59 protein-coding genes and 1 other RNA gene (2 of these 60 cut by a window edge) are annotated in these 54,782 nt (G+C 61.2%); 39 read left to right on the top strand and 21 right to left on the bottom strand.

The features are described 5' to 3' along the window. The 3 genes in view from zwf to AC1MEK_RS05260 are tightly spaced (at most 17 nt apart) and all read left to right on the top strand, a layout consistent with a single transcriptional unit that may run on beyond the window. Positions 1–1,317: the 3' portion of a glucose-6-phosphate dehydrogenase gene (gene zwf / locus AC1MEK_RS05270; protein WP_480395196.1), read on the top strand. The gene continues 153 nt to the left of window position 1, outside the view; the window shows 1,317 of its 1,470 coding nt (coding positions 154–1,470); the start codon falls outside the window, past its left edge; the stop codon is at positions 1,315–1,317. Beyond that, positions 1,304–2,023, top strand: a complete 720-nt coding sequence (gene pgl / locus AC1MEK_RS05265; protein ID WP_480395195.1) for a 6-phosphogluconolactonase — start codon at positions 1,304–1,306, stop codon at positions 2,021–2,023. Before zwf ends, pgl begins: the two co-directional genes overlap by 14 nt. A 17-nt stretch (positions 2,024–2,040) precedes the next feature. Then, positions 2,041–2,715, top strand: coding sequence for a bifunctional 4-hydroxy-2-oxoglutarate aldolase/2-dehydro-3-deoxy-phosphogluconate aldolase (locus AC1MEK_RS05260; RefSeq protein WP_480395194.1), 675 nt, complete (start codon positions 2,041–2,043; stop codon positions 2,713–2,715). Positions 2,716–3,028: 313 nt separating this feature from the next. On the opposite strand, the gene AC1MEK_RS05255 is transcribed toward AC1MEK_RS05260, so the two are convergent. Further along, positions 3,029–3,292, bottom strand: a complete 264-nt coding sequence (locus tag AC1MEK_RS05255) for a DUF3820 family protein (protein WP_480395193.1) — start codon at positions 3,290–3,292, stop codon at positions 3,029–3,031. Positions 3,293–3,517: 225 nt separating this feature from the next. Here AC1MEK_RS05255 and AC1MEK_RS05250 point away from each other — a divergent pair, with 225 nt between their 5' ends. Beyond that, entirely contained in the window at positions 3,518–3,988 is a 471-nt protein-coding gene (locus AC1MEK_RS05250; protein ID WP_480395192.1) for a PA2169 family four-helix-bundle protein, read from the top strand. 57 nt (positions 3,989–4,045) lie between these two features. Here the strand turns inward: AC1MEK_RS05250 and AC1MEK_RS05245 are convergent, their stop codons facing one another. From AC1MEK_RS05245 to AC1MEK_RS05195, 11 genes are all read right to left on the bottom strand, one after another. Further along, positions 4,046–5,509: a sensor domain-containing diguanylate cyclase gene (locus AC1MEK_RS05245; protein ID WP_480395276.1), complete on the bottom strand. Its 1,464-nt coding sequence runs from the start codon at positions 5,507–5,509 to the stop codon at positions 4,046–4,048. 350 nt (positions 5,510–5,859) lie between these two features. Further along, entirely contained in the window at positions 5,860–6,132 is a 273-nt protein-coding gene (locus AC1MEK_RS05240; RefSeq protein ID WP_480395191.1) for an HPr family phosphocarrier protein, read from the bottom strand. Between the two features lie 16 nt (positions 6,133–6,148). Continuing rightward, the gene (gene rapZ, locus AC1MEK_RS05235) at positions 6,149–7,006 is read right to left on the bottom strand and encodes an RNase adapter RapZ (protein WP_480395190.1); all 858 of its coding nucleotides are present in this window, start codon (positions 7,004–7,006) and stop codon (positions 6,149–6,151) included. A 2-nt stretch (positions 7,007–7,008) separates the two neighbouring features. After that, entirely contained in the window at positions 7,009–7,473 is a 465-nt protein-coding gene (gene ptsN / locus AC1MEK_RS05230; protein WP_480395189.1) for a PTS IIA-like nitrogen regulatory protein PtsN, read from the bottom strand. Positions 7,474–7,485: 12 nt separating this feature from the next. After that, positions 7,486–7,794 carry a ribosome hibernation-promoting factor, HPF/YfiA family gene (gene hpf / locus AC1MEK_RS05225; protein WP_003377554.1) on the bottom strand — a complete coding sequence of 103 codons (309 nt, stop codon included), beginning with the start codon at positions 7,792–7,794 and terminating at the stop codon, positions 7,486–7,488. 77 nt (positions 7,795–7,871) lie between these two features. Next, the gene (locus AC1MEK_RS05220; RefSeq protein ID WP_480395188.1) at positions 7,872–9,374 is read right to left on the bottom strand and encodes an RNA polymerase factor sigma-54; all 1,503 of its coding nucleotides are present in this window, start codon (positions 9,372–9,374) and stop codon (positions 7,872–7,874) included. Positions 9,375–9,560: 186 nt separating this feature from the next. Next, a complete protein-coding gene (gene lptB, locus AC1MEK_RS05215; RefSeq protein ID WP_480395187.1) occupies positions 9,561–10,286 on the bottom strand; it encodes an LPS export ABC transporter ATP-binding protein in 726 nt (241 codons plus the stop codon). Then, complete coding sequence (gene lptA, locus AC1MEK_RS05210; protein WP_480395186.1) at positions 10,286–10,834, bottom strand: lipopolysaccharide transport periplasmic protein LptA; 549 nt, start codon at positions 10,832–10,834, stop codon at positions 10,286–10,288. The genes lptB and lptA overlap by 1 nt, the downstream gene beginning before the upstream one ends. Then, the gene (lptC, locus tag AC1MEK_RS05205; RefSeq protein ID WP_480395185.1) at positions 10,821–11,393 is read right to left on the bottom strand and encodes an LPS export ABC transporter periplasmic protein LptC; all 573 of its coding nucleotides are present in this window, start codon (positions 11,391–11,393) and stop codon (positions 10,821–10,823) included. Before lptC ends, lptA begins: the two co-directional genes overlap by 14 nt. A 10-nt stretch (positions 11,394–11,403) precedes the next feature. Further along, a complete protein-coding gene (locus AC1MEK_RS05200) occupies positions 11,404–11,937 on the bottom strand; it encodes a KdsC family phosphatase (RefSeq protein ID WP_480395184.1) in 534 nt (177 codons plus the stop codon). After that, positions 11,937–12,911 carry a KpsF/GutQ family sugar-phosphate isomerase gene (locus AC1MEK_RS05195; protein WP_480395183.1) on the bottom strand — a complete coding sequence of 325 codons (975 nt, stop codon included), beginning with the start codon at positions 12,909–12,911 and terminating at the stop codon, positions 11,937–11,939. Before AC1MEK_RS05195 ends, AC1MEK_RS05200 begins: the two co-directional genes overlap by 1 nt. Positions 12,912–13,222: 311 nt before the next feature. Between AC1MEK_RS05195 and AC1MEK_RS05190 the strand changes: the two genes are divergently transcribed. The 10 genes from AC1MEK_RS05190 (at position 13,223) to hisC (ending at position 21,263) form a co-directional block, all read left to right on the top strand. Next, positions 13,223–14,032: an ATP-binding cassette domain-containing protein gene (locus tag AC1MEK_RS05190; protein ID WP_480395182.1), complete on the top strand. Its 810-nt coding sequence runs from the start codon at positions 13,223–13,225 to the stop codon at positions 14,030–14,032. Next, positions 14,032–14,829 (top strand): lipid asymmetry maintenance ABC transporter permease subunit MlaE, encoded by a 798-nt coding sequence (mlaE, locus tag AC1MEK_RS05185; protein WP_480395181.1) that lies wholly within the window; start codon positions 14,032–14,034, stop codon positions 14,827–14,829. The genes AC1MEK_RS05190 and mlaE overlap by 1 nt, the downstream gene beginning before the upstream one ends. Next, the gene (mlaD, locus tag AC1MEK_RS05180) at positions 14,829–15,296 is read left to right on the top strand and encodes an outer membrane lipid asymmetry maintenance protein MlaD (protein WP_480395180.1); all 468 of its coding nucleotides are present in this window, start codon (positions 14,829–14,831) and stop codon (positions 15,294–15,296) included. Before mlaE ends, mlaD begins: the two co-directional genes overlap by 1 nt. Before the next feature lie 11 nt (positions 15,297–15,307). After that, positions 15,308–15,964: an MlaC/ttg2D family ABC transporter substrate-binding protein gene (locus tag AC1MEK_RS05175; protein ID WP_480395179.1), complete on the top strand. Its 657-nt coding sequence runs from the start codon at positions 15,308–15,310 to the stop codon at positions 15,962–15,964. Further along, positions 15,961–16,266: an STAS domain-containing protein gene (locus AC1MEK_RS05170; RefSeq protein ID WP_480395178.1), complete on the top strand. Its 306-nt coding sequence runs from the start codon at positions 15,961–15,963 to the stop codon at positions 16,264–16,266. Before AC1MEK_RS05175 ends, AC1MEK_RS05170 begins: the two co-directional genes overlap by 4 nt. Before the next feature lie 115 nt (positions 16,267–16,381). Beyond that, entirely contained in the window at positions 16,382–16,621 is a 240-nt protein-coding gene (locus AC1MEK_RS05165) for a BolA family protein (protein ID WP_480395177.1), read from the top strand. Between the two features lie 25 nt (positions 16,622–16,646). Continuing rightward, positions 16,647–17,912, top strand: coding sequence for a UDP-N-acetylglucosamine 1-carboxyvinyltransferase (gene murA, locus AC1MEK_RS05160; RefSeq protein WP_480395176.1), 1,266 nt, complete (start codon positions 16,647–16,649; stop codon positions 17,910–17,912). Between the two features lie 179 nt (positions 17,913–18,091). After that, positions 18,092–18,727, top strand: a complete 636-nt coding sequence (gene hisG / locus AC1MEK_RS05155) for an ATP phosphoribosyltransferase (protein ID WP_480395175.1) — start codon at positions 18,092–18,094, stop codon at positions 18,725–18,727. A 152-nt stretch (positions 18,728–18,879) separates the two neighbouring features. Further along, positions 18,880–20,208, top strand: a complete 1,329-nt coding sequence (hisD, locus tag AC1MEK_RS05150; RefSeq protein ID WP_480395174.1) for a histidinol dehydrogenase — start codon at positions 18,880–18,882, stop codon at positions 20,206–20,208. A 2-nt stretch (positions 20,209–20,210) separates the two neighbouring features. Continuing rightward, entirely contained in the window at positions 20,211–21,263 is a 1,053-nt protein-coding gene (gene hisC, locus AC1MEK_RS05145; protein WP_480395173.1) for a histidinol-phosphate transaminase, read from the top strand. Positions 21,264–21,419: 156 nt separating this feature from the next. Here the strand turns inward: hisC and algW are convergent, their stop codons facing one another. Continuing rightward, the gene (gene algW, locus AC1MEK_RS05140) at positions 21,420–22,580 is read right to left on the bottom strand and encodes a Do family serine endopeptidase AlgW (protein WP_480395172.1); all 1,161 of its coding nucleotides are present in this window, start codon (positions 22,578–22,580) and stop codon (positions 21,420–21,422) included. A 101-nt stretch (positions 22,581–22,681) separates the two neighbouring features. Here algW and AC1MEK_RS05135 point away from each other — a divergent pair, with 101 nt between their 5' ends. The 3 genes from AC1MEK_RS05135 to cysN all read left to right on the top strand — a co-directional run bounded on the left by AC1MEK_RS05135 (position 22,682) and on the right by cysN (position 26,501). Beyond that, positions 22,682–23,440, top strand: coding sequence for a Nif3-like dinuclear metal center hexameric protein (locus tag AC1MEK_RS05135; RefSeq protein WP_480395171.1), 759 nt, complete (start codon positions 22,682–22,684; stop codon positions 23,438–23,440). A 235-nt stretch (positions 23,441–23,675) separates the two neighbouring features. After that, positions 23,676–24,593, top strand: a complete 918-nt coding sequence (gene cysD / locus AC1MEK_RS05130) for a sulfate adenylyltransferase subunit CysD (protein ID WP_400604812.1) — start codon at positions 23,676–23,678, stop codon at positions 24,591–24,593. A gap of 9 nt (positions 24,594–24,602) precedes the next feature. Beyond that, positions 24,603–26,501, top strand: coding sequence for a sulfate adenylyltransferase subunit CysN (gene cysN, locus AC1MEK_RS05125; protein ID WP_480395170.1), 1,899 nt, complete (start codon positions 24,603–24,605; stop codon positions 26,499–26,501). 492 nt (positions 26,502–26,993) lie between these two features. Here the strand turns inward: cysN and AC1MEK_RS05120 are convergent, their stop codons facing one another. Together AC1MEK_RS05120 and AC1MEK_RS05115 are read right to left on the bottom strand one after the other, a co-directional pair. Next, complete coding sequence (locus AC1MEK_RS05120; protein ID WP_480395169.1) at positions 26,994–27,179, bottom strand: hypothetical protein; 186 nt, start codon at positions 27,177–27,179, stop codon at positions 26,994–26,996. Positions 27,180–27,340: 161 nt separating this feature from the next. Then, positions 27,341–27,778 carry a Z-ring associated ZapG family protein gene (locus AC1MEK_RS05115; protein ID WP_480395168.1) on the bottom strand — a complete coding sequence of 146 codons (438 nt, stop codon included), beginning with the start codon at positions 27,776–27,778 and terminating at the stop codon, positions 27,341–27,343. A 145-nt stretch (positions 27,779–27,923) separates the two neighbouring features. Between AC1MEK_RS05115 and AC1MEK_RS05110 the strand changes: the two genes are divergently transcribed. From AC1MEK_RS05110 to zapE, 3 genes are all read left to right on the top strand, one after another. Next, positions 27,924–28,547: an alpha/beta hydrolase gene (locus AC1MEK_RS05110; protein ID WP_480395167.1), complete on the top strand. Its 624-nt coding sequence runs from the start codon at positions 27,924–27,926 to the stop codon at positions 28,545–28,547. 33 nt (positions 28,548–28,580) lie between these two features. Continuing rightward, positions 28,581–29,930 carry a tryptophan--tRNA ligase gene (locus tag AC1MEK_RS05105; protein WP_480395166.1) on the top strand — a complete coding sequence of 450 codons (1,350 nt, stop codon included), beginning with the start codon at positions 28,581–28,583 and terminating at the stop codon, positions 29,928–29,930. Between the two features lie 63 nt (positions 29,931–29,993). Continuing rightward, positions 29,994–31,088 carry a cell division protein ZapE gene (gene zapE, locus AC1MEK_RS05100; RefSeq protein WP_480395165.1) on the top strand — a complete coding sequence of 365 codons (1,095 nt, stop codon included), beginning with the start codon at positions 29,994–29,996 and terminating at the stop codon, positions 31,086–31,088. 143 nt (positions 31,089–31,231) lie between these two features. Here zapE and AC1MEK_RS05095 read toward each other — a convergent pair whose 3' ends face one another. Further along, positions 31,232–32,128 (bottom strand): GlxA family transcriptional regulator, encoded by an 897-nt coding sequence (locus AC1MEK_RS05095; RefSeq protein ID WP_480395275.1) that lies wholly within the window; start codon positions 32,126–32,128, stop codon positions 31,232–31,234. 246 nt (positions 32,129–32,374) lie between these two features. Between AC1MEK_RS05095 and AC1MEK_RS05090 the strand changes: the two genes are divergently transcribed. Further along, the gene (locus AC1MEK_RS05090; protein ID WP_480395164.1) at positions 32,375–33,511 is read left to right on the top strand and encodes an acyl-CoA dehydrogenase family protein; all 1,137 of its coding nucleotides are present in this window, start codon (positions 32,375–32,377) and stop codon (positions 33,509–33,511) included. 171 nt (positions 33,512–33,682) lie between these two features. Here the strand turns inward: AC1MEK_RS05090 and AC1MEK_RS05085 are convergent, their stop codons facing one another. Further along, positions 33,683–34,720, bottom strand: a complete 1,038-nt coding sequence (locus tag AC1MEK_RS05085; protein ID WP_480395163.1) for an NADP(H)-dependent aldo-keto reductase — start codon at positions 34,718–34,720, stop codon at positions 33,683–33,685. 240 nt (positions 34,721–34,960) lie between these two features. Here AC1MEK_RS05085 and rplM point away from each other — a divergent pair, with 240 nt between their 5' ends. The 7 genes from rplM to AC1MEK_RS05050 all read left to right on the top strand — a co-directional run bounded on the left by rplM (position 34,961) and on the right by AC1MEK_RS05050 (position 39,922). After that, a complete protein-coding gene (rplM, locus tag AC1MEK_RS05080) occupies positions 34,961–35,389 on the top strand; it encodes a 50S ribosomal protein L13 (protein WP_480395162.1) in 429 nt (142 codons plus the stop codon). 14 nt (positions 35,390–35,403) lie between these two features. Next, on the top strand, positions 35,404–35,796 hold the full coding sequence (gene rpsI, locus AC1MEK_RS05075) for a 30S ribosomal protein S9 (protein WP_480395161.1): 393 nt from the start codon (positions 35,404–35,406) through the stop codon (positions 35,794–35,796). A gap of 263 nt (positions 35,797–36,059) precedes the next feature. Beyond that, positions 36,060–36,653 (top strand): ubiquinol-cytochrome c reductase iron-sulfur subunit, encoded by a 594-nt coding sequence (petA, locus tag AC1MEK_RS05070; RefSeq protein ID WP_480395160.1) that lies wholly within the window; start codon positions 36,060–36,062, stop codon positions 36,651–36,653. Next, complete coding sequence (locus tag AC1MEK_RS05065; protein WP_400781606.1) at positions 36,653–37,864, top strand: cytochrome b; 1,212 nt, start codon at positions 36,653–36,655, stop codon at positions 37,862–37,864. Before petA ends, AC1MEK_RS05065 begins: the two co-directional genes overlap by 1 nt. Further along, positions 37,864–38,646, top strand: a complete 783-nt coding sequence (locus AC1MEK_RS05060; protein ID WP_480395159.1) for a cytochrome c1 — start codon at positions 37,864–37,866, stop codon at positions 38,644–38,646. The genes AC1MEK_RS05065 and AC1MEK_RS05060 overlap by 1 nt, the downstream gene beginning before the upstream one ends. A gap of 226 nt (positions 38,647–38,872) precedes the next feature. Next, the gene (locus tag AC1MEK_RS05055; RefSeq protein ID WP_480395158.1) at positions 38,873–39,490 is read left to right on the top strand and encodes a glutathione S-transferase N-terminal domain-containing protein; all 618 of its coding nucleotides are present in this window, start codon (positions 38,873–38,875) and stop codon (positions 39,488–39,490) included. An 18-nt stretch (positions 39,491–39,508) separates the two neighbouring features. Then, complete coding sequence (locus AC1MEK_RS05050; RefSeq protein WP_274136202.1) at positions 39,509–39,922, top strand: ClpXP protease specificity-enhancing factor; 414 nt, start codon at positions 39,509–39,511, stop codon at positions 39,920–39,922. 366 nt (positions 39,923–40,288) lie between these two features. Here the strand turns inward: AC1MEK_RS05050 and AC1MEK_RS05045 are convergent, their stop codons facing one another. From AC1MEK_RS05045 to AC1MEK_RS05030, 4 genes are all read right to left on the bottom strand, one after another. Beyond that, a complete protein-coding gene (locus AC1MEK_RS05045; protein WP_480395157.1) occupies positions 40,289–40,867 on the bottom strand; it encodes a BON domain-containing protein in 579 nt (192 codons plus the stop codon). Continuing rightward, entirely contained in the window at positions 40,864–41,457 is a 594-nt protein-coding gene (locus AC1MEK_RS05040; protein ID WP_480395156.1) for a phosphoheptose isomerase, read from the bottom strand. Before AC1MEK_RS05040 ends, AC1MEK_RS05045 begins: the two co-directional genes overlap by 4 nt. A gap of 157 nt (positions 41,458–41,614) precedes the next feature. Continuing rightward, complete coding sequence (locus tag AC1MEK_RS05035) at positions 41,615–41,989, bottom strand: YraN family protein (protein ID WP_480395155.1); 375 nt, start codon at positions 41,987–41,989, stop codon at positions 41,615–41,617. After that, positions 41,986–43,800, bottom strand: a complete 1,815-nt coding sequence (locus AC1MEK_RS05030; RefSeq protein WP_480395154.1) for a penicillin-binding protein activator — start codon at positions 43,798–43,800, stop codon at positions 41,986–41,988. The genes AC1MEK_RS05035 and AC1MEK_RS05030 overlap by 4 nt, the downstream gene beginning before the upstream one ends. A gap of 222 nt (positions 43,801–44,022) precedes the next feature. Between AC1MEK_RS05030 and rsmI the strand changes: the two genes are divergently transcribed. From rsmI to ftsW, 11 genes are all read left to right on the top strand, one after another. Further along, on the top strand, positions 44,023–44,928 hold the full coding sequence (gene rsmI, locus AC1MEK_RS05025; RefSeq protein WP_480395153.1) for a 16S rRNA (cytidine(1402)-2'-O)-methyltransferase: 906 nt from the start codon (positions 44,023–44,025) through the stop codon (positions 44,926–44,928). An 87-nt stretch (positions 44,929–45,015) separates the two neighbouring features. Next, positions 45,016–45,373, top strand: an RNA gene (rnpB, locus tag AC1MEK_RS05020) — RNase P RNA component class A. Between the two features lie 322 nt (positions 45,374–45,695). Next, entirely contained in the window at positions 45,696–46,151 is a 456-nt protein-coding gene (gene mraZ / locus AC1MEK_RS05015; RefSeq protein WP_480395152.1) for a division/cell wall cluster transcriptional repressor MraZ, read from the top strand. Next, a complete protein-coding gene (gene rsmH / locus AC1MEK_RS05010) occupies positions 46,148–47,095 on the top strand; it encodes a 16S rRNA (cytosine(1402)-N(4))-methyltransferase RsmH (protein WP_480395151.1) in 948 nt (315 codons plus the stop codon). Before mraZ ends, rsmH begins: the two co-directional genes overlap by 4 nt. Further along, a complete protein-coding gene (gene ftsL, locus AC1MEK_RS05005; protein WP_480395150.1) occupies positions 47,092–47,385 on the top strand; it encodes a cell division protein FtsL in 294 nt (97 codons plus the stop codon). Before rsmH ends, ftsL begins: the two co-directional genes overlap by 4 nt. Beyond that, positions 47,382–49,136 carry a peptidoglycan D,D-transpeptidase FtsI family protein gene (locus AC1MEK_RS05000; RefSeq protein WP_480395149.1) on the top strand — a complete coding sequence of 585 codons (1,755 nt, stop codon included), beginning with the start codon at positions 47,382–47,384 and terminating at the stop codon, positions 49,134–49,136. The genes ftsL and AC1MEK_RS05000 overlap by 4 nt, the downstream gene beginning before the upstream one ends. Next, complete coding sequence (locus AC1MEK_RS04995) at positions 49,136–50,599, top strand: UDP-N-acetylmuramoyl-L-alanyl-D-glutamate--2,6-diaminopimelate ligase (protein WP_480395148.1); 1,464 nt, start codon at positions 49,136–49,138, stop codon at positions 50,597–50,599. The genes AC1MEK_RS05000 and AC1MEK_RS04995 overlap by 1 nt, the downstream gene beginning before the upstream one ends. Then, the gene (locus AC1MEK_RS04990) at positions 50,592–51,977 is read left to right on the top strand and encodes a UDP-N-acetylmuramoyl-tripeptide--D-alanyl-D-alanine ligase (RefSeq protein ID WP_480395147.1); all 1,386 of its coding nucleotides are present in this window, start codon (positions 50,592–50,594) and stop codon (positions 51,975–51,977) included. Before AC1MEK_RS04995 ends, AC1MEK_RS04990 begins: the two co-directional genes overlap by 8 nt. Beyond that, positions 51,977–53,059 carry a phospho-N-acetylmuramoyl-pentapeptide-transferase gene (mraY, locus tag AC1MEK_RS04985; RefSeq protein ID WP_480395146.1) on the top strand — a complete coding sequence of 361 codons (1,083 nt, stop codon included), beginning with the start codon at positions 51,977–51,979 and terminating at the stop codon, positions 53,057–53,059. Before AC1MEK_RS04990 ends, mraY begins: the two co-directional genes overlap by 1 nt. A gap of 6 nt (positions 53,060–53,065) precedes the next feature. Then, complete coding sequence (gene murD / locus AC1MEK_RS04980; RefSeq protein WP_480395145.1) at positions 53,066–54,412, top strand: UDP-N-acetylmuramoyl-L-alanine--D-glutamate ligase; 1,347 nt, start codon at positions 53,066–53,068, stop codon at positions 54,410–54,412. After that, on the top strand, positions 54,409–54,782 hold the 5' portion of the coding sequence (ftsW, locus tag AC1MEK_RS04975) for a putative lipid II flippase FtsW (RefSeq protein WP_480395144.1). The gene runs 844 nt beyond the window's last position; the window shows 374 of its 1,218 coding nt (coding positions 1–374); its start codon is at positions 54,409–54,411; its stop codon lies off the right edge, out of view. The genes murD and ftsW overlap by 4 nt, the downstream gene beginning before the upstream one ends.

Raw genomic sequence — 54,782 nt, 5'->3', positions numbered from 1 at the left:
GGCACGCCAGAAGAGCATCTGGCCTACATCGACAAGAACCTGCGCCGCTTCGTCCCCGAAAGCCAGCTTGAAGCCGAGCACGTGGAGCGTTTTCAGGCGCGCCTGAGCTACCTGCACGTGGACTTCCTCAAGGGCGAAGATTACGTCGGCCTGGCCGAGGTGGTGGGCGATGCCCAGACCATGATCGCCTACTTCGCCACGCCGGCTTCGGTTTATGGCGCGATCTGCGAAAACCTCGCCCTGGTCGGCCTGACCGAGCGCACCCGTGCGGTGCTGGAAAAACCGATCGGCCACGATCTGGCGTCTTCGCGCCGGGTCAACGATGCCGTGGCCAAATTCCTGCCGGAAAACCGCGTCTACCGGATCGACCATTATCTGGGCAAGGACACGGTGCAGAACCTCATCGCACTGCGTTTTGCCAACAGCCTGTTCGAAACCCAGTGGAACCAGAACTACATTTCTCACGTCGAGATTACCGTGGCGGAGAAAGTGGGCATTGAGGGCCGCTGGGGTTACTTCGACCAGGCCGGGCAGTTGCGCGACATGGTGCAGAACCACCTGCTGCAGCTGCTGTGCCTGATTGCGATGGACCCGCCGAGTGACCTGTCTGCCGACAGCATTCGCGACGAGAAGGTCAAGGTGCTCAAGGCGCTGGTGCCGTTCACGCCGGAGCGTCTGGCCACTCAAGTAGTGCGCGGCCAGTACATCGCCGGTTACAGCGAAGGCAAGCCGGTTCCCGGTTATCTGGAGGAGGAAAACTCCAACACCCAGAGCGACACCGAAACCTTCGTCGCCATTCGCGCCGACATCCGCAACTGGCGTTGGGCGGGGGTTCCGTTCTATCTGCGCACCGGCAAGCGCATGCCGCAGAAGCTGTCGCAGATCGTGATCCACTTCAAGGAACCGCCGCACTACATCTTCGCCCCGGAACAGCGGATGCAGATCAGCAACCGCCTGATCATCCGTCTGCAGCCTGATGAAGGCATTTCGTTGCAGGTGATGACCAAGGATCAGGGGCTGGACAAGGGCATGCAGTTGCGCAGCACGCCCCTGCAACTGAGCTTCTCCGACGCCTACCACAGCTCGCGCGTCCCGGACGCCTACGAGCGGTTGTTGTTGGAGGTCATGCGCGGCAATCAGAACCTGTTTGTCCGCAAAGATGAAATCGAGTACGCGTGGCAATGGTGCGACCAACTGATCGCTGGCTGGAAAAAGGCGGGCGACGCGCCCAAGCCTTATGCGGCAGGCTCCTGGGGGCCGATGAGCTCCATTGCGCTCATTACTCGTGACGGGAGGTCCTGGTATGGCGATATGTGAACTTGAATTTCCAGCGGGTCTGAAGGCCCTGGAGTTCGATAACCCAGAACTGCTGGCCACTGCGCTGGCCGATCACGTGGCCTTGCGTCTGGCATCGGCCATTGAAAACAACCCTTACGGTACTGCCACGCTGGTGGTGTCCGGCGGCAAGAGCCCGGTGGCGTTCTTTCAGGCGTTGGCGCAGAAGCCGATCAAATGGTCGCGGGTGGTGATCAGCCTGGCGGACGAGCGCTGGGTGCCGACCGAGCACGCCGACAGCAATGCCGGCCTGCTCAAGCGCCACTTGCTGCAGGGCCCGGCGGCCGAGGCGGGCTTCTTTAGCCTGTATCGCCCGACTCAGACCCTGGACGAAGCTGCTGCGGCCACCGACGAAGCGCTCAAGGACTTGCCGAAGATCGACGTGCTGGTGCTGGGCATGGGGGACGACGGCCATACCGCTTCGCTGTTTCCCGACAGCCCGAACCTGGCCGAGGCGCTGGACCTCAACAGCACGCGTCGTTGTCTGCCGATGCAGGCACCGAGCACGCCGCATCAGCGCCTGACCATGACCCGCGCGCTGTTGGCGACGGCCAGCACGCCCATCCTGTCCGTTTCCGGGCAGGCGAAACTGGAAACACTGCGCACGGCACTGGCGGGCGATGACCTGGCCCAAATGCCGATCCGTGCGTTCCTCAACCCGGCTTTAGAGATCTACTGGTGCCCATAAGCAAAGGATCAGCCGCCATGGAGAAAACCCAAGTGACACAACCGTTGAATAGCATGGCGAGCAAAGTTGCCCAGATCGACGAACTCTGCGCGAAAGCGAAGATTCTTCCGGTCATCACCATTGCTCGCGAGCAGGACGTGCTGCCACTGGCCGACGCGCTGGCGGCAGGCGGCCTGACCGCGCTGGAAATCACCCTGCGCTCCGAGTTCGGCCTCAAGGCCATTCGCATGCTGCGCGATGCGCGCCCGGAGCTCTGCGTTGGCGCAGGCACTGTGCTGGATCGCCACATGCTTAAGGCCTCGGAAGAAGCCGGCTCGCAATTCATCGTGACCCCGGGCAGCACCCAGGATCTGCTGGAAGCCGGCGCGCAGAGCGAACTGCCTCTGCTGCCGGGCATCAGCAGCGCGTCGGAAATCATGATCGGTTATGCCCTGGGCTATCGCCGCTTCAAGCTGTTCCCGGCTGAAATCAGCGGCGGTGTAGGCGCGATCAAGGCGCTGGGCGGTCCATTCCCGGAAGTGCGTTTCTGCCCGACCGGCGGCGTCAGCGCAGCCAACCTGAAAAACTACATGGCACTGCCCAACGTGATGTGCGTAGGCGGTACCTGGATGATCGACAGCGCCTGGGTCAAGAACGGCGAGTGGAGTCGCATCACCGACGCCACCGCCGAGGCAGTGGCGCTGTTCGACTGATTGAATCGCTGACACCTCCTGCATCGATTCTGCGACAGCTCCCGTTCAAGCGGGGGCTGTTTTAATCAGACTTCAGCGATGGAGTTCAATGCATTGGGGTGTTGCTACAGAAGTCGTTGTTGCATGGCTTTTTAACGGTGTTCTCCGGTCAGGGAGCACCGTTTTTTTTGCCTGTTTTTTGAGTTTCAAGGGCAGATATACATATGTACCGCACCGGGATCGGTGCGGGCACGTATCGTTAGCGCTCCTTTGTAGTTCGCTTTCCATCGAGCTCTTTAGCGGCGTCTTCTTCCAAGGGGGACGCCGCTTTTTTTTACGTGAAGCGAATCGGGGTCTTGATCGCATTCTGCTTCAGCGGCTCGCGCGGGCGCGTGCGTAACGGGTCGAGCAGCGCCGACAGGCCGTTGTGATCGATTTCGTGCATCAGCGCCAGCAGGCCGCCCAGTTCTCCAGCCGGAAAGCCCTTGCGGGCAAACCAGTTCAGGTAATCGCCCGGCAGGTCAGCCAGCAGGCGCCCCTTGTACTTGCCGTAGGGCATCTCGCGGGTGACCAGCAGTTTGAGTTTTTCCGGGTTCATGGCATCGCCGTTGGTCTTTTCGAATGAACTGGCAAGATACGTGCATTCTGCATGCAGGCCAACCTGCCGATCATGCAGAACACGCGGCTGCGTAATTTCATGTGCGTTTTAACTATCTGATTTTTATGGTATTTATCTTTGTTGAAAGTCTGGCACGGGCGCTGCAACGCTGTGGTCATCGAGTGATTTGTCTCTTCGATCAACCTGCCAGAAAGGAAACTCAAAATGACGGATATCAACAAAGAAGCGATCTCGGTACTCAATGATCTGATCGAGACCAGCAAGGACGGCGAAAAAGGTTTTCACACCAGCGCCGAAGACATCAAGAACCCTGAAATCAAGGCTTACTTCCTTTCTCGCTCCTCCGAATGCGCCACCGCCGTACGCGAGCTGCAGGCCGAAGTCCGCGCACTGGGCGGCGATCCAGAAACCTCTTCCAGCGCCGCGGGTACGGTGCATCGCCTGTGGGTCGAGTTGAAAGCGGCCGTGACCGGCAAGAGCGACGAGGCCATTCTCAATGAAGTGGAACGCGGTGAAGACCATGCGCTGAAAGCCTATCGTGACGCACAGCAAAAGGCCTTGGAAAAAGCTCTGCCGACCAACGTCGTCAGCCTGATCCAGCGTCAGCTGGCCGGCGTGCAGGCCAACCATGACAAGGTCAAGGCGCTGCGTGACTCGGTTCGCCGGGCGAGCTGATTTCCTGCGTTAGCTGTACGGTCGATAAAAAAAGCGCCAGTTGATCTGGCGCTTTTTTCATGCGGTTTCAGCTGACAGAGAGGGCGGCCGCTCGACACGATTGCGTCCCAGGCGCTTGGCCTCGTAGAGCGCCTTGTCCGCGGCGGCGAGTAACCTGTTCAGGGTGCCGGCCATGTCCGAGGTGCGGGTCGCCACGCCGATGCTCACGGTCGTGGGCGCGGTGTCCGTGCCGAAGGGCGGCAGTGACTCGATGGCGCTGCGGATCTTCTCTGCCATGGCCCTGGCGCCGTCCAGATCGGTTTCCGGCAGCACGACCATGAACTCTTCACCGCCATAACGCGCTGCGAGGTCACCCGGTCGCCGCGTGCTGGCCGCCAGGGTCAGGGCGACGTTACGCAGCGCGTCATCGCCGCCGTGATGCCCATGGCGATCGTTGAACGCCTTGAAGTGGTCGACGTCGATCATCAGCAGCGACAGCGGCTGGCCGGTGCGCAGGCTGCGAGCCCATTCCTGTTTCAGTGCTTCGTCCAGCCGGCGGCGATTGGCAAGGCCGGTCAGGCTGTCGGTGGACGCCAGTTTCGCCAGGCCGCGCTCGGCGCGACGGCGCAGGCGCAACTGTCGGCCCAACAGCGAAGACAGCCAGAGAATGCCCAGGCACAGCAGCCCGGTGGCGCCTGCGACCAGCAGCGCGTTGCGCTTCCACACGGCATAGACCTCGCCCCGGGACTGAACCACCACAACGATCAGCGGCAGGTCGCCTACGCGGGAGAAGGTGTACAGCCGCTTTTCATCGTCGAAATCCGAGAGGGCGGTAAAGCTGCCATTGATCTCTTTCATGATCCGCTGGAAGTTGGGCTGCTGGCTGAAATCCTGGCCAATGAACTTCGCATTCGCGCCTTCCGGTTGTCGGGCGAGCAGGATGCCTTGGGCGTTGATCAGGTTGATCGTGCCGCTGCGCCCGACATCCAGGCCGCGGAACAATTGGTTGAAGTAGGAAAGACGCATCGACGCGCTAGCCACGCCGACGAAAGATCCGTCAGGGGAGGGGATGCGGCGGCTGAAGCTGATGCACCAGTCCTTGAAACCCCAGCGCGACTTGAACGGCCCATCCACCTTCAGCGCCAGGGACGGGTTGTCCCGATGAAACTCAAAGCCAGGCCGGTCGGCAAAGTTGTCGGGCCTGGGCTTTACCGAGGTGGAGTCGGCAACGATCGCGCCGTTCTCGTCGAGCATCACCAGATCGCCCTTGTAAGGCGCAGCGGTGGAGCGATCGAACAGCACCTGCCGGCGCAGGGCAGGCGATATCGCCATGACCTCGGGCATCTGCCATGCGTCGATCATGCCCCTGAGCGAAATATCATAGAGATCGGCGTTGCGCTGCACATCCGCATCGATCAACTGCACCACATTATTGGCCGAGCGCACTGCCGTTTCGGTGGCATTGCCATACTCGCGATACAACAGCGACGCGACGATGGCCAGGATCGCCAGCACTGCGAGCAGGCTGCCGGACATCAGCATTCTTTCCGACCGGGACCAGTCACTGGGCGGCGGTATGGCGACGGAAAAGGTCATCGAGCAGCTCTGTCGAAAGTGGGCCCCTGAGGTCCTGCTGGCCGAAAGCATTGTCGCGGCGTGCACGTTAGTCAATGCGTCAGGGAGTGAATGACGTTCGGGACGTCGGAGTCGAGCATTAAGGAGACGTCAGCTGCGTCGATCAAGTCAGAAAATTCCGCTAACTGTGTAAGGATTCGGCTGGAACATCTGAGATGTGACTCAAGCAGCGCAAAAAGACGCTTGAGCGGGGGAGAGGAGTCACTTGAAGCCCTCGGTGTCGAGGGCTGGCAGGCGGGGAGGAGGAGAGAGGGGAATCACTCCCCCTCATCAAACCTGTTGTTGATCAGCTCGATCAGGCCCTCGAGCGCTGCGTGTTCGTCATCGCCTTCGGTCAGCAGGTGGATTTCGGTGCCTTTGCCGGCGGCGAGCATCATCACGGCCATGATGCTCTTACCATCGACCATGCTTTCCGGAGTGCGGCCGACGCGGATCTGGCAAGGGTATTTGCCGGCGACACCGACGAATTTGGCGGCGGCGCGGGCGTGCAGGCCCAGCTTGTTGATGATGGTGATCTGATGAGCGGGCATCGCGTTGGGGATCCTTTCAGCTTAGGTCGCGGTGGCGGACCTGAACATTCTTGAGCGATTGTTGCAGGGCCTGACCCAGGCGTTCGGTCAGGTAGACGGAGCGGTGATGCCCGCCGGTGCAGCCAATGGCAATGGTGACGTAGGCGCGGTTGCTGGCGGCGAAGCGCGGCAGCCACTTGTTGAGGTATGAGGAAATGTCCTGGAACATTTCTTCGACATCCGGCTGTGCGGCCAGGTATTCGGCGACCGGTTGATCGAGGCCCGATTGTTCGCGCAACTCCGGCTTCCAGTACGGGTTGGGCAGGCAGCGGACGTCGAACACCAGGTCGGCGTCCACGGGCATGCCGCGCTTGAAACCGAAGGATTCGATCAGAAACGCCGTGCCGGGCTCGGGCTTGTTCAGCAGCCGCAGCTTCAGGGTGTCGCGCAACTGATAAAGGTTCAGGTGCGTGGTGTCGATGGTCAGGTCGGCCAGGTCGATGATCGGGCCCAGCAGCGTCTTTTCGTCACGAATGGCCTCGGCCAGCGAGCGCGTGGCGTTGCTCAGCGGGTGGCGGCGGCGGGTTTCGGAAAAGCGCTTGAGCAGGGTCGATTCTTCGGCATCCAGAAACAGCACGTCACACTGGATGTGCCGGCCCCGGACTTCTTCGAGCATCCGCGGAAAGCGAGTGAGGTGGCTGGGCAGGTTGCGCGCGTCAATGGAGACGGCCAGCAACGGCTCGGCCAGTTCGGTGTTGATCAGCGCCCGTTCGGCAAGCTCGGGGAGCAGGCCGGCCGGCAGGTTGTCGACGCAGTAGAAACCGCTGTCTTCGAGAACATCGAGGGCCGTGCTCTTGCCGGAGCCAGAGCGGCCGCTGACGATGATCATGCGCATGATCAGTGACCGTTCTGCACGCGCAGGACGACGTTGTACAGCTCGTCGCTGCTCTTGGCGCCGCGCAGGCTGGCGCGCACATCGGCACGGTCGAGCATGCTGGCGATCTGGCGAAGCAATTCGAGGTGTGCGTCGGTTGCGGCCTCGGGGACCAGCAGCACGAACAGCAGGTCGACCGGCGCGCCGTCGATGGCGTCGAAGTCGACCGGTTTTTCCAGGTGCAGCACCGCGCTCACCGGGGCCTGGCAGCCCTTGAAGCGGCAGTGGGGAATGGCGATCCCATTGCCAAAACCGGTAGAGCCCAGTTTTTCACGGGCCAGAAGGCTCTCGTAGACGTCTTGCCAGTCGAAGTCGGGCACCTGGCGCGCGATCAGTCGGGCAATCTCTTCGAGTACTGCTTTTTTACTGCCGCCTGGCACGTTCACGAAGGAACGGCCAGGGGTCAGGATATTTTCAAGTCGGATCATGGAGGGGGAGTGTCAGCGAGCGGCCGCACCTTTGAGGATGCTTTGCTGCTTTTCCTTATGTTTGAGCAGTTGTCTGTCCAGCTTGTCAGTGAGCAGGTCGATTGCCGCGTACATGTCGTCATGCTCCGCGTTGGCAACCACCTCTCCACCGTGGATATGCAGGGTGGCCTCGATCTTCTGTTTGAGTTTCTCGACGGCCATCGTCACCTGCACGTTGGTAATCTTGTCAAAGTGCCCTTCGAGCTTTTTCAGCTTCAGCTCGACGTACTCGCGCAGGGGCTTGGTCACTTCCAGTTGGTGTCCACTGATGTTGACTTGCATACAGCTTCTCCTTCGTTGCCAGTGCATTAAGAGGCAGGCTTGGGTGCCTGCCACTGGAACGCTGTGGCTCGTGACCTCTACATCAGCCGCTTGCGTTCGCTCGAAGGCGCTATCCCTAGAGATTCGCGGTACTTGGCGACTGTGCGACGGGCCACTTGAATGCCTTGTGCCTCCAGTAAACCAGCGATCTTGCTGTCACTCAACGGCTTTTTCTGATTTTCCGCGGCAACCAGTTTCTTGATGATCGCGCGAATGGCCGTGGACGAGCATTCGCCGCCTTCGGAGGTGCTGACGTGGCTGGAAAAGAAGTATTTCAGTTCGTAGATGCCGCGCGGCGTGTGCATGAACTTTTGCGTCGTGACGCGCGAGATCGTCGACTCGTGCATGCCCACCGCTTCGGCGATGTCGTGCAGGACCAGCGGCTTCATCGCCTCGTCGCCGTACTCCAGGAAACCGCGCTGATGCTCGACGATTTGCGTCGCGACCTTCATCAGAGTTTCGTTGCGGCTTTGCAGGCTCTTGATGAACCAGCGCGCTTCCTGCAGCTGGTTACGCATGAAGGTGTTGTCGGCGCTGGTGTCGGCGCGGCGCACGAAGCCTGCGTACTGCGGGTTGACGCGCAGGCGCGGCACGGCTTCCTGGTTCAGCTCCACCAGCCAGCGCTCGTTGTCCTTGCGCACGATCACGTCAGGCACCACGTACTCGGCTTCGGTGGATTCGATCTGCGAACCGGGGCGCGGGTTGAGGCTCTGCACCAGCTCGATGACCTGGCGCAGGTCATCTTCCTTGAGCTTCATGCGGCGCATCAGTTGCGAGTAGTCGCGGCTGCCCAAGAGGTCGATGTAGTCACTGACCAAGCGCTGGGCTTCGGTCAGCCATGGCGTCTTGGCGGGCAGCTGGCGCAATTGCAGTAGCAGGCATTCGCTCAGGGTACGAGCGCCGATGCCAGCCGGCTCGAACTGTTGAATGCGGTGCAGGACGGCTTCGATTTCGTCCAGCTCGATGTCCAGCTCCGGGTCGAACGCATCGAGCAGTTCTTCCAGCGATTCGTCCAGATAGCCCTGGTTGTTGATGCAGTCGATCAGGGTCACGGCGATCAGGCGATCGGTGTCGGACATCGGCGCCAGGTTCAGTTGCCACAGCAGGTGACTCTGCAGGCTTTCGCCGGCCGAGGTGCGGGTGGTGAAGTCCCACTCGTCATCGTCGTTGCTGGGCAAGCTGCTGGCGCTGGTCTGGTAGATGTCTTCCCAGGCGGTGTCGACCGGCAATTCGTTGGGAATGCGCTCGCTGTCGCCCCATTCGCCGTCTTCGAGATTGTCGACGGTGGAGGTGGTCGATTCCTGGTACGTCGGTTCCTGAACGTCAGCGGCGGGTTTTGCTTCGATGTTGTCGGCCATCGGGTCGGCGTTATCGAAGTCGTCGCCTTCTTCCTGGCGTTCCAGCATGGGATTGGACTCCAGTGCCTCCTGGATTTCCTGTTGGAGATCCAGCGTAGACAGTTGGAGCAAGCGGATGGCCTGTTGCAGCTGCGGTGTCATCGTCAGCTGCTGGCCCATTCTCAAGACTAGCGAAGGTTTCATGGCAGGGACTTAACACCTTGTTCGCCGGCGCATGTGCGCCATCCACTACTGGGCGCCGGAGCGCCAAATTAAGCAAATTATATGCCTGAAACCGAAGTGTTTGCCTAGGGTGTTGTGACAATTAATGCGAGGTTGGCGATGAGGCGTATGCAGCAAGCGCCGGCCAACCCCTTGTCATCGCCGCAATTACAGGCGGAACTCGTGGCCGAGGTACACTTCCTTGACCAACTGGTTGGCCAGGATGGTTTCAGCGTCACCTTCTGCGATCAGCTGCCCGTCGTTGACGATGTAGGCGGTTTCGCAGATATCGAGGGTCTCGCGCACGTTGTGGTCGGTGATCAGAACGCCGATGCCCTTCGCCTTGAGATGGTAGATGATCTGCTTGATATCGCCCACGGAGATCGGGTCGACACCGGCGAACGGTTCGTCGAGCAGGATGAACTTCGGCGCGGTGGCCAGTGCGCGGGCGATCTCGACACGGCGACGTTCGCCACCGGACAGGCTCATGCCCAGGTTGTCGCGGATGTGAGTGATGTGGAATTCCTGCAGCAGGCTTTCCAGCTCCTTGCGGCGTGCGGCGCGATCGAGTTCCTTGCGGGTCTCCAGGATCGCCATGATGTTGTCCGACACCGACAGCTTGCGGAAGATCGAGGCCTCCTGCGGCAGGTAGCCAATACCGGCGCGAGCGCGGCCGTGCATCGGCTGATGGCTGACATCCTGCTCGTCGATCAGCACGCGGCCCTGGTCGGCCTGCACCAGGCCCACGATCATGTAGAAACAGGTGGTCTTGCCTGCACCGTTGGGGCCCAGGAGGCCGACGATCTGACCACTTTCGATGGACAGGCTGACGTCACGGACGACCTGGCGGCTTTTATAGGCCTTGGCCAGGTGTTGGGCTTTCAGCGTCGCCATTACTGCGCCTTCTGCTGGTCGGTTTTCTTTTTCGGCTGGATCACCATGTCGACGCGTGGACGCGCCTCGGTGACCTTGCTGCCGGTCGCACGGCCGGCGCTGGCCAGCTTGCGCACCGTGTCATAGACGATTTTCTCGCCCTGAGTGGTGTTGTTGTCCTTGTCGACGACCTTGGCCTTGTCGATCAGCACGATACGGTTCTGCGGCGCGTGGTACTGGATGGTCACGCCCCAGCCTTGCACCGGCTTGGGGTCGCCAGCGGTCTGCAACTGCTCGAAGTAGGCCAGGTTGCCCACCGAGGTCACCACGTCGATGTCGCCAGCCGGGGTACGGGTCATGGTCACCTTGTTGCCGGTCACCTTCATCGAGCCCTGGGTGATGATCACGTTACCGGTGTAGGTGGCGATGCCCTGTTTGTCGTCCAGCTGAGCATCGTCGGCTTGAACGCGGATAGGCTGGTCCTGATCGTTTGGCAGAGCCCAGGCGCTCACGCTTCCCAGTGCTGTGCCCAGGCCGAGCAAAATAGGGAGGGTTTTAAGGAGCCTCATACTGTCCTCTTGCATTCGATAGCAGGTGAATCCTGCTTTCTTTTAGATAGGCCTTCATACCCGTACCGGTGCTCACGCCGTTGAAGCCGTCGATTCTAACGGGTTGAGCGGTTTCCGCATATTGCTTCTGAGGGAAGACGGTCATGCGGGTGCTGGTGATGATCGTGGTGCGGTTCTTTTCGTCGGTGCGGTTGATGCGCACCTTGTCGATCAGCTCGACATGATCGCCGCCGGGAGACACCTCGGCGCGCACGCTCTGTACGTGCCACGGGTATTCCGTGCCGCGGTACATCTGCAGCACCGGCGTGGTCATGAGGGTCACGTCGGTGGCCTTCAGGTGCTCGACCTTGTCGGCGGTCAGGTCGTACTGCTGGGTGCCGTCCTCAAGGTACTGGATGCTGTGGGCGTTCAACGCATAGTAGTCGATGGCGCTTTCATCCACGGTGACCTTGGGCTGGTCCATGAAGCTTTCCGGGCTGATGTTCCAGTACCCGGCCGCTGCAAGCAGCACGGCCAGGACGCCGAAGATCAGAAAGGTGCGAATTCTTTTGCTCAGCATAAGTGCGCTTCTATAGATAGGCGGCGTGGGCCGCTTCGAGGTTGCCCTGGGCGTCCAGGATCAGCTCGCAGAATTCTCTGGCGGCACCTTCGCCGCCGCGTGCCTTGGTTACGCCGTGTGCGTGCTCGCGCACGAAACCGGCGGCGTTGGCCACGGCCATGCCCAGGCCTACCCGGCGAATCACCGGCAGGTCAGGCAGGTCGTCACCCAGGTAGGCAACCTGTTCGTAGCTCAGGTTCAGTTGTGCCAGCAGCCCGTCGAGCACCACCAGCTTGTCTTCGCGGCCCTGGTACAGGTGGGCGATGCCCAGGTTTTTCGCGCGACGCTCCACCACCGGGGTCTTGCGGCCGCTGATGATGGCCGTGGTCACGCCCGAGTTGATCAGCATCTTGATGCCTTGACCGTCCAGGGTGTTGAAGGTCTTGAACTCGCTGCCGTCTTCCAGAAAGTAAAGGCGACCATCAGTGAGCACGCCATCGACGTCGAACACTGCCAGCTTGATCTTCTTGCCGCGTTGCATCAGGTCGTTCATATCACCACTCATTACATGACTCCCGCACGCAGCAGATCGCCGAGGTTGAACGCGCCGACAGGATGGTCATTGTCATCGACCACGATCAGTGCGCCGATCTTGTTGTCTTCCATGATTTTAAGGGCTTCGGCCGCGAGCATGTCGGCGCGGACGGTCTTGCCGTGCACGGTCATGACTTCATCGATGGTGGCCTGGCGGATGTCGATCGGGCGATCCAGCGTGCGGCGCAAGTCGCCGTCGGTGAAGATCCCGGCCAGGCGCCCGTCGGTTTCGACAATGGCGGTCATGCCCAGGCCCTTGCGGGTCATTTCCATCAGCGAGTCACGCAGCAAGGTGCCGCGGGCCACTTGCGGCAGCTCGCTGCCGGTGTGCATCACGTGTTCGACTTTCAGCAGCAGGCGACGGCCCAGCGCCCCGCCCGGATGGGAGAAGGCGAAGTCTTCGGCGGTAAAACCGCGCGCATCGAGCAGGGCCACTGCCAGGGCGTCGCCCATCACCAGGGCAGCGGTGGTCGAGGAGGTCGGCGCCAGGTTCAGCGGGCAGGCTTCTTTCTCGACCTGCGCATTGAGGTTGACGTCCGCCGCTTTGGCCAGGGTCGACTCGGGATTGCCGGTCAGGCTGATCAGCTTGATGCCCAGGCGCTTGATCAGCGGCAGCAGGGTCACGATTTCATTGGTGGTGCCCGAGTTCGACAGGGCCAGGATGATGTCGTCGCCGGTGATCATGCCCATGTCACCATGGCTGGCTTCGGCCGGATGGACGAAGAACGCCGGCGTGCCGGTGCTGGCCAGGGTGGCGGCGATCTTCTTGCCGATATGCCCGGATTTGCCCATGCCGACCACTACCACGCGGCCCTTGCTGGCCAGGACCATCTGGCAGGCGCTGACGAAATCGGCGTCGATGTGCGCGAGCAAACCCTCCACGGCCTCTATTTCAAGGCGGATGGTGCATTGTGCCGATTGGATCAGGTCGCGGGCGTCGGTCATGTCTAAAGAGGATCAGTCTGCTGAAAAGGCGGGGATTATACCGGCAATGTTGAAAACCCTCACGCTTCATCGTTGCTTCTTGTTTATAGAAGGTGGCAATTGCGGTTTTTCTGTCCGAAGCAAGCAGTGGCGTCGTAGGAAATTTCACTGTCGTTGCAACTTTTTGTGTCTGGTCGTGACTTGAAGTGCTTGAGCTTTGGCGACGTCAGGGAGCGGTGGTATAGTTCGCCGCTTGTTCGGCCCCTCCAGACAGTGTGTCGTTCTTAAAGGACGCAGCATCTGAGAGACAGGCTGCATCGCAAGGAGTTTAGATGAGTGCCGATAACGCTTACGCGGTCGAACTGAAGGGTGTGTCCTTCAAACGCGGTACGCGCAGCATTTTCAACAATGTCGACATCCGCATTCCGCGGGGCAAGGTCACCGGCATCATGGGGCCGTCGGGCAGTGGCAAGACCACGCTGCTGCGCCTGATGGGCGCGCAGTTGCGCCCCAGCAGCGGCGAAGTCTGGGTCAATGGCCAGAATCTTCCGCAGCTGTCGCGCAGCGATCTGTTCGATGCCCGCAAGCAGATGGGTGTCCTGTTCCAGAGCGGTGCGTTGTTCACCGATCTCGATGTGTTCGAGAACGTGGCCTTTCCGCTGCGGGTCCACACCGAGCTTCCCGAAGACATGATCCGCGACATCGTCCTGCTCAAGTTGCAGGCCGTGGGGTTGCGCGGTGCCGTGGAGCTGATGCCCGACGAGCTGTCGGGTGGCATGAAGCGCCGCGTGGCGCTGGCCAGGGCCATTGCGCTGGATCCGCAGATCCTCATGTACGACGAGCCTTTCGTGGGCCAGGACCCGATCGCCATGGGCGTGCTGGTGCGCCTGATCCGCCTGCTCAACGACGCGCTGGGCATCACCAGTGTGGTGGTCTCCCACGACCTGGCCGAAACCGCCAGCATCGCCGACTACCTCTACGTTGTTGGCGACGGCCAGGTGCTGGGGCAGGGCACGCCGCAGGAATTGATGCAGTCGGATAACCCGCGCATTCGTCAGTTCATGACAGGGGATCCGGACGGCCCTGTGCCCTTTCACTATCCGGCACCGGATTATCGCGAAGATCTGTTGGGGAAGCGCTGATGCGCAGAAAGTCATTGATGGATCGTGTACGCCTGATGGGGCGTTCGGCGATCGATATTGTTGCTGTGCTGGGGCGTTCGGGGATTTTTCTGGTTCATGCCTTGCTGGGGCGGGGCGGAATCGGCGGCGGTTTCCAGTTGCTGGTGCGCCAGCTGTACTCGGTAGGCGTTATGTCGCTGGCGATCATCGTCGTGTCGGGCATTTTCATCGGCATGGTGCTGGCGCTGCAGGGTTTCAGCATCCTGGCCAAATACGGCTCCGAGCAGGCGGTGGGGCAGATGGTTGCCCTGACCCTGCTGCGTGAGCTGGGCCCGGTGGTGACGGCGCTGCTGTTCGCCGGCCGTGCAGGCTCTGCGCTGACCGCTGAAATCGGCAACATGAAATCCACCGAGCAGTTGTCGAGCCTGGAAATGATCGGCGTCGACCCGCTCAAGTACATCGTCGCGCCTCGCCTGTGGGCCGGCTTCATCTCGCTGCCGGTGCTCGCCATCATCTTCAGCGTGGTGGGCATCTGGGGTGGTTCGTGGGTCGCGGTCGACTGGCTGGGCGTCTACGAAGGTTCGTTCTGGGCCAACATGCAGAACAGCGTTTCCTTCCCCAATGATGTGATCAACGGAGTGATCAAGAGCGTTGTCTTCGCTTTCGTGGTCACCTGGATTGCCGTGTTTCAAGGCTATGACTGCGAGCCCACTTCAGAGGGGATCAGTCGCGCCACGACCAAGACCGTGGTCTACGCCTCATTGGCCGTACTGGGCCTGGACTTTATTTTGACCGCCTTGATGTTTGGAGACTTCTGATGCAAAACCGCGCCCTCGAAACCGGTGTCGGCCTGTTCCTGCTGGCCGGCATCCTGGCCTTGCTTCTGCTCGCTCTGCGCGTCAGCGGTCTGAGTGCCAGCACGACCACCGACAGCTATAAACTTTATGCCAATTTCGACAATATCGCCGGTTTGACTGTCAGAGCCAAGGTGACCATGGCCGGTGTGACCATCGGCAAGGTCACGGCAATCGATCTGGACCACGACACCTTCACCGGTCGCGTGACCATGGAAGTGGACAAGCGAGTGAATAATCTGCCTTCGGACTCCACGGCTTCTATTCTCACTGCAGGCTTGCTGGGCGAGAAATACGTCGGCATCAGCGTCGGTGGCGATGACCAGCTGTTGAAGGACGGCAGCACCATCCATGACACGCAATCGTCCCTGGTGCTTGAGGACCTGATCGGTAAATTCCTGCTCAATTCCGTAGGTAAAGACGCCAAATGAGGAGTTTTTTCATGATCTCGATTCTGCGCCGTGGCCTTCTGGTGCTGCTGGCTGCTCTGCCTTTGTTCGCCAATGCGGCAGCGAGCCTGTCCTCCGCTCATGACCTGGTGGACAACACCACCAAGCAGTTGCTGGCGGACCTGGCGGCCAACAAGGAAACATACAAGACCAATCCACAGGCCTTCTACGATGCGCTCAATGGCATTGTTGGCCCGGTCATCGATGCCGACGGCATTTCCAAGAGCATCATGACGGTCAAGTATTCGCGCAACGCAACGCCCGCGCAGATGCAGCGCTTCCAGGAAAACTTCAAACGCAGCCTGATCCAGTTCTACGGCAACGCGCTGCTGGAATACAACAACCAGGGCATCACTGTCGGTTCGGCCAGAGATGATGGCTCCGATCGCGCTTCCGTCGATATGTCGGTCAAGGGCAACAACGGTGCGGTCTATCCGGTTTCCTACACCCTCACCCTCGTCAATGGTGAGTGGAAAGTGCGCAACGTGATCATCAACGGCATCAACATCGGCAAGCTGTTTCGCGATCAGTTCGCCGACGCCATGCAGCGCAACGGCAACAACCTGGACAAGACCATCGACGGCTGGGCCGGCGAAGTCGCCAAGGCCAAGGACGCGACCGAAAACTCGCCTGACAAGGTCGTCAAATGAGTGATGCCTGTGTAACGGCGGTCGGTGGCAGCGAGCTGAAGCTGTTCGGCGTGCTCGACTACCGCACCGGCCCCGAGCTGCGCAAGCAGGGCGCCGAGCTGATCAAGGCCAGCGATTCGCCGACTCTGGTGCTCGACTGTTCGGCCGTGCAGAAATCCAGCAGCGTGGGCCTGGCCCTGCTGCTGGCCTTCATGCGTGACGGCCAGGCCGCCGGCAAGTCGGTCAGCGTTCGCGACCTGCCTGAAGACATGAAAGAAATCGCACAGGTGTCGGGCCTGACCGAACTGTTCGAACAACATTGATTGCCATCATCGATCAAGCCCCTCGTCCGGCACCTGTCAAAGCAGGGTTCGCAACGAGAGGGCTTTTTTGTATCATGGCCGACCCGCGCGCACAGGGCGCCGATTGAGGTTAAGCATGCAGGCCGTAGAAGTTAAAAGCTTCCTTGAAGGTAAGCTGCCAGAAATCCAGGTCGAAGTTGAAGGCGAAGGCTGCAACTTCCAGCTGAACGTGATCAGCGATGAACTGGCTACACTAAGTCCGGTCAAGCGCCAGCAGCAGATCTACACGCATTTGAACCCATGGATCGCCGATGGCAGCATCCACGCGGTCACCATGAAATTCTTCAGCCGCGCTGCCTGGGCCGAGCGCAACTGAGCCACAATTTGGCGTCGAGATCCCAATGGACAAACTGATTATTACTGGCGGCACTCGTCTTGATGGCGAAATCCGCATCTCCGGGGCAAAGAATTCTGCCCTGCCGATTCTCGCAGCCACGTTGCTGGCCGACGCTCCCGTGACCGTCGCCAACCTGCCGCACCTGCACGACATCACCACCATGATCGAGCTGTTCGGCCGCATGGGCATCCAGCCGATCATCGACGAGAAACTGAGCGTCGAAATCGATCCACGCACCATCAAGACCCTCGTCGCGCCGTACGAACTGGTGAAAACCATGCGTGCGTCGATCCTGGTGCTGGGCCCGATGGTTGCCCGTTTCGGTGAGGCCGAAGTCGCGCTGCCTGGCGGTTGCGCCATCGGTTCGCGTCCGGTCGACCTGCACATCCGTGGCCTGGAAGCCATGGGCGCGATCATCGAAGTCGAAGGCGGCTACATCAAGGCCAAGGCGCCAGAAGGCGGCCTGCGCGGTGCGCACTTCTTCTTCGATACCGTCAGCGTGACCGGTACCGAGAACATCATGATGGCCGCGGCCCTGGCCAAGGGCCGCAGCGTGCTGCAGAACGCCGCTCGCGAGCCTGAGGTCGTGGACCTCGCCAACTTCATCAACGCGATGGGCGGCAAGGTTTCCGGCGCGGGCACCGACACCATCACCATCGACGGCGTCGAGCGCCTGGGCAGCGCGACCTACCGCGTCATGCCTGACCGCATCGAGACCGGCACCTATCTGGTCGCCGCTGCCGTGACCGGTGGCCGGGTCAAGGTCAAGGACACCGATCCGACCATTCTCGAAGCCGTTCTCGAAAAACTGCGTGAAGCCGGCGCCCAGATCACCACCGGTGACAACTGGATCGAGCTGGACATGCATGGCAAGCGTCCGAAGGCCGTGAACCTGCGTACCGCACCGTATCCGGCGTTCCCGACCGACATGCAGGCGCAGTTCATCTCGCTGAACGCCATTGCCGAAGGCACCGGCGCGATCATCGAGACGATCTTCGAAAACCGTTTCATGCACGTCTACGAAATGCACCGCATGGGCGCGCAGATCCAGGTCGAGGGCAACACCGCCATCGTCACCGGCTGCGACAAGCTCAAGGGCGCGCCAGTGATGGCGACCGACCTGCGTGCTTCGGCCAGCCTGGTGCTGTCGGCACTGGTGGCTCAGGGCGACACGCTGATCGACCGCATCTACCACATCGACCGTGGTTACGAGTGCATCGAAGAGAAGCTGCAGATGCTGGGCGCGAAAATCCGTCGCGTGCCGGGCTGATAGCAGCCTCGGGCAGCCCGCTGCCTGTGCCGGTTCGGTACAGTCAGCGGGCGCCAGGTTGCAGATTTCAGGTTTGACCATTTGAATCGTTTAACTTCAAGCCCTGCGGTTTGGCTTGAAGACTGTCGGGCGCCCATTGCTTCCCGGCTCGCGCTTGCTGATAAGGACTGACGTTTCCCATGTTGACCATCGCACTGTCCAAGGGCCGAATCCTTGACGACACCCTGCCGCTCCTCGCTGCGGCGGGCATCGTGCCGACCGAGAATCCGGACAAGAGCCGCAAGTTGATCATCCCCACGACGCAGGAAGACGTGCGTCTTCTGATCGTGCGGGCGACCGACGTGCCGACCTACGTCGAGCATGGCGCGGCGGATCTGGGCGTGGCGGGCAAGGACGTGCTGATGGAATACGGCGGCCAGGGCCTCTACGAGCCACTGGACCTGCAGATCGCCCGTTGCAAGCTGATGACCGCCGGTGCCGTCGGCGCTGCCGAACCCCGTGGCCGCCTGCGCGTGGCGACCAAGTTCGTCAACGTTGCCAAGCGTTACTACGCCGAACAAGGCCGTCAGGTCGACATCATCAAGCTGTACGGCTCCATGGAGCTGGCCCCGCTGGTGGGTCTGGCGGACAAGATCATCGACGTGGTCGACACCGGCAACACGCTGCGTGCCAACGGCCTGGAGCCCCAGGAGCTGATCGCTCACATCAGTTCGCGCCTGGTGGTGAACAAGGCGTCGATGAAAATGCAGCACGCCCGCATTCAGTCGCTGATCGATACTCTGCGCACTGCCGTGGAGTCGCGACACCGCGGTTAACTGTTTCGCGCAGCTTTATCTCTTTAAATAAAGTTGCGCACAGCTATCCGTGTCATAGCCAAATTTCTCAGGTGCCTGCGCGGATGGCTTGGTAGCTTAGGCTGCCGCTATTCAAGGCATCTGAGAAAACGCCAATCATCGAGGCTCATGCTATGACCACTTCAAACACCCTTCGCCGACTCAACGCTGCTGACCCGGATTTCGCCCGACATCTGGCTCATCTGCTGAGCTGGGAAAGTGTGTCTGACGACTCGGTCAATCAGCGTGTGCTGGACATCATCAAGAACGTGCGCGAGCGCGGCGACGCGGCGGTGGTGGAATACACTCAGCGCTTCGACGGCGTGCAAGCCGAGTCCATGGCCGACCTGATCCTGCCGCGCGAGCGTCTGGAACTGGCCCTGACCCGCATCACCCCGGCGCAGCGCCAGGCGCTGGAAAAAGCCGCCGACCGCGTACGCAGCTACCACGAACGGCAGAAACAGGATTCCTGGAGCTACACCGAGGCCGACGGCACCGTGCTGGGCCAGAAGGTCACCCCACTGGATCGCGCCGGCCTGTACGTGCCGGGCGGCAAGGCGTCGTACCCGTCTTCGGTACTGATGAACGCGATTCCGGCCAAGGTGGCAGGCGTCGGTGAAGTGGTCATGGTCGTGCCGACCCCGCGTGGCGAGGTCAACGAACTGGTGTTGGCTGCGGCCTGCATCGCCGGCGTGGATCGCGTGTTCACCATCGGTGGCGCCCAGGCCGTCGCGGCGCTGGCCTATGGCACCGAGAGCGTGCCGCAGGTCGACAAGGTCGTCGGCCCGGGCAACATTTATGTGGCCACTGCCAAGCGTCACGTGTTCGGTCAGGTCGGCATCGACATGATCGCCGGCCCCTCGGAAATCCTCGTGGTGTGCGACGGCAAGACCGATCCGGACTGGATCGCCATGGACCTGTTCTCCCAGGCCGAGCACGACGAAGACGCCCAGGCGATTCTGGTCAGCCCTGACGCGGCATTTCTCGACAAGGTCGCTGCAAGCATCGCGAAGCTGATGCCGACCATGGAGCGCGTCGAAATCATCAACACCTCGATCAATGGTCGTGGTGCGCTGATTCAGGTGGCCGACATGGCGCAGGCGATCGAAGTCGCCAACCGCATCGCCCCAGAGCACCTTGAGTTGTCGGTGGAAGACCCGAACGCGTGGCTGTCACAGATTCGTCACGCCGGTGCCATCTTTATGGGCCGTCACACCTCCGAAGCCTTGGGCGACTACTGCGCAGGCCCCAACCACGTATTGCCGACGTCCGGCACTGCGCGTTTCTCCTCGCCGCTGGGGGTTTATGACTTCCAGAAACGTTCTTCGATCATCTTCTGCTCCGAGCAGGGCGCCTCGGAACTGGGCAAGACCGCGTCGGTACTGGCCCGTGGCGAGTCGCTGACCGCCCACGCCCGCAGCGCCGAATACCGGATCAAAGATAACCAACAGGAAGGCAAGTGAGCATGAGCAAATTCTGGAGTCCTTTTGTCCGTGACCTCGTGCCTTACGTGCCGGGCGAGCAACCCAAGCTGACCAAACTGGTCAAGCTCAACACCAACGAAAACCCGTACGGCCCGTCGCCCAAGGCCATCGAAGCGATGCGCGCCGAGGTCAATGACGACCTGCGCCTGTATCCGGACCCGAACAGCGACCTGCTCAAGCAGGCCGTTGCGCGTTATTACGGCGTCGACGCCAGCCACGTGTTTCTCGGCAACGGCTCCGATGAGGTGCTGGCCCACGCTTATCACGCGTTTTTCCTGAAGGACAAGCCGCTGCTGTTCCCGGACATCAGCTACAGTTTCTACCCGGTGTACTGCGGGCTGTACGGCGTCGATTTCGAAATGGTGCCGCTGGACGAGCAGTTCCAGATTCGCGTCGAGGACTACAAGCGCCCCAACGGCGGCATCATCTTCCCGAACCCGAATGCGCCGACTGGCTGCCTGATGGCGCTGGAGGCCGTTGAGCAGATCGTCGCGGCCAACCCGGATTCGGTGGTGATCGTGGATGAGGCCTACATCGATTTCGGCGGCGAGACGGCCATCAGTCTGGTGGGGCGTTACCCGAACCTGCTGGTGACCCAGACCCTGTCCAAGTCTCGTTCCCTGGCGGGCCTGCGTGTCGGCCTGGCCGTCGGGCATCCGGACCTGATCGAGGCGCTGGAGCGGGTCAAGAACAGCTTCAACTCCTACCCGCTGGACCGCATGGCCATCGTCGGTGCTGCGGCTGCATTCGATGACCGCGAGTATTTCGAGAAGACCTGCAAGCAGGTGATCGACAGCCGCGAAGCACTGGTTGCGCAGCTCGAGGGTAAAGGCTTTGAAGTGCTGCCATCGGCGGCGAACTTCATCTTCGCGCGTCACCCGCAGCATGATGCAGCCGGCCTTGCAGCCAAGGTGCGTGAGCAGGGCGTGATCGTGCGCCACTTCAAGCAGGAGCGCATCGCGCAATTCCTGCGCATCACCATCGGCACGCCTGAGCAGAATCAGGCGCTGGTGGAGGCGTTGGGCGAGTTGTAAGCCTTATCGCAGATACAAAAAAACCGCCAATTTCGGCGGTTTTTTTGTATTCGGAGTTCACCGCCCCGTAGCAGCACGGCTTGCCGGCGGGGCGTCCTTAAGATCGCTGCCGCCGGTAAGCCGGACTGCTACGGGATTGTGTGGGGCGGTCGGGATTTAATCCTCGGCCGCTGGCTGTGGCGTCTGCGGCGGACGCAACCCAACCTCTGCCATCAGCTTCAATTCCTTGCCATTGCGCATGACCTGAATCGCAATCTTCTCCGAAGGCTTGGTCCGCGCCACCTGGTTCATCGATTTGCGGCCGTCGCCCGCAGGCTCGCCGTTGATGCTCAGGATCACGTCGCCCAGTTGCAAACCGGCCTTCTGCGCCGGGCCGTCGCGGAAAATACCGGCGACCACGATGCCTGGGCGATCCTTCAGGCCAAAGGACTCGGCCAGCTCCTGGGTCAGAGGCTGCACTTCGATGCCCAGCCAGCCGCGAATCACCTGGCCGTGCTCGATGATCGACTTCATCACTTCCAGGGCCAGCTTGGTCGGGATGGCGAAGCCGATGCCCTGCGAGCCGCCGGACTTGGAGAAGATCGCCGTGTTGATCCCGGTCAGGTTGCCGTTGGCGTCCACCAGCGCGCCGCCGGAGTTGCCCGGGTTGATCGCGGCGTCGGTCTGGATGAAGTCCTCATAGGTGTTCAGGCCCAGCTGGTTACGACCGGTGGCGCTGATGATGCCCATGGTCACGGTCTGGCCGACGCCGAACGGGTTGCCGATGGCCAGCGCCACATCGCCGATGCGGATGTTGTCGGAGCTGCCGAGGGTGATCGACGGCAGGTTCTTCAGGTCGATCTTCAGTACCGCGAGGTCGGTTTCCGGATCGCTGCCGATGATGCGCGCGATGGTCTCGCGACCGTCCTTGAGCGCCACCACGATCTGGTCGGCGCCGGAGGTCACGTGGTTGTTGGTCAGCAGGTAGCCTTCCGGGCTCATGATCACCGCCGAACCCAGGCTCGACTCCATGCGCCGCTGCTTGGGCAGGTTGTCGCCGAAGAAGCGGCGGAACTGCGGGTCTTCGAACAGCGGATGGTTGGGTTTGTTGTTGACCATCTTGGTCGTGTACAGATTCGCCACGGCAGGCGCTGCGCTGCTCACCGCATCGGCGTAGGACACCGGGCCCTGCTGGATCAGGGCGGTTTGCGGCGCCTGCTGCAGGTTGACGTCCTGGCTGGGCAGGCCGACCCACTGCGGATAGCGCTGGATAATCAGTAAAGCGATAAGCACACCAGCGAGCAACGGCCAGCCGAGAAAACGCAGCGCTTTGAACATTGAGCAAGGTCCTGAAGGTCAATACGCAGCTTGCCTGCGTCATAATGGCGGGCATTATACGAGGACCGGCACGGTCTGAAATGCCTATTTGGGAGACTTTTATGGCTGTTTCACTGAGCACTCTGGTCGAGGAAGCAGACCGCTATCTGGGCAGCGCCCGGGTTCAGGATTACTGCCCCAACGGCCTGCAGGTCGAGGGCCGGCTGCAGGTCAGCCGGATCATTTCCGGGGTCACCGCGAGCCAGGCGTTGCTGGACGCGGCGGTAGAGGCCAATGCCGACCTGATCCTGGTGCATCACGGCTACTTCTGGAAAGGCGAGAACCCCTGCATCACCGGCATGAAGCAGCGTCGCCTCAAGACCCTGCTCAAGCACGACATCAGCCTGCTGGCCTACCACCTGCCGCTGGACCTGCACCCGGAAGTCGGCAATAACGTGCAGCTGGCGCGGCAACTGGACATCACGGTCGAAGGCCCGCTGGACCCGGACAATCCGCGCATCGTCGGCCTGGTGGGGTCGCTGGCGGAGCCTGTGACCCCTCGCGATTTCGCCCATCGCGTGCAAAGTGCCCTGGGCCGCGAGCCGCTGCTGATCGAAGGCAGCGAGATGATTCGTCGCGTCGGCTGGTGCACTGGAGGCGGGCAGGGTTACATCGACCAGGCCATTCTCGCCGGCGTCGACCTGTTCCTCAGTGGCGAGGCGTCGGAGCAGACCTTTCACAGCGCCCGGGAGAACGACATCAGCTTCATTGCCGCCGGTCATCACGCCACCGAGCGTTATGGCGTTCAGGCACTGGGCGATTACCTGGCGCGGCGCTTTGCGCTGGAGCATCTGTTCATCGATTGCCCCAATCCCATTTGAGGTGTTCTGCTCGTAGGCACGGCTTGCCGGCGGGGAGGCCCTCAAGATCGCTCCCGCCGGCAAGCCGTGCTGCTACGGATCGGGGGACGACAAAAAACATCCAATCAGCGGGCTATATGGTTATACCGTTTCGATCTATCCACCCCGCTGATTAGAATCAAGCACTCATGATAGAGTGCGGCGTTCGATAGAGCCCGCAGGCTCTCCATAAAAGTACGTTATCCCGTGAGTAACCATGGTCGACAAACTGACGCATCTGAAACAGTTGGAGGCGGAAAGCATCCACATCATCCGCGAGGTCGCCGCCGAGTTCGATAACCCGGTGATGCTCTACTCGATCGGCAAGGACTCCGCCGTCATGCTGCACCTGGCGCGCAAGGCGTTCTTCCCGGGCAAGCTGCCGTTCCCGGTGATGCACGTCGACACCCGCTGGAAATTCCAGGAGATGTACCGCTTCCGCGACAAGATGGTCGAGGAAATGGGCCTCGAGCTCATCACCCACATCAACCCCGATGGCGTGGCGCAGGACATCAACCCGTTCACTCACGGCAGCTCCAAGCACACCGACATCATGAAAACCCAGGGCCTGAAACAGGCGCTGGACAAGCATGGTTTCGACGCTGCCTTCGGTGGCGCGCGCCGCGACGAAGAGAAATCCCGCGCCAAGGAGCGCGTGTATTCCTTCCGCGACAGCAAGCACCGCTGGGACCCGAAAAACCAGCGCCCCGAGCTGTGGAACGTGTACAACGGCAACGTCAACAAAGGCGAGTCGATCCGCGTGTTCCCGCTGTCCAACTGGACCGAGCTGGACATCTGGCAGTACATCTACCTGGAAGGTATCCCGATCGTGCCGCTGTACTTCGCCGCCGAGCGTGAAGTCATCGAGAAGAACGGCACCCTGATCATGATCGACGACGATCGCATCCTCGAGCATCTCACCGACGAGGAAAAGGCGCGCATCGTCAAGAAGAAGGTACGTTTCCGTACCCTGGGCTGCTACCCGTTGACGGGCGCTGTCGAGTCCGAAGCCGAAACCCTGACTGACATCATTCAGGAAATGCTGTTGACGCGTACTTCCGAGCGTCAGGGCCGAGTCATCGACCACGATGGCGCAGGCTCGATGGAAGATAAAAAACGTCAAGGTTATTTCTAAGGGGTTGTCATGTCGCATCAATCTGATTTGATCAGCGAGGACATCCTCGCCTACCTGGGCCAGCACGAACGCAAAGAGATGCTGCGCTTTCTGACCTGCGGCAACGTCGACGACGGCAAGAGCACGTTGATCGGCCGTCTGCTGCACGATTCCAAGATGATCTATGAGGATCACCTGGAAGCCATCACCCGTGATTCGAAGAAGTCCGGCACCACCGGCGACGACGTCGACCTGGCGCTGCTGGTCGACGGCCTGCAGGCCGAGCGCGAGCAGGGCATCACCATCGATGTGGCCTACCGCTATTTCTCGACTTCCAAGCGCAAGTTCATCATCGCCGACACCCCGGGCCACGAGCAGTACACCCGCAACATGGCCACCGGTGCATCCACCTGTGACCTGGCGATCATCCTGGTCGACGCCCGCTACGGCGTGCAGACCCAGACCCGCCGCCACAGCTACATCGCTTCCTTGTTGGGCATCAAGCACATCGTGGTCGCCATCAACAAGATGGACCTCAATGGCTTCGACGAGCAGGTATTCGAGCAGATCAAGGCTGACTACCTGAGCTTCGCCGAGCGCATTTCGCTCAAGCCGACCACCATGGAATTCGTGCCGATGTCTGCCCTCAAGGGCGACAACGTGGTGAACAAGAGCGAGCGTTCGCCGTGGTACACCGGCAAGTCGCTGATGGAAATCCTCGAAACCGTCGAGATCGCGGGCGACCGCAACCTGACCGACCTGCGTTTCCCGGTCCAGTACGTCAACCGTCCGAACCTGAACTTCCGTGGCTTTGCCGGTACCCTGGCCAGCGGCGTGGTGCACAAGGGCGACGAAGTGGTCGTGCTGCCGTCGGGCAAGAGCAGCCGCGTGAAATCCATCGTCACCTTCGAAGGTGAGCTGGAGCACGCAGGCCCTGGCCAGGCCGTGACCCTGACCATGGAAGACGAGATCGACATCTCCCGTGGCGATCTGTTGGTGCATGCCGACAACGTGCCGCAAGTGGCCGACGCCTTCGACGCCATGCTGGTGTGGATGGCCGAAGAACCCATGCTGCCGGGCAAGAAATACGACATCAAGCGCGCCACGTCCTACGTGCCGGGCTCGATTGCCAGCATCACCCACCGGGTTGACGTCAACACGCTGGAAGAAGGTCCTGCCAGCGCGCTGCAACTCAACGAAATCGGCCGGGTGAAAGTCTCCCTCGACGCGCCGATCGCACTGGACGGCTACGACAGCAACCGCACCACCGGTGCGTTCATCGTCATCGACCGCTTGACCAACGGCACCGTGGCGGCCGGCATGATCATCGCCAAACCGGTTTCGGCCGGCCCAGGCAATCATCATGGCGCGCTGGCTCACGTTTCCAGCGAAGAGCGCGCCCAGCGATTCGGCCAGCAGCCAGCCACCGTGCTGTTCAGCGGCCTGTCGGGCGCTGGCAAGAGCACCCTGGCCTATGCCGTCGAGCGCAAGCTGTTCGACTTGGGCCGCGCGGTGTTCGTGCTCGATGGCCAGAACCTGCGTCATGACCTGAACAAGGGCCTGCCGCAGGATCGTGCCGGTCGCGCCGAAAATTGGCGCCGTGCCGCCCATGTGGCGCGTCAGTTCAACGAAGCCGGCCTGCTGACCCTGGCCGCGTTCGTGGCGCCGGATGCCGCAGGGCGTTCCGCCGCCAAGGCGCTGATCGGCGATGACCGCCTGATCACCGTTTACGTCCAGGCCTCGCCGCAGGTCTGCCGCGAACGCGACCCACAGGGCCTGTACGCCGCCGACAAGGACAACATCCCGGGTGAGTCCTTCCCGTACGACGTACCGCTGGATGCGGATCTGGTGATCGACACCCAGAGCCTGACGGTCGAAGAGAGCGTCAAGCAGGTGCTGGATCTGCTGCGGGCTCGCGGCGCGATCTAAGCGTTGAGCGCTTCACGAAAAACCCGCCGAGCTGGTGGGTTTTTTGTTTGTCGCGTTTTTACACCGATCCCCTTGATGGCGATGGCGTTCTGGCGATCGTCCCGCGGGCAAGCCCGGCTGCTACGGGGCTCGGGGTTGATCGCGGATATGTGCCTGTGCTTGGATCCGTAGCAGCACGGCTTGCCGGCGGGGACGCCCTCAAGATCGCTGACGCCGGCAAGCCGGACTGCTACGGGATTGCGTTGGGCGGTCGATTCGCTTCCGACCAAGGCCGTTGGTGGCATGACGGACGCATGGTTGTCGTTTTTCACGATCTGCTTCTGGCCGAAGGCCGTAGGAGCGCAGCTTGCTCGCGATCTGGCGCGTAGCGGCAGCAAAACCATTCAAACCGGTCGTGGCAGATACGCCGCGTGCACAAGGTTTGCTGCCGGTTCCCGGCAGATCGCGGGCAAGCTCGGCTCCTACGGCCTTCGGCCAGAAGCGGGATTCGGTTTAGTACCCGATCTTCGAGGTGCCTTCGCGCCCCTCACAACGCGGATCGACTGACCCGGTCGAGCACTTGTAGTCCAGATCAAGGTCGTACTTCCTGAGTTCGACGATATAGCAGTCTTTCACGCAGTCAGCAGAAACGCAGCCTGTCAGGGACAGGCAGCAAAGCAGGGCGGTGATCTTTTTCATGGGTTCTCCAGGTTTTTTGGGGAGTCTAGGAGTCGCCGGTTCGCCTGCGTAGATGGCTGGGTCTGATAGGTCTGTAGGATCTTTCTCGAAGTCAAAACATCCAGCCACAAAAAAGCCCGCCCCTGATCACCTCAGGCGCGGGCTTTTGCTTGTATCGGGTGTTACTTCTTCAAGCCGTAATGCTCATCCAGCATGCCCGGCGTGTTCGGCGCTTTCGGGGCGTAGTCCCGTGGCGGTTCGGCAGCGGTGCGTGGTGGGGTCAGGCGGTCGCGGGAGGCCTGGATCGAGTCCGGGTGCAGGGCGGCCAGCAGGCGTTGGCGGGTGAGTTCGTCGGTGGCCAGGCGGTTGGCGCTTTCGGCCAGGTGCTCCTGGACTTCCTGATAGCTCTGGGTCAGCTTCTGTACCAGGTTGGCCGTGCTGTTGAAGTGAGTGACTACCTCGTTCTGATACCTGTCGAAACGCTCCTGAACGTCATCCAGCTGGCGCTGAGTGCTGTTAGGTGCGGCATTGGGCAGCGCACGCGCCACGAAGAAACCGATGGCGACACCGACGACCAGGGCAATGGTCGGCAGCAACCAAACTAAGAGCGAGTAATCCACGAGTCCTTCCTCTATAAACGGCTTTGCTTTACGTTAACGGCTCGAACCTGCGCTGTATAGCGGCGACGCGTCGCCGACATGCCAGCCACAGACAATCAGCTAGACGAGTCGACCCAATTGAAGGTCACGGAGTTCATTCTTGCTCATGCGTGAAACCCCTGTATTCATCGACGGCCCCGTGGGCCAACTCGAAGCCCTGTACCTTGACCTGGAAGGGGCCAAGGGCGTGGCGCTGATCTGCCATCCTAACCCGGTTCAGGGCGGCACGATGCTCAATAAAGTGATTTCCACCCTGCAGCGCACCGCACGCGATGCAGGATACGTGACTTTGCGTTTCAATTATCGCGGCGTGGGCGAAAGTGCCGGTGCCTCTGACATGGGCCAGGGTGAAGTCGATGACGCCGAGGCGGCGGCCAACTGGCTGCGGGAAAAACACCCGGATCTGCCCATGACCCTGTTTGGTTTCTCCTTCGGCGGTTTCGTCGCGGCCACGCTGGGCGGGCGGCTGGAAGCCCGGGGCGAAACCCTCGCCCATGTGTTCATGGTCGCGCCTGCGGTCATGCGCATTGCCGACCCGAGTGCGCTGGCACAGAAGGGCCCGCTGACCCTGATTCAGCCGGAAACCGACGAAGTCGTCGATCCCGCGCTGGTATATGCCTGGTCCGACGCACTCTCGCGCCCCCATGAGCTGCTGAAAGTGGCAGAATGCGGACACTTTTTCCACGGCAAGCTGACCGATCTGAAGGATCTGGTCGTGCCGCGCCTTTGAATCGATTGCCGTACCCAGAATAAGCGACCCGCCATGACCACTCGTATCCTGACCGGTATCACCACCACCGGCACGCCCCACCTGGGCAACTACGCCGGTGCCATTCGCCCGGCCATCGTCGCCAGCCGCCAGAGCGACGCCGATTCGTTCTACTTCCTGGCCGACTACCACGCGCTGATCAAGTGCGACGACCCGCTGCGCATTCAGCGTTCGCGTCTGGAAATCGCCGCGACCTGGCTGGCGGCCGGTCTGGATGTCGACCGCGTGACCTTCTATCGCCAGTCCGACATCCCGGAAATCCCGGAGCTGACCTGGCTGCTGACCTGCGTCGCCGCCAAGGGCCTGCTCAATCGCGCCCACGCCTACAAGGCGTCGGTGGACAAGAACGTCGAAGCTGGCGAAGACCCGGACGCCGGTATCAGCATGGGCCTGTTCAGCTACCCGGTGCTGATGGCCGCCGACATCCTGATGTTCAACGCCCACCAGGTGCCGGTGGGTCGCGACCAGATCCAGCACGTGGAAATGGCCCGCGACATCGGCCAGCGCTTCAACCACCTGTTCGGCCAGGGCAAGGAATTCTTCGTCATGCCTGAAGCGCTGATCGAGGAAAGCGTGGCGACTCTGCCGGGGCTGGACGGGCGCAAGATGTCCAAGAGCTACGACAACACCATCCCGCTGTTCAGCAGCGCCAAGGAGATGAAGGACGCGATCTCGCGCATCGTCACCGACTCGCGCCTGCCGGGCGAAGCCAAGGATCCGGACAACTCGCACCTGTTCACGCTGTATCAGGCGTTCGCCAGCAAGGAGCAGGGCGAAGAGTTCCGCGCCGACCTGCTGCAAGGCCTGGGCTGGGGCGATGCCAAGCAGCGCCTGTTCCAGCTGCTCGACGGCGAGCTGGGCGAGGCGCGCGAGAACTACCATCGTCTGATTGAACGTCCGGCCGATCTGGAGGACATTCTGTTGGCCGGTGCGCAGAAGGCGCGTCGCATTGCCACGCCGTTTCTCGGTGAGCTGCGCGAGGCGGTCGGCTTGCGTTCTTTCCGCGAGGCCGCGCAATCGGCCGTTGCGACCAAGAAGAAAGCCAGCAAGGGCGTGCGCTTCGTGAGCTTCCGTGAAGACGACGGCAGCTTCCGTTTCCGCCTGCTCGCCGCCGATGGCGAGCAACTGCTGCTGTCGCGCAATTTTGCCGACGGCAAGGCCGCAGGCGCTGCCAGCAAACAGCTGCAGCAGGGCGGCGAGCTGGACATTCGGACAGAAGGCAACGCGTTCACGGTCTGGCTGCAAGGCGAGTGCGTGGCCGACAGCCCAGCCTTCGCCGATGCCGCAGGCCGCGATACCGCCATCGAGGCCCTGAAACTGGCGCTGGCGCCACAACAGGATTAATTGCCATTACAACGGGCCATCGCTACAGTGTCGGCCCGTTTTTGTTACCTAGCTAACGAAATTATGACGCCCCTAGAAAGCTATCAGAACGACCTCAAGAAGCCCGAATTCTTCCACGACGCCGCCCAGGAAAACGCTGTGCGTCATCTGCAGCGTCTGTACGACGATCTGATCGCGGCTCACGAGAGCAAGCCCGGCCTGTTCGGCAAACTGTTCGGCAAGAAAGAAGCGACGGTGATCAAGGGCCTGTATTTCTGGGGCGGCGTCGGCCGTGGCAAGACCTATCTGGTCGACACCTTCTTCGAAGCACTGCCGTTCGAAGACAAGATGCGCACGCACTTCCACCGCTTCATGAAGCGCGTCCATGAGGAAATGAAAAACCTCAAGGGCGAGAAAAACCCGCTGACCGTCATCGCCAAGAAGTTCGCGGGCGAAGCGCGGGTGATCTGCTTCGATGAATTCTTTGTCTCTGACATCACCGACGCCATGATCCTCGGCACGTTGATGGAAGAGCTGTTCAAGAACGGCGTGACCCTGGTCGCGACGTCCAACATCGTGCCGGACGGCCTGTACAAGGACGGCCTGCAACGCGCGCGTTTCCTGCCGGCCATCGCGCTGATCAAGCAGAACACCGACATCGTCAACGTCGACAGCGGCGTGGATTATCGCCTGCGTCACCTTGAGCAGGCCGAGCTGTTCCACTTCCCGCTCAACGAAGCCGCCCACGAAAGCCTGCGCAAGAGCTTCCGCGCGCTGACGCCGGAGTGCACCAAGGCCACCGAAAACGATGTGCTGATGATCGAGAACCGCCCGATCAAGGCGCTGCGCACCTGCGACGACGTGGCCTGGTTCGAATTCCGCGAGCTGTGCGACGGCCCGCGCAGCCAGAACGACTACATCGAGCTGGGCAAGATCTTCCACGCCGTGTTGCTCAGTGGCGTGGAGCAGATGAGCGTGACCACCGACGACATCGCCCGTCGCTTCATCAACATGGTCGATGAGTTCTACGACCGCAACGTGAAGCTGATCATCTCGGCGGAAGTGGAGTTGAAGGACCTGTACTCCGGCGGCCGCCTGAACTTCGAGTTCCAGCGCACCCTCAGCCGCTTGCTGGAAATGCAGTCCCACGAGTTCCTGTCGCGGGCGCACAAGCCTTGATGCGGTCATTGTGGGAGCCGGCTTGCTGGCGAATGCGTAGGGTCTGACGCTTCAAGGTTGACTGGCACACCGAATTCGCCAGCAAGCCGGCTCCCACAAATGTATGTTCATAAAAAAACCTGCCATGTGGCAGGTTTTTTGTTTTACGCGGCCTGCTGGAACTGCTGCCGATACTCGTTCGGCGACAGGTCCGTATGTTGCCGGAACAGCCGTGCGAAGAAGCTGGCGTCGTCGTAGCCCACTTCGTAGCTGATGGTCTTGATGCTCTTGCGCGAGCCCGACAGCAAACCCTTGGCGGTTTCGATGCGCAGGCGCTGCAGGTAGTGCAGCGGCTTGTCGCCGGTGGCGGTCTGGAAGCGGCGCATGAAGTTGCGAATGCTCATGCCGTGTTCGCGGGCCACGTCTTCGAAGCGGAACTTGTCGGCGAAGTGCTCTTCGAGCCAGTGCTGGATCTGCAGGATGATCACGTCCTGATGCAGCTTCTGGCCGCCAAAGCCGATCCGCCCCGGCGCGTAGCTGCGCTGCACTTCATAAAGAATGTCGCGGGCCACGGTCTGCGCGACGTTGGGGCCGCAGAAACGCTCGATCAGGTAGATGTACAGGTCGCACGCCGAGATCGTGCCGCCTGCGCAATACAGGTTGTCGGCGTCGGTCAGGTGCTTTTCCTGATTGAGCAGCACCTTGGGGAAGCGCTCGGCGAATTCGTTGAAGAAACGCCAGTAGGTGGTCGCTTCCTTGCCGTCGAGCAGGCCCGCTTCGGCCAGCCAGAACACGCCGCTGGCTTCGCCACAGAGCACCGCACCCTTGGCGTGCTGCTCGCGCAGCCAGGGCAGGATCTGTGGATAACGTTGGCGCAGGGTGTCGAAGTTGTCGACGAAGGCGGGCAGGATGATGATGTCGCAGTCATCGAGCACGCCGTCGACCGGCAGCACGACTTCGCTGAAGCTGCGAACCTGTTTGCCGTCCGGGCTGACCAGGCGGGTTTCGAAGGCGGGGCGCAGGCCCTGGCCCAGTTGCTTGCCGTAGCGCAGGCTGGCCAGATGAAAGAAATCCTTGGCCTGGGTGAGGGTGGAAGCGAAGATCCCGTCGATGGCGAGGATGCTGACGCGCCGCAACGGCGCGGTTTGCTGGATAGACATAATCTGTTGTTCTTATAAGGGAAAGTGGTCATGCAACGGCGTGATCGTCTTATTTTTTGTCGGATGTGTCCAGTGTTGAAGTCAAACGGCACGGCATAGGCTCTTGGGCTTGCAGTGTCCGACAACCCCTCAAGCCCAAGGTGTCCCATGCTTCCAAGAACACTTTTCAGCTCCGAACACGAGCTTTTCCGCGACAGTGTGCGCAAGTTTCTCGAACAGGAAGCCGCGCCGTTTCACGCGCAATGGGAGAAGCAGGGGCATGTGGACCGCAGCCTGTGGAATCGCGCGGGCGAGCAGGGCATGTTGTGCTCGCATCTGCCGGAAGCCTACGGCGGCATGGCGGCGGACTTTCTCTACACCACCGTGGTGATCGAAGAGATCTACCGGCTGGGCCTGACCGGCATCGGCTTCTCCCTGCATTCGGACATCGTCGCGCCGTACATCCTGCATTACGGCAGCGAGGCCCAGAAGCTCAAGTACCTGCCGAAAATGGTCTCGGGCGAGCTGGTCACCGCCATCGCCATGACCGAGCCCGGCGCGGGCTCTGACCTGCAAGGCGTGAAGACCACCGCCGTGCTGGATGGCGACGAGTACGTGATCAATGGCTCGAAGACCTTCATCACCAATGGTTTTCTGGCCGATCTGGTGATCGTGGTCGCCAAGACCGACCCCAAGGCCGGCGCCAAGGGCACCAGCCTGTTTCTGGTGGAAGCGGGCACGCCGGGCTTCGAGAAGGGCAAGCGCCTGGAGAAGGTCGGCATGAAGGCCCAGGACACCTCGGAATTGTTCTTTCAGGACGTAAGGGTGCCCAAGGAGAACCTGTTGGGCCAGGCCGGGATGGGCTTTGCCTACCTGATGCAGGAACTGCCCCAGGAGCGTCTGACCGTGGCCATCGGCGCCATCGCTTCGGCCGAAGCTGCGCTGCAATGGACGCTGGAGTACACCCGTGAGCGCAAGGCTTTTGGCCAGGCGGTGGCGGACTTTCAGAACACCCGTTTCAAGCTGGCGGAAATGGCGACCGAGATTCAGGTCGGCCGCACCTTCGTCGATCGCTGCCTTGAGTTGCATCTAGAAGGCAAGCTGGATGTGCCGACGGCGGCGATGGCCAAGTACTGGACCACCGACCTGCAATGCAAGGTGCTCGATGAATGCGTGCAACTGCACGGCGGCTACGGCTTCATGTGGGAATACCCGATCGCCCGGGCCTGGGCCGATGCGCGGGTGCAGCGGATTTATGCCGGGACCAACGAGATCATGAAAGAGATCATCGCCCGGGCGCTTTGAGGGTGGGGTGACATCGACGGGCATGTATCGCCAGGCACAGTGGGAGTGAGCTTGCTCACGAGTGCGTTGGGTCTGTCACATCGATAGTGGCTGACACTAAGCTTTCGTGAGCAAGCTCACTCCCACAGATGCTGTGTAACCCGTTAAATCGGAAGACGCAGGAATATCGATTTACGGCGCAGGGTTGGGCTGATCCTTGTGAATCGCCTCGATCCCCGCCAGCACTTCTGCAGACAACACCAGCTCAGCGCTGGCGATGTTGCTGTCGAGCTGTTCCAGCGTGGTCGCGCCAATGATGTTGCTGGTCACGAACGGGCGGCTGGTGACGAACGCCAGGGCCATCTGCGCCGGGTCCAGGCCGTGTTCGCGGGCCAGCGCGACATAGCGGGCGCAGGCGGATTCCGATTGCGGGTTGAAGTAGCGGGTGAAGCGGCTGTACAGGCTCAGGCGCGCATTGGCCGGGCGGGCGCCGTCGGCGTATTTGCCCGAGAGCATGCCGAAGGCCAGCGGCGAGTAGGCCAAAAGGCCGCACTGCTCGCGAATGGCGACTTCGGCCAGGCCCACTTCGAAGCTGCGGTTGAGCAGGTTGTACGGGTTCTGGATCGACACCGGGCGGGTCAGGCCGTGGCTGTCGGATTCGGCCAGAAACTTCATGGTGCCCCACGGCGTTTCGTTGGACAGCCCCACGTGACGGATCTTGCCGGCCTTGACCTGCTCGTCCAGCGCCTGCAGCACTTCGAGCAGCGGCGTGAAGTATTCCTCGGAATGGTTGTAGCCCAGCTTGCCGAAGAAGTTGGTGCTGCGCTCCGGCCAGTGCAGTTGGTACAGGTCCAGATAGTCGGTCTGCAGGCGCTTGAGGCTGGCGTCCACGGCGGCGACGATGTGATCACGGTTGAATTTCAGCTGGCCGTCGCGAATGTAGTCGATGCCGTTGCCGGGGCCGGCGATCTTGCTGGCCAGGATCCAGTCGGCGCGATCGCCGTGCTTCTTGAACCAGTTGCCGATGATGGTCTCGGTGGCGGCGTAGGTTTCTTTCTTCGGCGGCACCGGATACATCTCGGCGGTGTCCATGAAGTTGATCCCTGCCGCCTTGGCGCGTTCGATCTGTGCAAAGGCCTGGGACTCGCTGTTTTGCTCGCCCCAGGTCATGGTGCCAAGGCAAATGGCGCTGACATTGAGGTCGGTTCTGCCCAGTTGGCGATAGTCCATGCGGCTCTCCTGATCAAAAGAGCCATAAAAGCAGGTTGAAATTTTTTTCGCAATCTGCATAATTTCGCAGCTCTTTGTCATGGGAGTGATGCCCCGCGACACAAGACACCGCTGCGATCGAACGCGCTGACCCGAGCCCCCTATAGCGTTCGTGCCCGGCGGCCTTTGACTTGTCAAAGACCGTACTAACGAGTATGCTCCGCCGTCTATTTTTTCAGGCGGCCTTTGAGGCTATAAAGAATGAAAACTTTTACCGCTAAACCGGAAACAGTAAAGCGCGACTGGTACGTCGTCGACGCTGCTGGTCAGACCCTGGGTCGTCTGGCCACTGAAATCGCGAGCCGTCTGCGTGGCAAGCACAAACCGGAATACACTCCGCACGTCGACACTGGCGACTACATCGTCGTGATCAACGCTGAGCAAATCCGTGTCACTGGTGCCAAAACCTCCGACAAGATCTACTACTCTCACTCCGGTTTCCCGGGCGGGATCAAGTCGATCAACTTTGAAAAGCTGATCGTCAAAGCTCCTGAGCGCGTGATCGAGACCGCGGTCAAAGGCATGCTGCCTAAGAACCCGCTGGGTCGCGACATGTATCGTAAGCTGAAAGTCTATGCGGGCGCTGCTCACCCTCATACTGCTCAGCAGCCCCAAGAACTGAAGTTTTAACGGAATAGTTCACTATGTCGGCGACTCAAAATTACGGCACTGGCCGTCGCAAGACCGCAACCGCTCGCGTTTTCCTGCGTCCAGGTACCGGTAACATCTCCATCAACAACCGTTCTCTGGACGTGTTCTTCGGCCGCGAAACTGCCCGCATGGTAGTTCGTCAGCCGCTGGAACTGACCGAAACCGTTGAGAAATTCGACATCTACGTCACCGTCATCGGCGGTGGTGTGAGTGGTCAAGCTGGCGCAATCCGCCACGGTATCACCCGCGCTCTGATGTCCTACGACGAAACCCTGCGCAGCGCTCTGCGCAAAGCAGGCTACGTCACTCGCGATGCTCGCGAAGTTGAACGTAAGAAAGTCGGTCTGCGTAAAGCGCGTAAGCGTCCGCAGTACTCGAAGCGTTAATTCGCTTTTCGTTCAAAAAGAACGCTCAGTTTCCTCACGGAACTGGGCGTTTTTTTATGGGCGTCTATTATTGGGTGTGACGACATGTCTCATCCGTGGATGCCCCGTTCCATAAGGCCTCCCCGTATTCGCCAAATGGCTATACCCTTGCAGCTTGAAGGGTCTTTACTTACCATTCGGCAGGATTTTTTGGCAGCTAGAAAAATAATTTGAAAGGGAAGCCTGACCAAGCAGGCTTCTCAAAGCTGATGGGAGAGGACGGAATGAGCAATGACGGCGTGAATGCAGGCCGGCGTCGCTTCCTCGTTGCCGCCACGTCTGTGGTAGGCGCTGCAGGAGCGGTGGGGGCTGCGGTCCCGTTCGTGGGGTCGTGGTTTCCCAGTGCCAAGGCGAAGGCTGCGGGCGCACCCGTAAAGGTCAATATCAGCAAGGTCGAGCCAGGCCAGCAGATGATTGCCGAGTGGCGCGGCCAGCCGGTCTTCATCGTTCACCGAACGCCGGAAATCCTCAGCAACCTGACCAAGATCGAAGGCCAGCTCTCCGATCCCGAATCCAAGAACTCCGTTCAGCCGGCTTACGTCGACCACAAGGTGCGCTCGATCAAGCCCGAGATGCTGTTGCTGATCGGCATCTGCACCCACCTGGGCTGCTCGCCCACGTTTCGCCCTGAAGTGGCCCCCGCAGACCTGGGTAAAGACTGGGTCGGCGGCTACTTCTGTCCTTGTCACGGCTCCCATTACGACCTGGCCGGGCGCGTCTACAAGGCGCAACCTGCACCCCTGAATCTGCCAGTGCCGCCGCATTCCTACGAGTCTGACACCATCATCGTCATCGGCGTCGATCAGGAGAAAGCGTAATGAGCAAATTCATGGACTGGATCGATGCGCGCTTCCCCGCCACCTCCATGTGGGAAGACCATCTGAGCAAGTACTACGCGCCGAAGAACTTCAACTTCTTCTATTTCTTCGGCTCCCTGGCGCTGCTGGTGCTGGTCAACCAGATCGTCACCGGCGTGTGGCTGACGATGAGCTACACACCCTCGGCCGAAGAGGCCTTTGCGTCGGTGGAGTACATCATGCGCGACGTCGAGTACGGCTCGATCCTGCGCCTGCTGCACTCCACCGGCGCCTCGGCGTTCTTCATCGTGGTCTATCTGCACATGTTCCGCGGCTTGCTGTATGGCTCCTATCAGAAACCTCGCGAGCTGGTGTGGATCTTCGGCATGCTGATCTACCTGGCGCTGATGGCCGAGGCGTTCATGGGGTATCTGCTGCCATGGGGGCAGATGTCTTACTGGGGCGCCCAGGTGATCATCTCGCTGTTCGGCGCGATCCCGGTCATCGGTAACGACCTGACCCAGTGGATTCGCGGCGACTACCTGATCTCCGGCATCACCTTGAACCGCTTCTTCGCCTTGCATGTGGTGGCGTTGCCCATCGTGATCCTGGGCCTGGTGGTGCTGCATGTGCTGGCGCTGCACGAGGTCGGCTCGAACAACCCGGATGGCGTCGACATCAAGAAGCTCAAGGACGAGAACGGCAAGCCGCTGGACGGCATCGCCTTCCACCCGTACTACACGGTGAAGGATATCGTCGGGGTCGTGGTGTTCCTGTTCATCTTCTGTTCGATCGTGTTCTTCTTCCCGGAAATGGGCGGGTATTTCCTCGAGAAACCGAACTTCGAACAGGCCAACGCCTTCAAGACCCCAGAGCACATCGCGCCGGTCTGGTACTTCACGCCGTTCTACGCGATCTTGCGGGCCATCCCCGACAAACTCATGGGCGTCATGGCCATGGGCGCGGCGATCGCGGTGCTGTTCGTGCTGCCGTGGCTGGATCGAAGTCCGGTCAAGTCGATGCGCTACAAGGGCTGGCTCAGCCGGATCTGGCTCGTGGTGTTCTGCGTGTCCTTCGTGATCCTGGGCATTCTCGGCGTACTGCCGCCCAGCCCCGAGCGCGCGCTGCTGTCGCAGGTGTGTACGTTCCTGTACTTCGCCTACTTCATCCTGATGCCGTTCTACACGCGCATGGAGAAGACAAAACCGGTACCGGAAAGGGTGACTGGCTAATGAAAAAAATATTGGCTGTTTTCATTCTTTCTGCCTTGCCTGTGCTGTCCTTCGCTGCCGAGCATGGCGGGCCGGAACTGGAAAGCGTCGACATCGACGTCTCCGACAAGGTCGCCATGCAGGACGGTGCGCGCACCTTCGCCAACTACTGCATGGGCTGTCACAGCGCCAAGTTCCAGCGCTACGAGCGCGTCGCCGATGACTTGGGAATTCCCCACGAGCTGATGCTGGAAAAACTGGTATTCACCGGAGCCAAGATCGGCGACCACATGACCATCGGCATGCAGCCAGCGGATGCCAAGACCTGGTTCGGCGCAGCGCCGCCGGACCTGACGCTGGTGGCCAGGGTGCGCGGCACCGACTGGCTCTATGGTTATCTGCGCTCGTTCTACGAGGACCCGGCGCGGCCCTGGGGCGTGAACAACAAGGTCTTCCCCAACGTCGGCATGCCCAACGTGCTGGTGGGTTTGCAGGGGCGTCAGGTCATCGGCTGCAAGCAGGTGCAGGTGGTCGAGGGGGGCAAGAAGCAGTTTGATCCGCTGACCGGCTCGCCCTTGACTCATGAGGCCTGCGATCAACTGACCATCGTGCCCAAGACCGGTACCCTCACCGAAGAGCAGTTCGATGAGAAGGTGAAAAACCTCGTGACCTTCCTCGCCTATTCGGCGAACCCGGTCAAGTTGCAGCACCAGCGCATCGGCACCTATGTGCTGTTGTACCTGGCGATCCTGTTCATCTTCGCGTACCTGCTCAAGCGCGAATACTGGAAGGACGTGCACTGAAGGCGCAAGCCTTATGCAGACGGAACGCGCTCTGGAGAGCCTCGTTCGGGTAATGGACGCAGAGCGGGTATAGTGGCGGGTGAAAGATTGCCGAATTTACCTTGAGTAAATGCGCTATCTTGTCGCCCGCGACGAACACCCGCTCACTGTGGATGTTGCCGGAGGCGCCTTCAGGGCGCGTTCGTTTTTTCTGCTTTTGAATATTAAACAAGCGAGGAGGATCGCCATGGGCGTGACCAATCGGTTGGCCTGTTACTCCGACCCCGCCGACCACTATTCCCACCGCGTGCGCATTGTGCTCGCCGAGAAAGGTGTCAGCGCCGAGATCATTGATGTCGTGGAGGGTCGTCTTCCGGCCCAACTGGTCGAGGTCAACCCATACGGCAGCACCCCCACGCTGGTGGACCGCGACCTGGCGTTGTACGAGTCGACGGTGGTCATGGAATACCTGGATGAGCGTTATCCGCATCCGCCTTTACTGCCGGTTTACCCCGTTGCCCGGGCCAACAGCCGCCTGCTGATCCATCGGATCCAGCGTGACTGGTGTGGCCTGGTGGATGTCATCCTGGACCCGCGCAGCAAAGACGCTGTTCGCGCCCAGGCGCGCAAGGAGTTGCGCGAAAGTCTGACCGGCGTTTCGCCACTGTTTTCGGAGAAGCCTTTTTTCCTCAGTGACGAGCAAAGTCTGGTCGACTGCTGTCTATTGCCCATACTCTGGCGCCTGCCGATTCTGGGTATCGAGTTGCCGCGGCCGGCCAAGCCGCTGCTTGATTATATGGAGCGCCAGTTTGCGCGTGAGGCATTCCAGGCAAGTCTGTCTGCTGCCGAACGTGACATGCGCTAAGGCTTAAGGAAACATCTGATGAACTCCAGTCGCCCCTATTTGATCCGTGCTCTGTACGAGTGGATCGTGGACAACGATTGCACGCCGCACATTCTGGTCAACGCCGAGTATCCGGCGGTGCAGGTCCCGCAAGGTTTTGCCAATGACGGGCAGATCGTGCTCAATATTTCGCCAAGCGCCGTGCGTCATTTGCACATGGATAACGACGCGGTGAGTTTCGAAGGTCGTTTTGGTGGTGTGCCGCACAGTCTGTATGTGCCGGTTGCTGCGGTGATGGGTATTTATGCCCGTGAGAACGGCCAGGGCATGGTGTTCGATCTGGAGCCTGCCGTGGATGACGATGATGATCTGGATGTCGAGGACGACATGCCGCCACCGGATGATGAGCCGCCACGTCCTAGCGGTCGGCCGAGTTTGAAAGTGGTTAAGTGACAGGCGATTGTTGTTTTGAAGGGATTGTGGCGGACTCTCAGGTTGTCATCGCTTTCGAGAGTTCTGCCTAACGGCAGAAGCGTTCCGGCTTCGCCGGGTTACTTGGAAAAGTCGGAATGCCGCACCACCCCCAAGTAACCAAGGGGTCCTGCTCCTGGTTTGGCCTCGACTTCGTCGAGGTTCCCTCACGCCGGGCCCACGGAGCGAGGCCGAAATGAAGGTACCCCGACGAAGGAGGGGCCAAACCAGGAGCAAGACACCTTGGTTACTTGGGTGTCTTTTCGAAGTAACTCGGCGAAGCCGAAACAGGTCTGGCGTTAGCCAGAACAAAAAAAGGGCGATCACCACGATCGCCCTGTTTTCACATCAATCAATATACTCAAACAACTTCACAATCTTCTGCACCCCGGAAACCCCCTGCACCAGATTGGTTGCGCGGTTGGCTTCGGCCTGGGTCAGCAGGCCCAGCAGATACACGATACCGTTCTCGGTCACCACCTTGATGCGCGAGCCAGGAATTGCGCTGTCAGTCAGCATCTCGGTCTTGATCTTGCTGGTCAGCCACGCGTCGTTGCTGCGCGCTAGCATCGAGGAGGGCTGGATCACCTGCAGCTCGTTGTTGACCTTCTTGACCTTCTGCACCTGCGCGGCGGTCTGTTCGGCCAGTTGCTTGAGGTCGGCGCGTGGGGTCTGGCCGGCCAGCAGGACGATGCCGTTGAAGCTGGTCACCACGATGTGCGAATTGTTGTCCAGATCAGGGCTGGCCTTGGCGATGTTTACCGCCGCCTTGGTTTCGATCAGCGAGTCGTCGATCTTGCTGCCGAAAGTGCGCGTGCCGCGATCATCGTCGATCGGCGCTTCACGGCTGGCGTTGATCACCGAGCTGCATCCGCTGACGCCCAGGCACAGTGTCAGGGCCAGCAGGCTGAGACGTTTGGATATCATTCTTCACTCCCGAAAATTTGGCTGTCGATCAAATAGCAAAGGCAATGGATTACCAGCAGGTGGACTTCCTGGATACGTGCAGTGACCTTGGCCGGGACGCGAATCTCCACGTCCTCGGGCAGCAGCAGCGAGGCAACGTCGCCGCCGTCGCGGCCGGTCAAGGCTACGACAATCATTTCCCGATCATGTGCTGCCTGGATCGCCTGAATGATGTTGGCCGAGTTGCCGCTGGTGGAAATCGCCAGCAATACATCGCCCGGTTGGCCCAGCGCGCGGATCTGTTTGGAAAAGATCTCGTTGTAGCTGTAGTCGTTAGCGATCGAGGTGATGGTCGAGGTGTCGGTGGTCAGCGCGATGGCCGGCAGGCTCGGGCGTTCACGTTCGAAGCGGTTGAGCAGCTCGGACGAAAAATGCTGGGCATCGCCGGCCGAGCCGCCGTTGCCGCACGCAAGAATCTTGCTGTCGCTCAGGAGGGCGCCGACCATCACTTCGCTGGCTTGCTCGATGTGCGGTGCAAGAACGTCCATCGCCTGCTGCTTGGTATCGATGCTGGCCTGAAAAAGCTGGCGAATTCGGGATTGCATGTCCATCTATGAAAACCTTAATAGGGGCGGCTGGTCGGGCGACGTCTGAGAGAGGTCATCGGCTTCCCGGCACAAAACTGTGCAGCCCGCAAAGCAAAGAGCAAAAACAGTGTGAAAAGTGGGTTCGACGGACGGGGCGACAGGCTTGGGCTCGACAGCGCTATCAACTGTCGAACGCATTCTGCACCCAGTTCATGACAGGTCCGGTTCCCGGATCGCCGTTGATGGCGACGACATCGAAACGGCAGGGAGAATCCGCCCACTTCGACTCGGCCTGCAAGAACGATTGTGCGGCCAGGGCGAGTTTTTCCTGTTTGCGAACGTCGACGCTTTCCATCGCGCCACCGAAGCCTGCGTGGCGCCGATAGCGAACTTCGACGAATACTACTGTATCGCCGTCGAGCATGACCAGATCAAGCTCGCCGCGTTTGCATGACCAGTTCTGCGTGATCAGTTGCAAACCCTGTTGCAGCAAGTGTTGCAGGGCGTGGGCCTCGGCCTCGCGCCCCGCAGTCTTGCGCGCCTGGTCTTGAATCAAGGCGCGGTGTCCGGCAGGCGCTGCACGCGGCCGTCGACGAATTGCGCCCATGGCAGTTGACGCTCGATGCGCTGGCCCTGGCCGATGGCCAGGCTGCCGGACAAGCCATCGATGCGGCTTTCCGGCAGGGTCTTGAGCTGGGTCAGGCGCGGCGCCAGGCGATAGGCGTCGATGCCCATGGCGTACAGGCGGCCCAGGCTGCCGGCGGCTTGTGGCCACTGGGTGGTGACTTGCTGGCGCAGCGGGTCAGTGGCGTTGAGCAGCCATGGGGTTTCGCAGAAGCGTACGCCAGCCAGGTCGTTGTACATCGCCTGATCGCCGCTGTTGGTGAACAGGTGCGAAGTGGCATAGACCGGCACGTCACCGGCGTACTGGAACACCATGGTCGGCTTGATCTGCTGCGCCTGTTGCGGGGTGGCGGCCAGGAACATGAAGTCGACGTCTTGGCGGCGGCTCGGCTGTGCGGCCATCTGCGCACCGGTGGTGCTTTGCAGGCGCTGGGCGCGGCCTTCGCTGTTGCGCAGCTGGAACAGGTCAGCGACTTGCTGGGCCAGGGCAACCGGTTGATCGATACGCTCGACACCCAGCAGGGTGCCGCCCTTGGCTTGCCAGCTCTGACGGAAGGCGTCGAGCACGCGGTCGCCCCATTCGCCTTTCGGCACCATGGCCACGGCGCTGCGCTTGCCATCGGCCCAGGCACGGCGGGCAACTTCACGGGCTTCGTCTTCGGCTGCCAGACCGAACTGGAACAGCTCGGCCGGGCCTTGTGCCGCGGAGTCGCTGTAGTTCAGCGCCAGTGTGGTGATTGGCAGTTGTTGATGTGCGCTCAGCTGTTTGACCAGTGGTTTCTCCAGCGGGCCGACGACCATCTGCACGCCAGCCGCCTTGGCTTGGGCGTAGAACGCGTCCATCGAGGTCACACGGGAGCTGTCGAAGACTTCGATCGCCGGCGGTTTCTGGCCGGCCTGTTGCGCCTGATAGTGCGCGGCCATGAAGCCGTCACGCAGTGCGCGGGCAACCGAGGCCAGCGGGCCGTCCTGAGGCAGCAGCAGGGCGATCTTGGTCAGCGGCTGGCTTTTCAGTTCGCGCAGTTGCGCCAGGGACGTCGGCAGCTGGCGTGCGGCAGGGTGTTGAGGGTTCTGCGCTTTCCAGTTGTCGATGGCGGCCTGCTGTTGCTCCAGGGTGCCAGCGCCCTTGACCGCGCGGGCCAGGCTCAGCCAGCCGCCCATGTCGTCGTTGGCATTGCTTTGCAGCTGCTCGGGCGGCAGGGCGGCCACCAGGGTCCAGATCGCGTCGTTGTTGGCGCTCAGCGCATCGCCTTGCAGCAGCGGGCCCATGAACACGCGTTCGCTGGCGGCGGCCAGGGTCTGGCCATCGGCTTCTAGTGCGCGGGCGCGGGCGGTGTGGGTGCGGGTCTGCAGATCCACCGGCATTTCACCAAGGTGCTGCATGCTCGGGTGATTGAGTGCGGTCAGCGCGGCCTTCGGCTGGCTGCGGCCCAGGGCCAGTTCGGCGGACAGGGTGTTGGCGTAGATCTGCTTGTCGGTCTTGAGCTGGTCCATCTGGACCTGCTCGAGAATGCTCGCGGCGCGACTCGGGTTGTTCTGGCGCGCTGCCAGGTCCGCGGCAGTCAGACGCAGCAGTGCCGCCTGATCGGGTGTCTTGGCGCTCGACGCCTGTTCGAGCAGTTGCTCGATGCTGGCATCCGGCGTGCGTGGCAACTCGCCAAGGCTGGAGGAGGGCGAACCGGCACAGGCGGCCAACAAGGCAGCCAGGCAGAGGGCGGAGAGCAGCCGCAGGCAAGCGATCATGTCTATGTTCCTGATACTTGAGCAAATAAGCGTGGAATTGTACCCAAGCACTGGCCGGGGCGCGACGTTGGAGGTATCAAAGCAGCGATATTGACCATGCAGATGCACGATTGTGCGCTGTGGCCATTGCAATTGGGTGAGCGCGGCGGCCGGCATCAATATATGAGTGGATGTGTAGGTCCATTTTTCAATCTCCCTGTTTGCATCGCCCGAATCTGTACAATGCAGGCTTTAACCCGACATGAGGTGCGCGCTTTGACTGCTCCAGGTGCTTTGAATTCCACTACAGGCTCGCTTTATGTGGTGGCCACGCCGATTGGCAACCTGGATGACATGAGCGTGCGTGCCTTGAAAGTATTGCGCGAAGTTTCATTGATTGCCGCCGAAGATACCCGGCATTCGATCCGGCTCATGCAACATTTCGGCATAGCGACGCCGCTCGCGGCGTGCCATGAGCATAACGAGCGCGAAGAAGGCAGTCGTTTCATTACCAAGCTCTTGGCGGGCGATGACGTAGCGCTGATCTCCGATGCGGGCACGCCGCTGATTTCCGACCCAGGCTATCACCTGGTGCGCCAGGCGCGCGCAGCAGGGATCCAGGTGGTCCCGGTGCCGGGCGCCTGCGCGCTGATCGCGGCGCTGTCGGCGGCCGGCCTGCCTTCCGACCGTTTCATCTTCGAAGGCTTTCTGCCGGCCAAGGCGGTGGGGCGCAAGGCGCGTCTGGAGTTGTTGAAGGAAGAGCCGCGTACGCTGATCTTCTACGAGGCGCCGCACCGGATTCTCGAGTGCCTGCAGGATATGGAAGCTGTCTTCGGCGCCGAGCGGCCTGCGGTGCTGGGCCGTGAGCTGACCAAAACCTTCGAAACCCTCAAAGGCTTGCCGCTGGGCGAGCTGCGCGCGTTCGTCGAGGGCGACAGCAATCAGCAGCGCGGCGAGTGCGTGGTGTTGGTGGCGGGCTGGAGCGAGCCTGAAAGCGAGGACGTGATTGGCGCCGAAGCGCGGCGGATTCTGGATCTGCTGTTGCAGGAAATGCCGCTCAAGCGGGCGGCGGCGCTGGCCGCTGAAATCACCGGCGTGCGCAAGAATCTGCTGTATCAGGTGGCGCTGGATAAACAAAAAGGCGAGTGATCACCGTCCGTCAGCCTGTCACTCAATCGTGGCAAAGGCTTATTAAAGCTTGTTCTTGGGCCGGCCAGCCATTAACCTTGGCGGCGGAGAGTCGATTGGACAGTCGCTGCCTTTCATTGTTCCGCAATGAAGGGGGGAGGAAAGTCCGGGCTCCATAGGGCGGAGTGCCAGGTAACGCCTGGGGGGCGCGAGCCTACGGAAAGTGCCACAGAAAACAACCGCCTAAGCACTTCGGTGCCGGTAAGGGTGAAAAGGTGCGGTAAGAGCGCACCGCACGGCTGGTAACAGTTCGTGGCTAGGTAAACCCCACTCGGAGCAAGACCAAATAGGGTTCCAAGGCGTGGCCCGCGCTGGAACCGGGTAGGTTGCTAAAGATGTCCAGTGATGGCCATCGTAGAGGAATGACTGTCCTCGACAGAACCCGGCTTACAGATCGACTCTCCACTTTTCCCCACCTCTGCTGTTTCTGCACCGTTTTTTTGTCGCAGACTCCCTCCGTCGTAATGCCGAAAAAATCTTAAACCTCATAAAGCACTTTAACTTCGAACGCCATCTCTCTGAGTGTTCTCGCGTTTGTCTGCGCGCAAGATCCGAAATTCTCCGAATCTCCCCCAGAACCCCTCCTAAATCTCCGTCCTGTAAGGGTTTTCCTTAAGAAGTTGCCTTGACGGTGTGGTGGGCGGATTCCTATAGTGTGCGCAAGTGGCGGAAAGTGGCGTGAAGTGGGTTTTTTGAGCTCAAAAAGATAATATTCGGAGAACGCGCCTGTGTTTCGTGGTGCAAACGCAATCAATCTCGACGCAAAGGGCCGTCTCGCTATGCCGAGCCGGTACCGTGACGAGCTCGATTCGCGTAGCTCCGGCCAATTGATCGTGACCATTGATACCGTCGACCCGTGCTTGTGCATCTATCCGCTCCCTGAATGGGAAGTGATCGAAGCCAAATTGCGCGAGCTTGCAACATTTCGTGAAGAAAACCGTCGCCTGCAGCGACTGTTGATTGGTAACGCAGTTGACCTGGAACTCGATGGCAGTGGGCGTTTTCTGGTGCCGCCACGTTTGCGTGAATACGCCAAGCTCGACAAGCGGGTCATGCTGGTTGGCCAGCTGAACAAGTTTCAACTGTGGGATGAGGACGCCTGGAACGCACTTGCTGATGCGGACCTTGCGGCCATTCAAAAACCGGGCGCGATGCCTGATGAACTGCGTGATTTGATCCTGTGACTACGAATAGCGGCTTTACCCACATCACCGTACTGCTCGAAGAAGCCGTCGAGGCTCTCGCGGTGCGCGCCGATGGCTGCTATCTGGATGGCACATTCGGACGCGGCGGGCACAGCCGCCTCATATTGCAGAACCTGGGGCCGGACGGTCGGCTCCTCGGATTCGACAAAGATCCTCAAGCGATTGCCACCGGGCAAGCGCTGGCGGCCGAAGACGGCCGCTTTGTCATTGTGCAGCGCAGCTTTGCCGAGCTGGGCTCGGAGGCTCTGGAACGCGGCATTGCCGGCAAGGTCAGCGGTATTCTGCTGGACCTTGGCGTTTCCTCTCCGCAGTTGGATGACCCCGAGCGCGGCTTCAGTTTCATGAATGATGGCCCGCTGGACATGCGAATGGACCCGTCGCGCGGGATCAGCGCCGCCGAGTTCGTCAACACCGCTTCTGCCGAAGAAATCGCCCGCGTATTCAAGGAATACGGCGAGGAGCGTTTCGCCAAGCGCATGGCGGGCGCCGTGGTCGCGCGTCGCGAAACTCAGCCGTTCGAACGCACCGCCGACCTTGCCGAGGTGCTGAAAGTCGCCAACCCTGCGTGGGAAAAGGGCAAGAACCCTGCAACCCGCGCGTTCCAGGGCCTGCGCATTCACGTCAACAATGAACTGGGCGATCTGGAAGCGGGTCTTGAGGCTGCGCTGGAAGCGCTGGAAGTGGGCGGGCGTCTGGCCGTCATCAGTTTCCACTCGCTGGAAGACCGTATCGTCAAGCTGTTCATGCGCAAGCTGGTCAAGGGCGAGGCGGACAACCTGCCGCGCAACCTGCCGGTTCGCCATCAGGCCTTCGAGCCTCGCATCAAGCTGATCGGCAAGGCGCAGTTCGCCTCCGATGAAGAAACCCGGGCCAACCCACGTTCGCGCAGTGCCGTGATGCGTGTCGCGGAGAAACTCCGGTGAGCCGCGGATTCTTCAAACCCCTGCCGACGGGCAGCTTCTTCATGATGCTGTTGTTCGTGGCCGTGCTGGTTTCGGCAATCGCCGTTTCCTACAGCGCGCACTGGAACCGTCAGTTGCTCAACACCCTGTACTCGGAACTGAGCGTGCGCGACAAGGCGCAGGCCGAGTGGGGTCGTCTGATTCTTGAACAGAGCACCTGGACCGCACACAGCCGCATCGAGGCTCTGGCCACCGATCAACTGAAAATGCGCATTCCCAATGCCGCCGATATCCGGATGGTGTCGCCATGATGAAGCTTGAAGGCGCACTGTATCCGTGGCGTTTCCGTCTTGTCGTCGGCTTGTTGTCGGTGATGGTGCTTGCCATTTCCTATCGCATCGTCGACCTGCAGGTCATCGACCGTCGCTTCCTGATCGAACAGGGCGATGCACGCAGCCTGCGTACCGTTTCCATTCCTGCGCACCGTGGTCTGATTACCGACCGCAACGGCGAGCCGCTGGCCGTGAGTACGCCGGTGACCACCATCTGGGCCAACCCGTCCGAGATGCAGGCCGACAAGAGCAAGTGGGGCCTGTTGGCCCAGGCGCTGGGGCAGGATCCCAAAGCATTGGCCGATCGTCTGAACGAGCAGGCCAGCAAGGAATTCATCTATCTGGTCCGCGGCCTGACCCCGGAGCAGGGCCAGTCGGTGCTCGACCTGAAAGTGCCGGGCGTCTATGGCAAGGAAGAGTTCCGCCGCTTCTACCCGGCCGGTGACGTGACCGCGCACATGGTCGGTTTTACCGACCTGGACGATCACGGTCGCGAAGGTGTCGAACTCGCCTACGACGACTGGTTGGCGGGCGTGCCCGGCAAGCGGCAGGTCATCAAGGATCGGCGCGGCAGGCTGATCAAGGACCTGCAAGTGAAGAAAAACGCCAAGGCCGGGAAGACCTTGGCTTTGTCTATTGATCTGCGCCTGCAATACCTGGCGACCCGCGAGCTGCGCAACGCCATTCAGGAAAACGACGCCAAGGCCGGCAGCCTGGTGATCATGGACGTGAAGACCGGCGAAGTGCTGGCGATGGTCAACCAGCCGACCTACAACCCGAACAACCGCCGCACCATGGTGCCGGCGGCGATGCGTAACCGCGCGATCATCGACGTGTTCGAGCCGGGCTCGACCATGAAGCCGATTTCCATGACCGCAGCCCTGGACAGTGGCCGCTGGAAGCCCAGCGACAAGGTCGAGGTGTATCCGGGCACTCTGCAGATCGGCAAATACACCATTCGCGACGTGACCAAGACCGAGGGTCCGATCCTCGACCTCACCGGCATTCTGATCAACTCCAGCAACGTCGGCATGAGCAAGGTGGCCTTCGACGTCGGTGGCGAGGCGATCTTCCGTGCCATGCAGCGCGTGGGGCTGGGCCAGTACACCGGCCTGGGCTTCCCGGGCGAGCGCGTGGGCAACCTGCCGAACTACCGCGAGTGGCGCAAGGCCGAGACTGCGACATTGTCTTACGGCTACGGCCTGTCGGTGACCGCGCTGCAACTGGTACACGCCTACTCGGCGCTGGCCAACAACGGCAAGATCGTCCCGCTGACGATTCTGAAGACCGACAAGCCGGCAGAGTCGACCCAGGCGATCCCGGAAGCCACCGCGAAAACCCTGCAGACCATGCTTCAGGCCGTTATCGAGGACCCGCGTGGCGTCTACCGTGCCCGTGTGCCGTCGTATCACGTGGCGGGCAAGTCGGGTACTGCGCGTAAGACTTCCGTGGGCACCAAGGGCTACGCCGAGAACTCCTACCGCTCGCTGTTCGCAGGCTTCGGCCCGATGAGCAACCCGCGCTACGCCATCGTTGTGGTCATCGACGAGCCGAGCAAAGGCGGCTACTTCGGTGGTCTGGTATCGGCACCGGTGTTCAGCAAGGTGATGTCGGGCACGCTACGCCTGATGAACGTGCGCCCGGACAACCTCGCGCCGATTCCGCCTGAGCAGCAGGCCAACGCCACTCCGGCTCCGGCCGCCGTTCCAGTCAAGGGAGGGCGCGGCTGATGTCCTTTAACCTGAGCAAGATTTTCGCCCAGAGCGACCGCGACCTGCTGATTCGCGAACTGACCCTCGACAGCCGCAAGGTGCGTCCGGGTGATCTGTTCCTGGCGATTCCGGGCCTCAAGGTCGACGGCCGCGATCACATTACCGATGCCATCGCCCACGGCGCTGCCGCGGTGGCCTATGAAGCCGAAGGCGCCAAGGTGCTGCCGATCACCGACATCCCGATGATTCCGGTCAGGGGCCTGGGCGCGCAGCTTTCCGACATCGCCGGGCGTTTCTACGGCGACCCAAGCCGCAGCATGAACCTGGTCGGCGTCACCGGCACCAACGGCAAGACCAGCGTCACTCAGCTGATCGCCCAGGCGCTGGACAAGCTGGGCCAGCATTGCGGCCTGATCGGCACACTGGGCACCGGCTTCTATAGCGAGCTCAAGAGCGGGATTCACACCACGCCCGATCCAATTTCCGTGCAGTCGACGATCTACGACCTGAAAAAGGCGGGGGCCAAGGCCATCGCCATGGAAGTCTCGTCCCACGGTCTGGATCAGGGCCGCGTCACTGCGCTGGCGTTCGACGTGGCGGTGATGACCAACCTGTCCCGCGATCATCTGGATTACCACGGCACCATGGAGGCCTACGCGGCGGCCAAGGCCAAGCTGTTCGCCTGGAATGACCTGCGTTGCCGCGTCGTCAATCTGGACGATGAATTCGGTCGCCAACTGGCTGGCCAGCAGCATCCTTCGCGGCTGATCAGCTACAGCCAGGAAGACAGCAGCGCCTATCTGTACTGCCGCGATGCAGTGTTTGACGACGATGGCGTGCGTGCGACGCTGGTGACCCCGCAGGGTGATCGCCTGTTGCGCAGCAGCCTGCTGGGCCGGTTCAACCTGAGCAATGTGCTGGCAGCCGTCGGTGCGCTGCTGGGCCTGGACTACCCGCTGGACGACATTCTCAATGTGCTGCCGAGCCTCGAAGGCCCGGTCGGCCGCATTCAGCGCCTGGGTGGCGGTAAGCGCCCATTGGTGGTGGTCGATTACGCCCACACCCCTGATGCGCTGGAAAAAGTCTTGGTCGCGCTGCGGCCACACGCCAAAGGCCAGCTGGCCTGTCTGTTCGGCTGCGGCGGCGATCGCGATCGCGGCAAGCGCCCGCTGATGGCCGAAGTGGTCGAGCGCCTGGCTGACAAGGTACTGGTCACCGACGACAACCCGCGCACCGAAGACCCGGCGCGGATTTTCGACGACATTCGCGCAGGCTTCAGCACGCTGGACGGCATCGATTTCGTCGCCGGTCGCGGTCAGGCCATCGCGCAGATTATCGCTCAGGCGCAGGCCGCCGACGTGATCGTGCTGGCCGGCAAGGGCCATGAGGATTATCAGGAGATCGACGGCGAACGCCATCCGTTCTCCGATCTTGAACAAGCCGCCAAGGCACTGGACGCATGGGAGGCTGCACATGAATAAGCCGCTTTCGTTCAGCGAACTGCTGCTGCCGCTCGACGCCCGTCGGGTCGGCGAAGACGTACATTTCAACGGCGTCAGCATCGACAGCCGGGCCATCGAGTCGGGGCAGCTGTTCGTTGCCCTGACCGGCCCGCGTTTCGACGGCCACGATTACCTGGATCAGGTCGCGGCCAAGGGCGCAGTCGGTGCGCTGGTCGAGCGTGAAGTGCCAGGCAGTGCGCTGCCGCAGCTGATTGTCGGCGATACCCGCAAGGCGCTGGCGCAACTGGGCGCGATGAACCGCAACGCGTTCGTTGATAAACCAGTCGCGGCTATCACCGGTTCCAGTGGCAAGACCACGGTCAAGGAGATGCTCGCGAGCATCCTGCGCACCCGTGGCACCGTGCTGGCGACCAAAGGCAACCTGAACAACGAGCTGGGCGTACCGCTGACCTTGCTGACACTGTCGCCGGAGTTCGATGCGGCTGTGATCGAACTGGGTGCCAACCATGTGGGCGAAATCGCGCTGACCGTCAGCCTGACCAAGCCGCATGTCTCGGTGCTGACCAACGCCGGCACCGCTCACGTGGGCGAATTCGGTGGCCCCGAGAAAATCGTCGAGGCCAAGGGCGAGATCATCGAAGGGCTCGACGCCCGTGGCACTGCGGTGCTTAACCGTGACGACAAGGCGTTCCCGATCTGGGTCGCCCGTGCCGGCGCGCGCAAGGTGCTGAGTTTCTCGACCAAGAACAGTGAGGCGGACCTTTACGCCAGTGACCTGGGTATCGACGCCCGTGGTTGCCCGACCTTCACGCTGCACAGCCCAAGTGGCTCGGCGCAGGTGCAACTGAATCTGCTGGGCGCGCACAACGTTGCCAACGCCCTGGCTGCTGCCGCCGCTGCTCATGCGCTGGGCGTGTCGCTGCCGGGCATCGTCACCGGGCTGAACAACGTGCAGCCGGTCAAGGGCCGCACCGTGGCGCAACTGGCGACCAACGGTATCCGCGTGATCGACGACACCTACAACGCCAACCCGACTTCCGTGGCGGCGGCGACCGACATTCTCACCAGCTTCCCGGGCCGCAAGGTGCTGGTGCTGGGTGATATCGGCGAGCTGGGCGACTGGGCCGAGCAGGGCCATCGCGATGTCGGTGCTTACGCTGCGGGCAAGGTCGATGCCCTGTATGCCGTTGGTCCACTGATGGCCCATGCGGTCAAGGCTTTCGGGCAGCATGCGCACCATTTTGCCAATCAGGCCGACCTGATTGCGGCGCTGGGCGCCGAGCAAGATAAAAACACCACCATTTTGATCAAAGGTTCTCGCAGTGCCGCGATGGAAAACGTCGTGGCAGCCCTCTGCGGTACCCAGACTTACCCCTTGAAGGCGGAGAAACATTAATGCTGCTGCTGCTGGCCGAGTATCTGCAACAGTTCTACAAAGGCTTCGCGGTCTTTCAGTACCTGACCCTGCGCGGGATTCTCGGCGTGCTCACCGCACTGTCGCTCTCGCTGTGCCTGGGCCCCTGGATGATCCGCGCCCTGCAGAACAAGCAGATCGGCCAATCGGTCCGCAATGACGGTCCGCAATCTCACTTGTCCAAATCCGGCACCCCGACCATGGGTGGCGCCTTGATTCTGTCCGCCATCGGCATCAGCACCCTGCTGTGGGCCGACCTGACCAACCGTTACGTGTGGGTCGTGCTGATCGTCACGCTGCTGTTCGGCGGCATCGGCTGGGTCGACGACTATCGCAAGGTCATCGAGAAGAACTCGCGGGGCCTGCCAAGCCGCTGGAAATACTTCTGGCAGTCGGTGTTCGGCCTGGGCGCGGCGATCTTCCTTTATATGACTGCGCAGACGCCGGTAGAAACCACTCTGCTGATCCCGATGCTCAAAGACTTCAGCATTCCGCTGGGCGTGGGCTTCGTGATCCTGACCTACTTCGTGATCGTCGGCTCCAGCAACGCGGTCAACCTGACCGACGGTCTGGATGGCCTGGCCATCATGCCAACGGTCATGGTCGGCGGCGCGCTGGGCATTTTCTGCTACCTGTCCGGTAACGTGAAATTTGCCGAATACCTATTGATCCCTTACGTGCCGGGCGCGGGCGAGCTGATCGTGTTCTGCGGCGCGCTGATCGGTGCCGGTCTGGGCTTCCTGTGGTTCAACACCTATCCGGCCCAGGTCTTCATGGGCGACGTCGGCGCGCTGGCGCTGGGTGCTGCACTGGGCACCATCGCCGTGATCGTGCGCCAGGAAATCGTGCTGTTCATCATGGGCGGTGTGTTCGTGATGGAAACCCTGTCAGTCGTCATTCAGGTTGCATCGTTTAAGTTGACCGGCCGCCGCGTTTTCCGCATGGCGCCGATCCACCACCACTTTGAACTCAAGGGCTGGCCCGAGCCGCGCGTGATCGTCCGTTTCTGGATCATCACCGTGATTCTCGTGCTGATCGGCCTTGCCACGTTGAAACTGAGGTAACGCAGAGTGTCGTTGATCGCGTCTGACCACTTCCGCATCGTTGTCGGCCTCGGCAAGAGCGGCATGTCCCTGGTTCGCTTCCTGGCGAACCGGGGCGTGGCGTTTGCCGTGGCCGATACGCGGGAGAATCCGCCGGAGCTTGCGACGCTGCGCCGTGACTACCCGAACGTGGAAGTGCGCTGTGGCGAGCTGGATGTGGAATTTCTCTGCCGCGCCGACGAGCTGTACGTGAGCCCGGGTCTGGCCCTGGCCACCCCGGCGCTGCAGGCTGCGGCCGCCCGTGGCGTGAAGCTGTCCGGTGACATCGAGCTGTTCGCGCGTAACGCGAAGGCGCCGATCATCGCCATCAGCGGTTCCAACGCGAAAAGCACCGTGACCACGCTGGTCGGCGAAATGGCCGCCGCGGCGGGCAAGCGCGTGGCCGTTGGCGGCAACCTGGGCACGCCGGCGCTGGACCTGCTCAGCGACGATATCGAGTTGTACGTGATGGAGCTGTCGAGCTTCCAGCTGGAAACCACCGATCAGCTGGGCGCTGAAGTGGCCACCGTGCTCAACGTCAGCGAAGACCACATGGACCGCTACAGCGGCCTGCCTGCTTACCACCTGGCCAAGCACCGGATTTTCCGTGGTGCGCGTCAGGTCGTGGTCAATCGTCAGGACGCGCTGTCGCGACCATTGATCGGCGAAGGGGTGCCGTGCTGGACCTTTGGTCTGAACCGACCTGACATCAACGGCTTCGGTCTGCGAGAAGAGAACGGCGAAAAATACCTGGCGTTCCAGTTCGACAACCTGATGCCGGTGAGCGAGCTGAAAATCCGTGGTGCGCACAATCAGGCCAATGCGCTTGCGGCGTTGGCGCTGGGCCACGCGGCGGGCTTGCCGTTCGAGCCGATGCTCCAGGCACTTCGCAGCTTTGCCGGGCTGGTGCACCGTTGCCAGTGGGTACGCGAGCGCAATGGCGTGAGCTACTACGACGACTCCAAGGCCACCAACGTTGGCGCCGCACTGGCTGCCATCGAAGGCCTGGGCGCGGACATCAACGGCCAATTGGTACTGATCGCCGGTGGCGACGGCAAGGGCGCGGACTTCTCTGCGTTGAAAGCGCCGGTCGCCAGACATTGCCGCGCCGTCGTGCTGCTGGGCCGCGATGCCGAGTTACTCGCCGCGACCTTTGGCGATTCGGTGCCCCTGATCCGCGTCAAGACATTGGAAGAAGCTGTGCAACGTGCTGCCGAACTGGCTGTGCAGGGGGACGCCGTGTTGCTGTCTCCAGCCTGCGCAAGCCTGGACATGTTCAAGAATTTCGAAGAACGCGGACGCCTGTTCGCTCAGGCCGTGGGGGACTTGTCATGATTTTTGGCGTGATCAAGCCTTTCCCGTCGCCGATCATCAGCGGCCGTGGCGTCGACGTCGACTTCCCGATGCTCGCCGGCTGCCTGGCGCTGCTGGGCCTGGGCCTGGTGATGATCACTTCTGCATCCTCGGAAGTAGCTGCCGTGCAGTCCGGCAACGCGCTGTACATGATGACCCGGCACCTGATCTATCTGGTGCTGGGGCTGGCGGCCTGTGTCGCCACCATGATGATTCCGGTCGCCACCTGGCAACGTCTGGGCTGGCTGATGCTGTTGGGCGCCTTCGGCCTGCTGATTCTGGTGATCGTGCCCGGGATCGGGCGCGAGGTGAACGGTTCGATGCGCTGGATCGGCTTCGGCATGTTCAACGT

It is taken from the genome of Pseudomonas sp. 2 (assembly GCF_056627435.1).
This window is presented reverse-complemented; position numbering and strand designations above follow the sequence as displayed.

Excerpts from the sequence above, each read along its gene's own strand:
- rpsI (WP_480395161.1), top strand. The coding sequence starts at position 35,404 with ATGTCGGCGACTCAAAATTACGGCACTGGCCGTCGCAAGACCGCAACC.
- AC1MEK_RS05200 (WP_480395184.1), bottom strand. The coding sequence starts at position 11,937 with ATGAGTGGTGATATGAACGACCTGATGCAACGCGGCAAGAAGATCAAG.
- murA (WP_480395176.1), top strand. The coding sequence starts at position 16,647 with ATGGACAAACTGATTATTACTGGCGGCACTCGTCTTGATGGCGAAATC.
- AC1MEK_RS05260 (WP_480395194.1), top strand. The coding sequence starts at position 2,041 with ATGGAGAAAACCCAAGTGACACAACCGTTGAATAGCATGGCGAGCAAA.
- hisC (WP_480395173.1), top strand. The coding sequence starts at position 20,211 with ATGAGCAAATTCTGGAGTCCTTTTGTCCGTGACCTCGTGCCTTACGTG.
- AC1MEK_RS05040 (WP_480395156.1), bottom strand. The coding sequence starts at position 41,457 with ATGGACATGCAATCCCGAATTCGCCAGCTTTTTCAGGCCAGCATCGAT.
- lptC (WP_480395185.1), bottom strand. The coding sequence starts at position 11,393 with ATGCTGAGCAAAAGAATTCGCACCTTTCTGATCTTCGGCGTCCTGGCC.
- AC1MEK_RS05055 (WP_480395158.1), top strand. The coding sequence starts at position 38,873 with ATGGGCGTGACCAATCGGTTGGCCTGTTACTCCGACCCCGCCGACCAC.
- petA (WP_480395160.1), top strand. The coding sequence starts at position 36,060 with ATGAGCAATGACGGCGTGAATGCAGGCCGGCGTCGCTTCCTCGTTGCC.
- mraY (WP_480395146.1), top strand. The coding sequence starts at position 51,977 with ATGCTGCTGCTGCTGGCCGAGTATCTGCAACAGTTCTACAAAGGCTTC.
- AC1MEK_RS05085 (WP_480395163.1), bottom strand. The coding sequence starts at position 34,720 with ATGGACTATCGCCAACTGGGCAGAACCGACCTCAATGTCAGCGCCATT.
- AC1MEK_RS05135 (WP_480395171.1), top strand. The coding sequence starts at position 22,682 with ATGGCTGTTTCACTGAGCACTCTGGTCGAGGAAGCAGACCGCTATCTG.
- mlaD (WP_480395180.1), top strand. The coding sequence starts at position 14,829 with ATGCAAAACCGCGCCCTCGAAACCGGTGTCGGCCTGTTCCTGCTGGCC.
- AC1MEK_RS05255 (WP_480395193.1), bottom strand. The coding sequence starts at position 3,292 with ATGAACCCGGAAAAACTCAAACTGCTGGTCACCCGCGAGATGCCCTAC.
- zapE (WP_480395165.1), top strand. The coding sequence starts at position 29,994 with ATGACGCCCCTAGAAAGCTATCAGAACGACCTCAAGAAGCCCGAATTC.
- lptA (WP_480395186.1), bottom strand. The coding sequence starts at position 10,834 with ATGAGGCTCCTTAAAACCCTCCCTATTTTGCTCGGCCTGGGCACAGCA.
- hpf (WP_003377554.1), bottom strand. The coding sequence starts at position 7,794 with ATGCAAGTCAACATCAGTGGACACCAACTGGAAGTGACCAAGCCCCTG.
- algW (WP_480395172.1), bottom strand. The coding sequence starts at position 22,580 with ATGTTCAAAGCGCTGCGTTTTCTCGGCTGGCCGTTGCTCGCTGGTGTG.
- AC1MEK_RS05110 (WP_480395167.1), top strand. The coding sequence starts at position 27,924 with ATGCGTGAAACCCCTGTATTCATCGACGGCCCCGTGGGCCAACTCGAA.
- AC1MEK_RS04990 (WP_480395147.1), top strand. The coding sequence starts at position 50,592 with ATGAATAAGCCGCTTTCGTTCAGCGAACTGCTGCTGCCGCTCGACGCC.
- AC1MEK_RS05120 (WP_480395169.1), bottom strand. The coding sequence starts at position 27,179 with ATGAAAAAGATCACCGCCCTGCTTTGCTGCCTGTCCCTGACAGGCTGC.
- AC1MEK_RS04995 (WP_480395148.1), top strand. The coding sequence starts at position 49,136 with ATGTCCTTTAACCTGAGCAAGATTTTCGCCCAGAGCGACCGCGACCTG.
- rsmI (WP_480395153.1), top strand. The coding sequence starts at position 44,023 with ATGCAGGCTTTAACCCGACATGAGGTGCGCGCTTTGACTGCTCCAGGT.
- AC1MEK_RS05000 (WP_480395149.1), top strand. The coding sequence starts at position 47,382 with ATGATGAAGCTTGAAGGCGCACTGTATCCGTGGCGTTTCCGTCTTGTC.
- mlaE (WP_480395181.1), top strand. The coding sequence starts at position 14,032 with ATGCGCAGAAAGTCATTGATGGATCGTGTACGCCTGATGGGGCGTTCG.
- rplM (WP_480395162.1), top strand. The coding sequence starts at position 34,961 with ATGAAAACTTTTACCGCTAAACCGGAAACAGTAAAGCGCGACTGGTAC.
- hisD (WP_480395174.1), top strand. The coding sequence starts at position 18,880 with ATGACCACTTCAAACACCCTTCGCCGACTCAACGCTGCTGACCCGGAT.
- AC1MEK_RS05195 (WP_480395183.1), bottom strand. The coding sequence starts at position 12,911 with ATGACCGACGCCCGCGACCTGATCCAATCGGCACAATGCACCATCCGC.
- AC1MEK_RS05090 (WP_480395164.1), top strand. The coding sequence starts at position 32,375 with ATGCTTCCAAGAACACTTTTCAGCTCCGAACACGAGCTTTTCCGCGAC.
- AC1MEK_RS05240 (WP_480395191.1), bottom strand. The coding sequence starts at position 6,132 with ATGCCCGCTCATCAGATCACCATCATCAACAAGCTGGGCCTGCACGCC.
- AC1MEK_RS05250 (WP_480395192.1), top strand. The coding sequence starts at position 3,518 with ATGACGGATATCAACAAAGAAGCGATCTCGGTACTCAATGATCTGATC.
- AC1MEK_RS05050 (WP_274136202.1), top strand. The coding sequence starts at position 39,509 with ATGAACTCCAGTCGCCCCTATTTGATCCGTGCTCTGTACGAGTGGATC.
- AC1MEK_RS05170 (WP_480395178.1), top strand. The coding sequence starts at position 15,961 with ATGAGTGATGCCTGTGTAACGGCGGTCGGTGGCAGCGAGCTGAAGCTG.
- rapZ (WP_480395190.1), bottom strand. The coding sequence starts at position 7,006 with ATGCGCATGATCATCGTCAGCGGCCGCTCTGGCTCCGGCAAGAGCACG.
- cysD (WP_400604812.1), top strand. The coding sequence starts at position 23,676 with ATGGTCGACAAACTGACGCATCTGAAACAGTTGGAGGCGGAAAGCATC.
- AC1MEK_RS05065 (WP_400781606.1), top strand. The coding sequence starts at position 36,653 with ATGAGCAAATTCATGGACTGGATCGATGCGCGCTTCCCCGCCACCTCC.
- AC1MEK_RS05030 (WP_480395154.1), bottom strand. The coding sequence starts at position 43,800 with ATGATCGCTTGCCTGCGGCTGCTCTCCGCCCTCTGCCTGGCTGCCTTG.
- pgl (WP_480395195.1), top strand. The coding sequence starts at position 1,304 with ATGGCGATATGTGAACTTGAATTTCCAGCGGGTCTGAAGGCCCTGGAG.
- hisG (WP_480395175.1), top strand. The coding sequence starts at position 18,092 with ATGTTGACCATCGCACTGTCCAAGGGCCGAATCCTTGACGACACCCTG.
- AC1MEK_RS05245 (WP_480395276.1), bottom strand. The coding sequence starts at position 5,509 with ATGCTGATGTCCGGCAGCCTGCTCGCAGTGCTGGCGATCCTGGCCATC.
- AC1MEK_RS05060 (WP_480395159.1), top strand. The coding sequence starts at position 37,864 with ATGAAAAAAATATTGGCTGTTTTCATTCTTTCTGCCTTGCCTGTGCTG.
- ptsN (WP_480395189.1), bottom strand. The coding sequence starts at position 7,473 with ATGATCCGACTTGAAAATATCCTGACCCCTGGCCGTTCCTTCGTGAAC.
- AC1MEK_RS05220 (WP_480395188.1), bottom strand. The coding sequence starts at position 9,374 with ATGAAACCTTCGCTAGTCTTGAGAATGGGCCAGCAGCTGACGATGACA.
- AC1MEK_RS05045 (WP_480395157.1), bottom strand. The coding sequence starts at position 40,867 with ATGATATCCAAACGTCTCAGCCTGCTGGCCCTGACACTGTGCCTGGGC.
- AC1MEK_RS05105 (WP_480395166.1), top strand. The coding sequence starts at position 28,581 with ATGACCACTCGTATCCTGACCGGTATCACCACCACCGGCACGCCCCAC.
- AC1MEK_RS05175 (WP_480395179.1), top strand. The coding sequence starts at position 15,308 with ATGATCTCGATTCTGCGCCGTGGCCTTCTGGTGCTGCTGGCTGCTCTG.
- lptB (WP_480395187.1), bottom strand. The coding sequence starts at position 10,286 with ATGGCGACGCTGAAAGCCCAACACCTGGCCAAGGCCTATAAAAGCCGC.
- cysN (WP_480395170.1), top strand. The coding sequence starts at position 24,603 with ATGTCGCATCAATCTGATTTGATCAGCGAGGACATCCTCGCCTACCTG.
- AC1MEK_RS05190 (WP_480395182.1), top strand. The coding sequence starts at position 13,223 with ATGAGTGCCGATAACGCTTACGCGGTCGAACTGAAGGGTGTGTCCTTC.
- AC1MEK_RS05165 (WP_480395177.1), top strand. The coding sequence starts at position 16,382 with ATGCAGGCCGTAGAAGTTAAAAGCTTCCTTGAAGGTAAGCTGCCAGAA.